The sequence below is a fragment of the Candidatus Symbiopectobacterium sp. NZEC127 genome (assembly GCF_025962675.1).
GTDB lineage: Bacteria > Pseudomonadota > Gammaproteobacteria > Enterobacterales > Enterobacteriaceae > Symbiopectobacterium.
Genome location: NZ_JAGFPG010000007.1, coordinates 57672 through 115342, shown reverse-complemented (window position 1 = coordinate 115342; position 57671 = coordinate 57672). Strand labels below are relative to the sequence as shown.

General features: G+C 55.6%; 51 protein-coding genes (2 of these 51 cut by a window edge). 18 read left to right on the top strand and 33 right to left on the bottom strand.

The features are described 5' to 3' along the window. From glgP to glgB, 5 genes are all read right to left on the bottom strand, one after another. Positions 1-772 carry the beginning of a glycogen phosphorylase gene (glgP, locus tag J5069_RS20540; protein WP_264645602.1) on the bottom strand. It extends 1676 nt beyond the left edge of the window, so the window shows 772 of its 2448 coding nt (coding positions 1-772); its start codon is at positions 770-772; the stop codon falls past the left edge of the window. A 217-nt stretch (positions 773-989) separates the two neighbouring features. After that, positions 990-2420 carry a glycogen synthase GlgA gene (glgA, locus tag J5069_RS20535; RefSeq protein ID WP_264645601.1) on the bottom strand — a complete coding sequence of 477 codons (1431 nt, stop codon included), beginning with the start codon at positions 2418-2420 and terminating at the stop codon, positions 990-992. A gap of 80 nt (positions 2421-2500) precedes the next feature. After that, on the bottom strand, positions 2501-3778 hold the full coding sequence (gene glgC / locus J5069_RS20530) for a glucose-1-phosphate adenylyltransferase (RefSeq protein WP_264645600.1): 1278 nt from the start codon (positions 3776-3778) through the stop codon (positions 2501-2503). 3 nt (positions 3779-3781) lie between these two features. Beyond that, positions 3782-5779: a glycogen debranching protein GlgX gene (gene glgX, locus J5069_RS20525; RefSeq protein ID WP_264645599.1), complete on the bottom strand. Its 1998-nt coding sequence runs from the start codon at positions 5777-5779 to the stop codon at positions 3782-3784. Beyond that, positions 5776-7956: a 1,4-alpha-glucan branching enzyme gene (glgB, locus tag J5069_RS20520; protein WP_264645598.1), complete on the bottom strand. Its 2181-nt coding sequence runs from the start codon at positions 7954-7956 to the stop codon at positions 5776-5778. Before glgB ends, glgX begins: the two co-directional genes overlap by 4 nt. A gap of 450 nt (positions 7957-8406) precedes the next feature. Here glgB and J5069_RS20515 point away from each other — a divergent pair, with 450 nt between their 5' ends. Together J5069_RS20515 and J5069_RS20510 are read left to right on the top strand one after the other, a co-directional pair. Further along, on the top strand, positions 8407-10125 hold the full coding sequence (locus J5069_RS20515) for a sensor histidine kinase (RefSeq protein WP_264645597.1): 1719 nt from the start codon (positions 8407-8409) through the stop codon (positions 10123-10125). A gap of 83 nt (positions 10126-10208) precedes the next feature. Further along, a complete protein-coding gene (locus J5069_RS20510) occupies positions 10209-10451 on the top strand; it encodes a type II toxin-antitoxin system ParD family antitoxin (RefSeq protein ID WP_264628940.1) in 243 nt (80 codons plus the stop codon). A gap of 42 nt (positions 10452-10493) precedes the next feature. Here the strand turns inward: J5069_RS20510 and opp1C are convergent, their stop codons facing one another. From opp1C to nikR, 5 genes are all read right to left on the bottom strand, one after another. After that, the gene (gene opp1C, locus J5069_RS20505) at positions 10494-11354 is read right to left on the bottom strand and encodes a nickel/cobalt ABC transporter permease (protein ID WP_264645596.1); all 861 of its coding nucleotides are present in this window, start codon (positions 11352-11354) and stop codon (positions 10494-10496) included. Further along, positions 11351-12289, bottom strand: a complete 939-nt coding sequence (opp1B, locus tag J5069_RS20500; protein WP_264645595.1) for a nickel/cobalt ABC transporter permease — start codon at positions 12287-12289, stop codon at positions 11351-11353. The genes opp1C and opp1B overlap by 4 nt, the downstream gene beginning before the upstream one ends. A 15-nt stretch (positions 12290-12304) precedes the next feature. Then, positions 12305-13837: a nickel ABC transporter substrate-binding protein gene (nikA, locus tag J5069_RS20495; protein ID WP_264645728.1), complete on the bottom strand. Its 1533-nt coding sequence runs from the start codon at positions 13835-13837 to the stop codon at positions 12305-12307. A 45-nt stretch (positions 13838-13882) separates the two neighbouring features. Next, a complete protein-coding gene (locus J5069_RS20490) occupies positions 13883-14680 on the bottom strand; it encodes a class I SAM-dependent methyltransferase (protein WP_264645594.1) in 798 nt (265 codons plus the stop codon). A gap of 215 nt (positions 14681-14895) precedes the next feature. Beyond that, positions 14896-15294, bottom strand: a complete 399-nt coding sequence (gene nikR / locus J5069_RS20485) for a nickel-responsive transcriptional regulator NikR (protein ID WP_264645593.1) — start codon at positions 15292-15294, stop codon at positions 14896-14898. A gap of 492 nt (positions 15295-15786) precedes the next feature. On the opposite strand from nikR, the gene J5069_RS20480 reads away from it, so the two are divergent. Together J5069_RS20480 and J5069_RS20475 are read left to right on the top strand one after the other, a co-directional pair. After that, complete coding sequence (locus J5069_RS20480; protein ID WP_264645592.1) at positions 15787-17412, top strand: thiamine pyrophosphate-binding protein; 1626 nt, start codon at positions 15787-15789, stop codon at positions 17410-17412. Positions 17413-17698: 286 nt separating this feature from the next. Then, complete coding sequence (locus J5069_RS20475) at positions 17699-19189, top strand: nucleotidyltransferase domain-containing protein (RefSeq protein ID WP_264645591.1); 1491 nt, start codon at positions 17699-17701, stop codon at positions 19187-19189. Between the two features lie 104 nt (positions 19190-19293). On the opposite strand, the gene asd is transcribed toward J5069_RS20475, so the two are convergent. After that, positions 19294-20397: an aspartate-semialdehyde dehydrogenase gene (gene asd / locus J5069_RS20470; RefSeq protein ID WP_264645590.1), complete on the bottom strand. Its 1104-nt coding sequence runs from the start codon at positions 20395-20397 to the stop codon at positions 19294-19296. Between the two features lie 356 nt (positions 20398-20753). Here asd and J5069_RS20465 point away from each other — a divergent pair, with 356 nt between their 5' ends. Then, positions 20754-21347: a YhgN family NAAT transporter gene (locus tag J5069_RS20465; RefSeq protein WP_195314464.1), complete on the top strand. Its 594-nt coding sequence runs from the start codon at positions 20754-20756 to the stop codon at positions 21345-21347. Between the two features lie 55 nt (positions 21348-21402). Beyond that, positions 21403-21990 carry a carbapenem self-resistance protein CarG family protein gene (locus tag J5069_RS20460; protein WP_264645589.1) on the top strand — a complete coding sequence of 196 codons (588 nt, stop codon included), beginning with the start codon at positions 21403-21405 and terminating at the stop codon, positions 21988-21990. 43 nt (positions 21991-22033) lie between these two features. Here the strand turns inward: J5069_RS20460 and J5069_RS20455 are convergent, their stop codons facing one another. Continuing rightward, on the bottom strand, positions 22034-22729 hold the full coding sequence (locus J5069_RS20455) for a pirin family protein (RefSeq protein WP_264645588.1): 696 nt from the start codon (positions 22727-22729) through the stop codon (positions 22034-22036). A 236-nt stretch (positions 22730-22965) separates the two neighbouring features. Between J5069_RS20455 and J5069_RS20450 the strand changes: the two genes are divergently transcribed. After that, positions 22966-23166, top strand: coding sequence for a stability determinant (locus J5069_RS20450; RefSeq protein ID WP_264645587.1), 201 nt, complete (start codon positions 22966-22968; stop codon positions 23164-23166). Next, positions 23153-23428: a type II toxin-antitoxin system RelE/ParE family toxin gene (locus J5069_RS20445; protein ID WP_264645586.1), complete on the top strand. Its 276-nt coding sequence runs from the start codon at positions 23153-23155 to the stop codon at positions 23426-23428. Before J5069_RS20450 ends, J5069_RS20445 begins: the two co-directional genes overlap by 14 nt. A 195-nt stretch (positions 23429-23623) precedes the next feature. Here J5069_RS20445 and glpC read toward each other — a convergent pair whose 3' ends face one another. From glpC to glpA, 3 genes are read right to left on the bottom strand one after another with little or no spacing between them, the layout of a single operon-like run. Beyond that, positions 23624-24832: an anaerobic glycerol-3-phosphate dehydrogenase subunit GlpC gene (gene glpC, locus J5069_RS20440; protein ID WP_264645585.1), complete on the bottom strand. Its 1209-nt coding sequence runs from the start codon at positions 24830-24832 to the stop codon at positions 23624-23626. Next, positions 24829-26091 (bottom strand): glycerol-3-phosphate dehydrogenase subunit GlpB, encoded by a 1263-nt coding sequence (gene glpB / locus J5069_RS20435; RefSeq protein ID WP_264645584.1) that lies wholly within the window; start codon positions 26089-26091, stop codon positions 24829-24831. The genes glpC and glpB overlap by 4 nt, the downstream gene beginning before the upstream one ends. Continuing rightward, on the bottom strand, positions 26081-27736 hold the full coding sequence (glpA, locus tag J5069_RS20430; RefSeq protein WP_264645583.1) for an anaerobic glycerol-3-phosphate dehydrogenase subunit A: 1656 nt from the start codon (positions 27734-27736) through the stop codon (positions 26081-26083). The genes glpB and glpA overlap by 11 nt, the downstream gene beginning before the upstream one ends. Before the next feature lie 311 nt (positions 27737-28047). On the opposite strand from glpA, the gene glpT reads away from it, so the two are divergent. After that, positions 28048-29397, top strand: coding sequence for a glycerol-3-phosphate transporter (glpT, locus tag J5069_RS20425; protein WP_264645582.1), 1350 nt, complete (start codon positions 28048-28050; stop codon positions 29395-29397). Between the two features lie 48 nt (positions 29398-29445). Here glpT and yigL read toward each other — a convergent pair whose 3' ends face one another. Together yigL and pldB are read right to left on the bottom strand one after the other, a co-directional pair. Further along, the gene (gene yigL / locus J5069_RS20420) at positions 29446-30252 is read right to left on the bottom strand and encodes a sugar/pyridoxal phosphate phosphatase YigL (RefSeq protein WP_264645581.1); all 807 of its coding nucleotides are present in this window, start codon (positions 30250-30252) and stop codon (positions 29446-29448) included. 51 nt (positions 30253-30303) lie between these two features. Then, positions 30304-31314, bottom strand: coding sequence for a lysophospholipase L2 (gene pldB, locus J5069_RS20415; protein WP_264645580.1), 1011 nt, complete (start codon positions 31312-31314; stop codon positions 30304-30306). Positions 31315-31529: 215 nt separating this feature from the next. On the opposite strand from pldB, the gene rhtB reads away from it, so the two are divergent. Further along, positions 31530-32150 (top strand): homoserine/homoserine lactone efflux protein, encoded by a 621-nt coding sequence (gene rhtB / locus J5069_RS20410; RefSeq protein WP_222158854.1) that lies wholly within the window; start codon positions 31530-31532, stop codon positions 32148-32150. Positions 32151-32209: 59 nt separating this feature from the next. On the opposite strand, the gene rhtC is transcribed toward rhtB, so the two are convergent. The 3 genes from rhtC to pldA all read right to left on the bottom strand — a co-directional run bounded on the left by rhtC (position 32210) and on the right by pldA (position 35696). Beyond that, complete coding sequence (gene rhtC / locus J5069_RS20405; protein ID WP_264645727.1) at positions 32210-32827, bottom strand: threonine export protein RhtC; 618 nt, start codon at positions 32825-32827, stop codon at positions 32210-32212. A gap of 41 nt (positions 32828-32868) precedes the next feature. Beyond that, positions 32869-34701 carry an ATP-dependent DNA helicase RecQ gene (recQ, locus tag J5069_RS20400; RefSeq protein ID WP_264645579.1) on the bottom strand — a complete coding sequence of 611 codons (1833 nt, stop codon included), beginning with the start codon at positions 34699-34701 and terminating at the stop codon, positions 32869-32871. A 128-nt stretch (positions 34702-34829) separates the two neighbouring features. After that, complete coding sequence (gene pldA, locus J5069_RS20395) at positions 34830-35696, bottom strand: phospholipase A (protein ID WP_264645578.1); 867 nt, start codon at positions 35694-35696, stop codon at positions 34830-34832. Positions 35697-35902: 206 nt separating this feature from the next. Between pldA and J5069_RS20390 the strand changes: the two genes are divergently transcribed. Beyond that, positions 35903-36409 (top strand): thioesterase family protein, encoded by a 507-nt coding sequence (locus J5069_RS20390; protein ID WP_319801691.1) that lies wholly within the window; start codon positions 35903-35905, stop codon positions 36407-36409. A gap of 146 nt (positions 36410-36555) precedes the next feature. Continuing rightward, the gene (gene rarD, locus J5069_RS20385; RefSeq protein WP_264645577.1) at positions 36556-37464 is read left to right on the top strand and encodes an EamA family transporter RarD; all 909 of its coding nucleotides are present in this window, start codon (positions 36556-36558) and stop codon (positions 37462-37464) included. Here rarD and J5069_RS20380 read toward each other — a convergent pair. The 9 genes from J5069_RS20380 to lptM form a co-directional block, all read right to left on the bottom strand. Then, the gene (locus J5069_RS20380) at positions 37435-38493 is read right to left on the bottom strand and encodes an AbrB family transcriptional regulator (protein WP_264645576.1); all 1059 of its coding nucleotides are present in this window, start codon (positions 38491-38493) and stop codon (positions 37435-37437) included. The genes rarD and J5069_RS20380 overlap by 30 nt on opposite strands. Before the next feature lie 204 nt (positions 38494-38697). Then, positions 38698-39648: a magnesium/cobalt transporter CorA gene (gene corA, locus J5069_RS20375; RefSeq protein ID WP_195314450.1), complete on the bottom strand. Its 951-nt coding sequence runs from the start codon at positions 39646-39648 to the stop codon at positions 38698-38700. Positions 39649-40041: 393 nt separating this feature from the next. Beyond that, the gene (locus J5069_RS20370; RefSeq protein ID WP_264645575.1) at positions 40042-40239 is read right to left on the bottom strand and encodes a hypothetical protein; all 198 of its coding nucleotides are present in this window, start codon (positions 40237-40239) and stop codon (positions 40042-40044) included. Between the two features lie 14 nt (positions 40240-40253). After that, on the bottom strand, positions 40254-42416 hold the full coding sequence (uvrD, locus tag J5069_RS20365) for a DNA helicase II (RefSeq protein WP_264645574.1): 2163 nt from the start codon (positions 42414-42416) through the stop codon (positions 40254-40256). An 83-nt stretch (positions 42417-42499) separates the two neighbouring features. Further along, positions 42500-43216, bottom strand: coding sequence for a 5-amino-6-(5-phospho-D-ribitylamino)uracil phosphatase YigB (gene yigB, locus J5069_RS20360; protein ID WP_264645725.1), 717 nt, complete (start codon positions 43214-43216; stop codon positions 42500-42502). Then, positions 43216-44133: a tyrosine recombinase XerC gene (gene xerC, locus J5069_RS20355; RefSeq protein ID WP_264645573.1), complete on the bottom strand. Its 918-nt coding sequence runs from the start codon at positions 44131-44133 to the stop codon at positions 43216-43218. Before xerC ends, yigB begins: the two co-directional genes overlap by 1 nt. Further along, complete coding sequence (locus J5069_RS20350; RefSeq protein ID WP_264645572.1) at positions 44130-44834, bottom strand: DUF484 domain-containing protein; 705 nt, start codon at positions 44832-44834, stop codon at positions 44130-44132. Before J5069_RS20350 ends, xerC begins: the two co-directional genes overlap by 4 nt. Beyond that, complete coding sequence (gene dapF / locus J5069_RS20345; protein ID WP_264645571.1) at positions 44831-45655, bottom strand: diaminopimelate epimerase; 825 nt, start codon at positions 45653-45655, stop codon at positions 44831-44833. The genes J5069_RS20350 and dapF overlap by 4 nt, the downstream gene beginning before the upstream one ends. Before the next feature lie 83 nt (positions 45656-45738). Next, positions 45739-45894 carry an LPS translocon maturation chaperone LptM gene (gene lptM / locus J5069_RS20340; RefSeq protein ID WP_319801690.1) on the bottom strand — a complete coding sequence of 52 codons (156 nt, stop codon included), beginning with the start codon at positions 45892-45894 and terminating at the stop codon, positions 45739-45741. 77 nt (positions 45895-45971) lie between these two features. Between lptM and cyaY the strand changes: the two genes are divergently transcribed. Then, positions 45972-46307, top strand: coding sequence for an iron donor protein CyaY (gene cyaY, locus J5069_RS20335; RefSeq protein WP_264645569.1), 336 nt, complete (start codon positions 45972-45974; stop codon positions 46305-46307). A gap of 42 nt (positions 46308-46349) precedes the next feature. Here the strand turns inward: cyaY and J5069_RS20330 are convergent, their stop codons facing one another. After that, positions 46350-48905: a class I adenylate cyclase gene (locus tag J5069_RS20330; RefSeq protein WP_264645568.1), complete on the bottom strand. Its 2556-nt coding sequence runs from the start codon at positions 48903-48905 to the stop codon at positions 46350-46352. 335 nt (positions 48906-49240) lie between these two features. Here J5069_RS20330 and hemC point away from each other — a divergent pair, with 335 nt between their 5' ends. The 5 genes from hemC to J5069_RS20305 all read left to right on the top strand — a co-directional run bounded on the left by hemC (position 49241) and on the right by J5069_RS20305 (position 54876). Then, the gene (hemC, locus tag J5069_RS20325) at positions 49241-50182 is read left to right on the top strand and encodes a hydroxymethylbilane synthase (RefSeq protein WP_264645567.1); all 942 of its coding nucleotides are present in this window, start codon (positions 49241-49243) and stop codon (positions 50180-50182) included. Then, positions 50179-50919: a uroporphyrinogen-III synthase gene (gene hemD, locus J5069_RS20320; RefSeq protein ID WP_264645566.1), complete on the top strand. Its 741-nt coding sequence runs from the start codon at positions 50179-50181 to the stop codon at positions 50917-50919. Before hemC ends, hemD begins: the two co-directional genes overlap by 4 nt. A 46-nt stretch (positions 50920-50965) precedes the next feature. Beyond that, entirely contained in the window at positions 50966-52111 is a 1146-nt protein-coding gene (gene hemX / locus J5069_RS20315) for a uroporphyrinogen-III C-methyltransferase (protein WP_264645565.1), read from the top strand. 2 nt (positions 52112-52113) lie between these two features. Further along, complete coding sequence (hemY, locus tag J5069_RS20310; RefSeq protein ID WP_264645564.1) at positions 52114-53304, top strand: protoheme IX biogenesis protein HemY; 1191 nt, start codon at positions 52114-52116, stop codon at positions 53302-53304. A 132-nt stretch (positions 53305-53436) separates the two neighbouring features. Next, a complete protein-coding gene (locus J5069_RS20305) occupies positions 53437-54876 on the top strand; it encodes a glycoside hydrolase family 1 protein (protein ID WP_264645563.1) in 1440 nt (479 codons plus the stop codon). A gap of 524 nt (positions 54877-55400) precedes the next feature. On the opposite strand, the gene J5069_RS20300 is transcribed toward J5069_RS20305, so the two are convergent. The 3 genes from J5069_RS20300 to J5069_RS20290 form a co-directional block, all read right to left on the bottom strand. Then, positions 55401-56945, bottom strand: coding sequence for a S10 family peptidase (locus J5069_RS20300; RefSeq protein WP_264645562.1), 1545 nt, complete (start codon positions 56943-56945; stop codon positions 55401-55403). A gap of 24 nt (positions 56946-56969) precedes the next feature. Continuing rightward, complete coding sequence (locus J5069_RS20295; RefSeq protein WP_264645561.1) at positions 56970-57323, bottom strand: hypothetical protein; 354 nt, start codon at positions 57321-57323, stop codon at positions 56970-56972. Positions 57324-57596: 273 nt separating this feature from the next. Then, a protein-coding gene (locus J5069_RS20290; RefSeq protein ID WP_264645560.1) for a M20 peptidase aminoacylase family protein crosses the window boundary here: on the bottom strand, positions 57597-57671 show its 3' portion. 1083 nt of this gene lie beyond the right edge of the window; only the last 75 of its 1158 coding nucleotides appear in the window; its start codon lies beyond the right edge, outside the window; the stop codon is at positions 57597-57599.

Genomic DNA, 57671 nt, shown 5'->3' with positions numbered 1-57671 from the left:
CCTCCACCGCGGCAAAGTAGTCACCCTGATTGAACTTGCCCAGATTGATTTCACTGCTGGCCTGCGCACCCCACAGCCGCAGCGTGTTGGTCGCATCGGTGTCATAGCCGGGGATTATCTGATCGTAGGCGCTGGCAATGATCTCTTCGGTTTCCACCCAGCGTGCCTTGCTCCCTTCCTGCTGCACGCGCCCGCCAAAACGCACCGTATAGCGCGTGCTGTGACGCGGGAATTCCCAGGCGTTACCGTATTCCAGCCAATAGTCCGGCGATTCCGCCTGCTGACCGTTAACAATCTTTTGCGCAAACATGCCGTATTCATAGCGAATGCCATAACCACGGCCGGGCAGCGCCATCGTCGCCAGCGAATCCAGGAAGCAGGCCGCCAAACGCCCGAGGCCACCGTTACCCAGCCCGGGATCGTTCTCTTCCTCGATCAGCTCATCCAAATCCAGCCCCATGTCGTCCAGCGCCTGCTTCAGATCCTCGTACAATCCCATCGCCAGCAGCGCATTCGACAGCGTTCGGCCCAGCAGGAACTCCATCGACAGATAGTAGACCTGTCGCACATCCTGCGAGAGTTGCGCCCGATTGGAGCGCAGCCAGCGCTCCACCATGCGATCGCGCACCGCGAGCAGCGTGGCGTTCAACCACTCGTGCTTGTTGGCGATAGAGGGATCTTTACCTATGCTGAACATCAACTTATAGGCAATGGAATGCTTTAGCGCGTCCACGCTGAGCGTGGGTGAGTTGTAGATAAACGGAGAGTTCATTACGTTTATTCCCAATCATGAGTATTACGACAAGCGTTGTTTGACCGAGATCGCGAACGCCCCTGCATGTTGTTCTCACCATGCAACGCACGGCCATACCCGTCATTCTTCAAGTTGCAGGTGCGTTGGCTGCGTTCTCTCACCCGAATCACTTACCGGTGTAAGTTCATCGGGATTCCTTCACTTGCCGCCTTCCCGCAACTCGAATTATTTAGGGTCATAAGCGCTGGTAAAGTGCACGATATGCCTGCGCAGCTACCTGCCAGCTAAAGTCCATCGTCATCGCCTGACGTTGCACATAACGCCACAGCGTGGGACGAGACCACAACACAAACACGCGGCGAATCGCTCGGGAAAGCGCGCCGACATTGCAATCGCTGAAGGAAAAACCGGTGGCAAGGCCATCAGCCAGATTCTCCAGCGAGCAATCCGCAACGGTATCCGCCAAACCGCCGGTATGACGCACCAGCGGCAGCGTACCGTACTTCAACCCATACAACTGCGTCAGCCCACAGGGCTCAAAACGACTGGGCACCATGATGACATCGGCACCGCCAATAATGCGATGCGAAAACGCTTCGTGATAGCCAATTTGTACCCCAACCTGACCGGGATATTCCGCCGCCGCCGCCAGGAACCCTTCCTGCAAATCGGCATCACCCGCGCCCAACACCACCAATTGCGCTCCGTGATCCAACAGCTCTGGCACCGCCTCCAGCACCAAATCCAGTCCCTTTTGATGCGTCAGACGACTGACGATGGCAAACACCGGGATTTTCTCATCCACGGTCAATCCCATGGAGATTTGCAGTTGGCGCTTGTTATGCGCTTTATTGACCAGCGTGTCACGGGCGTAGGGGTGCGACAGCAGCGCATCGTGCGCCGGGTTCCAGATGGCATCATCAACACCATTAAGAATGCCCGACAACCGCCCTTCCTCTTCCCGCGTGCGCAGCAGCCCTTCCATCCCGTAGCCAAATTCAGGCAGCGTGATTTCGTGGGCATAGGTCGGGCTGACGGTGGTGACACGATCGGCGTAAAACAGCCCGGCTTTCAGGTAGGAGATCTGCCCATAAAACTCCAGGCCGTACACCTGGAAGAAATCACCCGGCAGTTGAATATCCGCCATATGACGGGCGTGGAACAACCCCTGAAACGCCAGATTGTGCACGGTAAACACCGATTTGGCGGGGCGATGGCGCGCCGCCAGATAGGCGCAGGTTAACCCCGCGTGCCAGTCATGGGCGTGTACCACCTCGGGCCGCCAGTAGGGATCGAGCCCGCATGCCATTTCACAGCCCACCCAACCCAGCAGCGCGAAGCGCAGGTAATTGTCCGCATAGGCGTACAGCGCCGGATCGTGGTACGGGCTGCCCGCACGTTCATACAGCTCCGGTACATCGACCAGGTAAATGCCTACGCCGTTGAAGTGACCATAAAGCAGCGCCATGCGCCCGGCAAAGGTCTCCAGCTCACATACCGTTTGCAGGTTGGCTACACCTTTTTTCAGATCGGGAAAGGCGGGCAGAATGACACGCACATCCAGCCCGGCTTCGATTTGCGCTGCTGGCAACGCCCCCGCAACGTCCGCTAATCCGCCAGTTTTCAGCAGCGGAAACAGCTCTGAACATACATGTAATACCCGCATTCTTGCTCCCACATTCCCCTCACCTGCGATGTCGTGACATGCATCGTCATCACTCACATCGCACATCGCATCATCGTGAACTACAGCTTCGCCAACATGGCACGTGTCACCAGCACAATCCCCTCTTCCGAGCGGTAGAAGCGGCGGCTGTCCTCGGCGGCATTTTCACCAATTACCGTGCCTTCCGGCAGGATACACGCACGGTCGATGACGCAGCGCCGCAGGCGGCACGAACGCCCGACGTTGACATCCGGCAGCAACACGGACGAATCGATGCTGCAAAACGAGTTCACCCGCACCCGGGGAAACAGCACCGAATGCGTCACCACCGATCCCGATACGATACAACCCCCGGACACCAGTGAATTCATGGTCATACCGTGGCTGCCCGAGCGGTCCTGCACGAACTTGGCCGGTGGCAGTTGATCCATGGCAGAACGTATTGGCCAGTTTCTGTCGTACATATCCAGATCGGGCGTAACGGAGGCCAAATCGAGGTTAGCCCGCCAATAGGCCTCGAGCGTTCCCACATCGCGCCAGTAATGGCAGTCATCCTGACCCGACGTGACGCAGGAGAGCGAGAACGGATGCGCCCAGGCATCGCGTTGTGCAACAATTTTCGGGATCAGATCTTTGCCGAAGTCGTGTGAAGAGCCCGGCTGATTGACGTCCTCTTGCAATAAACGATAAAGATAGTCCGCATTAAAAACATAGATCCCCATGCTGGCGAGCGCCATTTCGGGATCGTCCGGCATCGGTGTGGGTTGCTCCGGCTTCTCATCAAAGCTCAAAATGCGCCGCTGTTTATCCACGCTCATGATGCCAAACGCATTCGCTTCTTTGAGCGGCACCGGCAAGCACGCCACGGTGCACTGCGCCTGTTTGTCGACGTGATCGATAAGCAAACGCGAATAGTCCATTTTGTAGATGTGATCGCCCGCCAGAATCACCACATACTCCGCACGATAGCGCCGAATGATGTCGAGGTTTTGACAGACGGCATCCGCCGTGCCGCGATACCAGTGATCGGTCTCCTGCCGCTGTTGTGCAGGCAGCAGATCGACAAATTCATTCATCTCAGCATTGAGGAAAGACCAGCCACGCTGAATGTGCTGCACCAACGTGTGGGATTGATATTGGGTGATCACGCCGATGCGGCGAATCCCCGAATTCAGACAGTTCGACAGGGCGAAATCAATGATGCGGAATTTGCCGCCAAAATGGACGGCGGGCTTGGCGCGCAGCGCGGTCAGGTCTTTCAGGCGCGAGCCGCGCCCGCCTGCCAGAATCAGCGCCACTGATTTCAGTGGAAGCTGCCGTGCGAGCATCAAGGGATCATGCTTCTCATTATTTACCATGGCCTACTCCTTACTGCGGCGTGTACAGACACACACCGATTGGGCATTCCCTTGCCAACACCCGCCGCGCAGCGCTTTCGAGGCCTCGAACGGCGGCGACACCAGCCAATCTCCTGCGGGCAGCGACATCTCGCACGGCGACGCACTCGCATTAATCAGCAGTAACCAATCAGATGACAGGACGATTTGTAAACGGCGCTCTCCTTGCTCCCAGACCGACGACGTGAGCGGCTGCGCCCGTTCATTCAGCCACTGCACACGGCCATCCCCATCTTGCCACCAGGCATCCTGCCGTAGCGCCGGAATGGCGCGTCGCAGCCGAATCAGCCCGGCGGTAAAAGCACTTAAGGCGGTATCCGCCGTTTCCCAGTTCAGCCAGGTCAGGCCGTTATCCTGGCAGTAGGCGTTGTTATTCCCCTGCTGGCTGTGACCCTGCTCATCCCCCGCCAGCAGCATGGGCGTGCCCTGCGACAGCAGCAATGTTGCCAGCAACGCACGCTGGCTGGCGGCACGGCGCGCCAGCGTGGCGTCATCCGCCTCCAGCCCTTCGGTGCCGTGATTGTTGCTGAAATTGCTGTCTGTGCCATCGCGGTTATCTTCCCCGTTGGCGTGATTGTGCTTATGGTTGAAGCTGACCAGATCGCGCAGCGTGAAGCCATCGTGTGCGGTGAGCTTGTTCACCGACGCATGGGGCAAACGGGGATGATGCTGAAAGATATCGCTCGAGGCGGCAAAGCGGCGGGCAAAACCGCCCAGAGAAATATCGCCGCACAGCCAGAAACGCCGCATATCGTCGCGGTAGCGATCGCTCCATTCGGCGAAGGGCGCAGGGAAACGCCCGAGCTGATAGCCGCCGTCACCAATATCCCAAGGCTCGGCAATCAGTTTCACGCCGTGCAACCGCGGTGCCTCACGCAGCGCGGTGAGCAACGGCGCCGCGGGGTCAAACGCCGGTGTTCTGCCCAATACCGTGGCCAGATCGAAACGGAAGCCATCCACGTGGCACGCTTCACGCCAGAAAATCAGGGACTGCATCACCCAGTCGATCACCGCAGGATGGTTGAGGCGCAGCGCATTACCGCAGCCGGTCCAGTTGTGGTATTCGCCCTGTTCGGTCAGCCAGTAATAGCTCTGGTTATCGATACCGCGCAGTGACAGCGTCGGCCCTTCGACATCCAGCTCCGCCGAGTGGTTAAACACCACATCAAGGATCACTTCGATACCCGCGCGGTGCAGTGCCTTAACCATATCGCGAAATTCATTAAGTGCGTCATCACGCGCCGCCAGGCTGGTTTCAACGGCAAACGGCAACAGCACGTTGTAGCCCCAGTAGTTACGCAGCCCGAGTTTCTGCAAGCGCGGCTCATCGGCGTGCTGCTGCACCGGCAGCAGTTCGATGGCGGTGATACCCAGATTTTTCAGGTAGTTGATCATGACCGGGTGTGCCACACCGCTGTACGTCCCACGCAATTCAACGGGAATCTCGGGGTGTAGCTGGGTCAAGCCACGCACGTGCGCCTCATAGATCACGCTCTCACCCCACGGGATGGCTGGCGGGGCGTCATCCTCCCAGTCATACGCGTCATCTACTACCATGCCTTTCGGCATCACCTGAGCGCTGTCGCGCTCGTCTGGCACATCAATGCCACCCTGTAGACTATCGTCATCAACCACCCAGCCATCTAACTGGCGAGCACAGGGATCGAGCAGCAATTTATTCGGATTAAAGCGATGGCCCTGTTGCGGCGCGAAGGGGCCATAGACGCGGTAGCCATAGCGCAGTCCGGGGCGCGCAATGGGCTCCTGCTCGGTAAGCGGCAAATAGCCGTGCCAGATATCTCCCGTGCGGGATGGCAAGGTAAAGCGGTGCTCCTGCTGGTGCGCATCAAACAGACACAGTTCTACCCGTTCTGCATGGGCAGAAAACAGCGCAAAATTAATGCCCTGTTGATCGACGCTGGCACCCAATGGCGCGGGCTTGCCCGGCAGCAGTGCGGTCATGGCACCTCCTTCGTCAGATAGATGGTCGCCAGCGGCGGCAGCGTTAACACCAGCGAATGGGAGCGCCCGTGGCTGCTGATGGCCTCACTCTCCAGTGCGCCGCCGTTACCCAGATTGCCGCCGTGATAATGCCAGGAGTCAGTATTGAGAATTTCGCGCCAGCGTCCCGGCTGATTGATGCCGATGCGGTAACCTTCACGCGGCACCGGGGTGAAATTGCTGACCACCAGCACCTCGTTGCCTTGCCTGTCGCGGCGCACAAAGGCGAATACCGAGTTTTCCCGGTCATCCACCACCCGCCATTCAAAGCCTTCCGGTTGAAAATCCAGCTGATACAGCGGCGGCTGGGCGCGGTAGCAGTGGTTCAAATCCTTCACCAACTGCTGTACGCCACGGTGCCATCCTTCCGGTTCATCCAGCAGATGCCAGTCCAGGCTGGCATCGTGATTCCACTCCCGTCCCTGAGCGAACTCGCCGCCCATAAACAGCAGTTTTTTACCGGGAAAGGCCCACATAAAGCCGTAATAAGCGCGCAGATTGGCAAATTTTTGCCACACATCGCCCGGCATACGATCGAGCAGTGAACGCTTGCCGTGCACCACCTCATCGTGTGACAGCGGCAGAATAAAATTCTCGCTGTAAGCATAGAGCATGCCAAACGTCATCTTGTCGTGGTGATACTTGCGATGCACCGGATCCTGCTGCATATAGCTCAGCGTGTCGTGCATCCAGCCCATGTTCCACTTGTAATGGAAGCCCAATCCGTTGCAACCCGGCGGCAGCGTCACCCCCGGATAGTCAGTGGACTCTTCGGCCACGGTGATGGCATCGGGACGCGCATGTCCCAACATATTGTTGGTGTAACGCAGGAAGGCGATGGCTTCCAGATTCTCTTTACCACCGTAGTAATTGGGCACCCATTCGCCCTGTGCCCGGCTGTAGTCGCGGTAAACCATCGAAGCGACGGCATCCACCCGCAGGCCGTCGATGCCGTAATGCTCCATCCAGAACAACGCATTACCCGCCAGATAGTTGCGCACTTCATGGCGGCCATAGTTATAAATCAGGGTGTTCCAATCCTGATGAAAACCCTCTTTCGGATCGGCATATTCATACAGCGCCGTACCGTCAAACTGCGCCAAACCATAAGCATCGGTCGGGAAATGACCCGGCACCCAATCCAGCAGCACGTTAATGCCCGCCTGGTGTAGGGTATCGACAAAGCCGCGGAAATCCTGCGGCGTACCAAAACGTCGCGTCGGCGCGTACAGACCGAGCGGCTGATAGCCCCAGCTACCGTCAAACGGATGTTCGTTGATGGGAAGCAGCTCAATATGGGTGAACCCCATCTCGTTGGCATACTCCGCCAGCTGCGTTGCCAAATCCTGATAGCTCAGCCAAAAGTTATTGTCGGTATGGCGTCGCCAGGAGGCGAGGTGAACCTCATAAATCGAGATGGGTGCATCGAAGTTGTTCGCCTGTCGCCGCTGCGCATTCGGTTCAACTTTGGGCGGCAACCGGACCACGCAGGAGGCGGTTTCCGGGCGCATCTGCGCTTCAAACGCGTAAGGGTCGGCCTTGAGCTGCACATTGCCGTGCACATCAACCACTTCATATTTGTAGAGCTGCCCAGCATGCACCGCAGGCAGGAAAATTTCCCAGATGCCGTTTTCACGCAGCAAACGCATCGGATGGCGGCGACCGTCCCAGAAATTGAACTCGCCCACCACGGAGACCCGGCGTGCGTTCGGTGCCCACACGGCAAATCGAGTGCCCTCAACCCCATCCAACGTCACCAGATGCGCACCAAGGCGTTCGAAGGGACGCAGGTGAGTTCCCTCTGCCAGCAGCCAGATATCCATGGCGTCCAACAGCGTGCCAAACCGGTAGGGATCGTCGATAACCAAAGCGGTGTGCGCCCAGGTGACGGCCAGTTGGTAACTAAAAGGGCGTTTACGACGGGGAAGCACCGCACAGAAAAAACCGCGATCGTCGATGCGCGGTAGCTGCCCGACTTTGCGCCCGGTAGCACCATCCAGCACCCAGACGTCCAGCGCATCAGGCAGCAGCGCACGCACTTCAAGCCCATTTTCGGTTTCATGCATGCCCAACAGGGAGAAAGGATCGGCGTAATGACCAGCAATCAGCGAGTTGATCGCACCGGATAATTCCGACATGGTATCCATCCTCTAATTAACCGATTGAATTTATTATGCAAATACGTCATCAGTCCGATGTCGTATTTTTACCACCTCAAATAAATCAATAAAAAACAATACGTTAATAGAAATCTAACGAAGTACCCTAATGAGGTGTAATCACGCACAGGAAAAGGCAACAACTCATACGCCGTTATTTGTAAGTCTAGTCAATAAAACAGAAAGCACGGGGCGAAACTTAAAATTTTCCTTTAATTTTTATATGAATAAGTTATGACACAGTTGTTAATGATTCTATTCATCCCTCCTTACGTTTCCCTCAGCACTTTTGCACTACGGCGCGAAAATCTGGCAAAAACAGCCAGAGAAAAGTGCAAAAATTCTTCACAGTCCGTACTTATCCGCATTCGATCGCGTTACAATTGCCGATGCATGTCTCCCCTGCATGCGTAGTGAGGTATTTTTTTCATGGTCAGCCAAATCGATTTGATTCTCTCGTTGCTCCAGCAGATGTGCGTCTATCTGGTGATTGCGTATTTGCTGAGTAAAACGCCGCTGTTTATCCCGCTGATGCAAGTCACCATTCGTTTGCCGCACAAGCTGGTGTGCTATCTGGTGTTTTCCATGTTTTGCATCATGGGCACCTATTTCGGCCTGCACATTGACGATTCCATCGCCAATACGCGCGCCACCGGTGCGGTGCTGGGCGGGATGCTGGGCGGGCCATCGGTCGGTTTTCTGGTCGGCTTGACCGGCGGGTTGCACCGTTACTCCATGGGGGGGATGACGGCGCTGGCTTGCATGGTATCGACGATTACGGAAGGATTGATCGGCGGCCTGCTGCACCGTTATCTGCTGCGACGTAACCGTATCGATATGCTGTTCCAGCCATTGGTGGTGGGGTTGACCGCTTTGGTGGCGGAACTGCTGCAAATGGTCATTATTCTGCTGCTGGCGCGCCCGTTCGACAGCGCAGTTGAGCTGGTCAAAGACATTGCGCTGCCGATGATGATCACCAACACCGTAGGCTCCGCCATGTTTATGCGCATTCTGCTCGACAGACGCGCCATTTTCGAAAAATACACCTCGGCGTTCTCTGCCAAGGCGCTGCAAATTGCCGCGCGCGCGGAAGGGGCGTTACGCCAAGGGTTCGATCAGCAAAACAGCACGCGCGTAGCGCGCATTCTCTATGAAGAGCTGGGCGTCGGTGCCGTTGCCATTACCGATCGCGATAAGCTGCTGGCGTTTATCGGACTGGGTGACGATCACCACAAGGTGGGCTCACCGATTACCTCGCTGCATACTCACCGCGCCATCGACAATAATCAGGTGGTGTACGCCGACGGCAATGAAGTGCCCTATACCTGCTCCGTCTCGGCCCACTGCAAGCTCGGCTCGACGCTGGTGATCCCGCTGCGCGGCGAAGAACAGCGCGTGATCGGCACCATCAAGTTGTATGAGCCCAAGAACAAGCTGTTTTCCAGCATCAACCGCACGCTGGGAGAAGGTATTGCGCACTTGCTTTCCGCCCAGATTCTGGCCGGACGTTTCGAGCAGCAAAAACAGCTGCTGGCGCAGTCGGAAATCAAGCTGTTGCACGCGCAGGTCAACCCGCATTTTCTGTTTAACGCGCTCAACACGCTTTCCGCCGTCATCCGGCGCAACCCGGACCACGCGCGGCAACTGGTGCTTTCGCTTTCCACTTTCTTTCGCAAAAACCTGAAGCGCAGCAACGATGAAGTGTCGCTGCGCGATGAGATGGAACACGTCAACGCCTATCTGGAAATTGAGAAGGCGCGTTTCGCCGACCACATGACGGTCGAGATTACGCTGCCGGAAGAACTGATGGATGCGCGTTTGCCTGCATTCTCGTTGCAACCTATCGTGGAAAACGCCATTAAACACGGTATTTCGCAGATGATAGAGAGCGGCCACATCCACATTAGCGGCCGCTACCGCGCCAATACGCTGGAACTGATGGTCGAGGATAATGCAGGCACCTATCAGCCACCGACAGGGGGTGACGGTCTAGGCATGAATCTGGTCGACCGCCGCATCAAGGCGCGCTACGGCAACCGCTACGGCATTACCGTCGAGAGCGAAGCCGATACTTTTACCCGGGTGGAAGTGCGTGTTCCGCTGATTCAACCGAAAAAAGCGCTGGCAGATATCGAGCGTGCGGCGTAGAAGCGGTAATGGATTTCTGGGGTTGATTGACACCATCAGGCCCGCTTTATATCATTGTGTTAATAATTAACACAGGAGGCGCTATGGCCAGAACAACCAGTATCACTATTGGTGAACAACTTGACACCTTTGTCAGCCGGTTGATTGACAGCGGCCGTTACGGTTCGACCAGTGAAGTGGTGCGTTCCGCACTGCGCCTGCTTGAACAGCAAGAGTGTCACCTGGAAACACTGCGCAATGCTATTGATGCAGGAGAAAACAGCGGTGAAAGCGACCTGACGCTGCGTGAAATCGCCGCGCGAAAAAAACGGGAGCTAAATGTATAAGCTCTCTAATTTTGCAGTAGACGATTTTGCCAGAATCTATGGCTAGGAAAACGGAGACGCCGCGCGGCCTTCATCCCCGCCGGTAACATCCAGCGCATCACGTAAGCTATCCCCAAGGTAGTGACAGGCAGCAACCACCAGCACGATAGCGATCCCGGCGGGCAGCATCTGTTCCGGATGCACCATCATCACGTTTTTCGCCTCCCCCAGCATCGCCCCCCACTCCGGGGTGGGGGGCTGCACGCCCAGCCCGAGAAAAGAGAGCGCCGAGAGCAGCAGGATAACCGCGCCGCTGTCCGTTGTTGCCAGCACGATCAGTTCCGCCGCCGTCACGGGCAGCAGGTGCCTCCGTATCAAATAACCGGGAGAGGCACCCAGCAGGCGAGCATAGTGGATATAGTGTTTATCGCTGTACTGAAGCACAATGCCGCGCACCATACGGGCATACCATGCCCACTTCACCAGCACCACCGCCAGCAGGATATTTTGCAGCCCCGGCCCCAAAATGCCGACCAGCGCAAAGATCATCACCTCACCGGGAAAAGAGAGCATCAGATCGCACAAACGCATCAGCGCAGCGTCAATCCGCCCGCGCAGGTAACCTGCCAGCATGCCGAGCACGGTGCCCGTCAGCATGGTAGCCGCCATCGCCAACAGAGCGACAAATAACGTATTGCGGATGCCAAACAGCAAGCGCGACAAGACACAGCGACCGAGATGATCGGCCCCCAGCGGATAATTCAGGCTGATGCCGTGGTATTTATCGCGCCAGGAAACCAGCAACGGATCGTGGGGTGCCAGCCAGGGAGCCAGCAGACCCGCCACCATCACAGCCAGCAGAAACACCAGACTGAGCAACGCCAGCGGATCGCGCGTAATGCTACACCACAGGCGGCGAATCATTGCGCTACCCCACGACGCAAACGGGGATCGAGCCACATCAGCAGGATATCGATGAGAAAATTGCCCACCACAAACAGCAACGCCATTAACAGTACATAGGCTTGAATTATCGGGTAATCACGCTGAAATATCGCCGAAACGCACAAACGCCCCAACCCCGGCCAGGAAAAGATGTTCTCGATGATCAGCGTACCGGCAAACAGCTTCGGGATACTCATGCCAAGCGCCACCAACGGCGAATACAGTGCATTGACCAGGACATGACGCCACAGAATACGACTCGAACTCAGCCCGCGCGCGCGCGCATAATCGACATAGGGTTGATGCAGGTGTGCCAGCATATTGGCACGCAGCAGGCGCACATAGGTGCCCAGATAGCCCAACGCCAGCGTCAGTGCGGGCAGGATAACCGCCCCCGGCGCATCAATCCCGCCCACCGGCAGCCATTGCCATTTCACCGCCAGCAGCCAGAGCAGCAGCAGCCCCACCCAGTAATTAGGCATCGCCGTCAGAAAAAACAGGCCAGCGCGCAGCAGTTTGTCTGGCCAACGCCCGGCGCTCACCACGCACAGTGAGGCTATCGCCAGCGATAACATCACAATCATCGCCAGCGCCGTTGCCGCCAGCCACAGCGTTGCTGGCAGCGCCTGCGCCAATTCATGGCTGACCGCGGTGCGCGTCACAAACGACGTGCCCCAATCCAGTTGCACGCAGCGCGCCAACCAGCGCAGATACTGCTGCCACAAGGGCGCATCCAACCCCAGTTCCAGACGCAGTGCGGCAATGGCCTCCGGCGTCGGAACGATCATATTGACGCGTAACGCCACCTCCGCCGGATCGGAAGGTGATAATTGGATAAGCAAAAACGTGACAACGGTAATCAGGAGCATCAGCGGCACCATTAACAGCAGCCGATGCAACACATAACGCCCCATTACACTCGCCCAGACCTATCGAAAATACATTTTTTCAAAGGGGATTTCATACTGTGAAGGATTGAAAGATACCCCCTGTAACGCCGGACTAAACACCGCTTTGGTGCGCGAGTAAGTCAGCGGGATGTACACCCCTTCCTGCGCCAGCGTCAAGAATATCTGGCGATAGAGTGCCTGGCGTTTCACGTCATCAGGCTCGATCAACACGGCACCAATGGCAGCATCGATCTCCGCTTTATTCGGCAACCCCTTTTGCCCCTGATAATCGGCGTGCGCCGGAATACGGAACGACGACACATAGGATTGCGGATCGTAAGGCGTGCCCCAGGAAAGCGAGTACTGAATATCAAAATCGCCAGACTTCTGCCTGTCCAGATACGCCTGTTTTTCTTCGCCCAGCAGATCGACAGTGACGCCAATCTGCCGGAAATCGCTCTGCACCACCTCAGCAATCTGCCGTTCGCCCGCATTATTGCTGTTGTAGGAGAACATCAGACGTAACGCCACTCCCTGCTTTTCTCGTTGCGCTGATCCTTTTGGCAGCACCCAGCCAGCGGCGTCCAGCAACGCCGCAGCGCGTGCGCGGTCAAAGGGATAAATTGGCAAATCGGCAATATTGGCGTAGGGCACCGTGCGTGCCAGCAGCGTGTCGGCCACGCTTTCACTGCCAGACATCACCCCTTGCGCAATCGCCTGTTTGTCCACCGCATATTGCAACGCAACCCGCACCTGCCTGTCAGATAACGCAGGGCGACTGCTGTTCAATACCAAAGCACGCGAAGCGATAGGCGCACTGATCAGCGTGTTAAAGCGTCCTGCCGCTTGCAGCGCAGCAAAGTTATCACCGTCCAGCATGTCGCCATCAGCACCGAAAATCAGTTGAATATCGCCCTTTTCGAACGCCATCAACATGCTTTGCCTGTCGGGAATCACCCGCCAGACCACGCGCTGTAAGGCTGGCACGCTCCCCCAGTAATGTGGGTTTGCAGTAAAAACCGCATATTGATTCTTTACCTGTTCACTGAGCAGCCACGGCCCGGTGCCTGCGTAGCCGCTGACGCCCTCTTTGGTTTGGCCGTTGATAAAGTTTTTCGGTGAGATAAAACGAAACGGCCGCGTCAACCCCAATTCCACCAAGGTCGGGTAGTAGGGATGGCGTAAATGCAGCACCACGGTGGCATCGTCAATGACCTCAACGCGTTCAATCTGCCGCACCAGCTCCAGCCAGGCATGACGTTGATAATTGGCCAACACCGCATCGATATTCAGTTTTACCGCCGGCGCGTTGAACGGCTCGCCGTCGCTGAAGCTCACGCCCTGTCGCAGATGGAAGGTATAGGTTTTACCGTCTGGCGAAATCACCCAGCGCTCCGCCAGCCAGGGTTGCACGCCATTGTCGGTATTCACCACCAGCGACTCAAACACCATATTCTGCGCCGCCATCTCACCACTGTAGAGATGCGGGTTGATATCACGAATGTCCTTGGTGCTGGCATAATTGAGCGTCGTAGGCGTTTGCGCCGTTGCACTTGCCATGCCCAGCAACATCAGCGCCGCCAGAAAAAATCCGGTTATCGCTCGCATACCACCTCCCTATTTTTCCGCACACACCATAAACATCGGCGTCGAGGCGTAGTTAACCTTTTCGGTCTCATCCCACAGGGTGTCGCCCACGCGCGTATCCAGCATGATTTTATGGTAGCCACACTGGAGCAGCGCCTGGGTATCCCACTCCGGGCGGTGCTCGCGGCTGAGCGGCAGTTGGCGCGCTATCGCCTCCATGGCGCTGGTGTCGGTATTCACGTAGTGGTCGTCCAGCCCGAGATAGCGCGCATTAGCGCGATCGTCCAGATAGCCGAGGCGTGAGGATTCATCAAACAGTTGCAGATACCAGTTGGCATCAAAATTCAGCAGGCGACCGCCGGGGGCCAGCAGACGGTGCCACTCTCGGTAAGCGCGCAGCGGTTCGGCCAGATTCCAGGTCACGTTGCGCGTAACGATCAGATCGAACTGATTATCCACCAGCGGCATCGCATGCACATCGGCGGAGACAAAATCAACGTGAACGCCGTAATGCGCAGCATTGGCGCGAGCCTCAGAGAGCATCGCTTCCGTCATATCCACAGCGGTAACCCGATGCCCGGCCAGCGCCAGCGTTACGGCAAAAAAACCGGGACCGGTGCCAATATCCAACACGCGCAGCAAAGGAGCGTCAGGGGCATATTCCATGATTTTTTTCAGCCAGCGGGCACGCTTGGCATTCGCCAGTTCGGTGGCATTGATGTGGCTATATTCGGCGGCGCGGTGCGTCCAATAGCGCTGGACGTCCTGATTTAATACGGTGTTTTCATCAACGACAAGGTCATTATCTTCAGCAAGTATCGAGCTCACTCGGTCATTCCTGTTCAATGCCGTTCAGGCCGAATGCGGCAACACGATGTTGACTAGCGTGCTTGGTGCACCGAGCCCAAAGGGGAATAGGGTATTATTGTGAGGCGATTTATAGCAGATTGGCGCAGGCAGTTTAACCGCGGAGTATGAAGTTTTTTAAAAAAATCATACTTCTTTGATCTTGCTTAATTCCTGCCCACTTTAGCGGGCGAATATCAGCACGGTATCAGGTTGAGTCGGCCGTGTCGCACGCCGGTTTGCGCCATCACCGATTCGGCAAACACTTCTACCTGAGCCGTGGTGCCGCGCAGAATCAAGGTTTCCACGCACTCATCGTGGCTGAGGTGGGCATGCATGGTTGACACGGTCAACCCATGGTGGTCGTGCTGCATCTCCGCCAGACGACTGGAAAGCTGACGTTCATGATGGTCGTAAATATAGCTCAATATCGCCACACACGGGCCTTCCTTATCCTGTTCCAGGGTCATTTCGCCGAGTTCACGCCGCAACATATCGCGAAACGCCTCAGAGCGGTTGGCATACCCTTTGCGGCGCATCAGTTCGTCAAAGTCCTGTGCCAGTTCGTCATCCATAGAGATGGTCAGTCGTTGCATGTTGCTCTCGTTTCGAAAACCCATTTTGGGACTAAGAATGAAGGTATTATAATAGGATGTTGACTTAAGTGATATCTTTCTTCTTCAGATGCAAAGAGAAAAGTGCGGGTTTCATATTCGTTGAACATAAACACCCATTGAATACCATTATCATGTCGAATATATTTAATGTAGAAAATCAACCAATTCGGCAAAATAGCATAATAACACCAGTAACAATAATAAGACTGAAACCCTATCCTGCCGTCATCAACGATTCTTTTATTTTCACCTGACGTTTATTTTTTATTGATGTACAGCCTTTATACTCCGTACCATCAAGTTTTACTTTTTTACTCACTGTCATTCACAGAGATAACAACCTGTGGCTTTCATAAATAAAAAGATAAAAATACAGCATCTGATAAACGAAATCATTCCGCAGGGTTATTTAATATATTTACCACATCCGGGGCCATAATTATTGACCGAACCTCACGACAGGAGATGAACATGCAATTTGATGAACTTTTTCTTAAGGCGATGTCCAACATGGGCATAACAACGTGTTTCGGCATTATTGGCGGTGAGGCGGAGGCAATACGTTTTGATAAATCGTTTGGTATTACCTTTTATTTAACCAGACATGAATGTGCGGCGGGAATTATGGCAGACGTCGCGGGGCGACTCACCGGAATGCCCCATATGTGTTGGGCCACGTTTGGCCCTGGGTTAACCAATATGGCTACGGGTGTGTGTTCCGCCATGTTGGACCACTCGCCCATGGTCGCCTGCTCCGCGCAGATTCCGCGCCCGCAGATCAGGTTTAACCTGACGCATCAATGTATTGATAACGTCGGGTTGATGGCAGGCATCACCAAATCCTGCCTGCAACTCGAAAAGGCACAAGAACTGGTTTCACACGTCCAAACCGCATTGCAGCGCACGCTGGAGGGCTTGCCCGGCCCCGCCTACCTCAGTATCCCGCTGGATCTGCTGAAAACCGAGGTGCCGGATCGGGCGGCATTGGACATGTTGCAAGCCGTGCAGCCACTCACCCGGTCGAAGAAAGCCAAGCCTGCGCGCGCCGACATTATTCGCGCCGCCCAGAGCATCACCGATGCCACGCATCCGATGATTGTCATTGGTAATCAGGTTATCCGCGACACTGCACAGGCAAGCGTGTGCCGCTTCGCACAACAGATCAATGCGCCAATTATCTGCTCCCTCGCAGCCAAGGGCGCCGTGCCCGACGATCACCCTCAGTTTCTGACTGCCGCCAATCAATATCTGGATAGCGTATACCGCACATCCGTGCTGCACCCGCTGTTTGAGGGCGTCGATTTGATGATTTTGATTGGCTACGATTTCGGTGAGGACCTGAAACCGGCATTGTGGGGTAACGATAAACCCACGCTGATGATAAACAGCGTAGATGTCCCCATGGGCGATATTTTCCAACCCGATATTCTCTGTCTGGGCAATATCACACGCAGCCTTGACCAACTTGCCCACTACGCGTTGCCTCAGCAGGAATGGCTGGCGTCTCATCAGCGATTGAAGCGTTTTTTTGACATGCGCCAGCCCGCAGCACAGCCTGACACCCTCACCGATATTCCACGCATTGTGGCTGCCTTGAGCACCGCGCTGGGGCATGATGGCATATTCTGTAGCGACGTCGGGTTGCACCAGCAGTATGCCGGGCTGCTGGCTACCACCTACCGTTCAAACCACTTTTTGTGTTCCAACGTCTGCGGCAGTTTCGGCTTTGGCCTCCCCGCTGCCATGGCGGCGCAGATATGCCATCCCGAAACGCGCGTTATTGCCTTCTGCGGCGACGGCGGATTTCACACCACCAGCCAGGAACTTGAAACCCTTGCCCGTTACTCGCTACCGGTGGTTATCGTGGTTCTGTCGGATTCGGCGTTTGGCCTTATCAAGTATTACCAGCATCTCGAGGGTTCTGAACCGCAACGTCATCTGACCGAATTCGGCCCGGTCGATTTCACCCTGCTGGCTAATGCCAATGGGGTATCAGCGACAAAAATTTTGGATATCGCCGATCTTTCTGATGCGCTCGAAAAAGCATTCCAGACACACCGGCCCCATTTAATAGAGATACCCGTTAACTATGATTAACACCTTTTACAGCCTATCGCCTGACCCGCAATTGACTGTCATCACTCAAGCACACACCACTTATTTTATAAAAAACGACACTTAACGAATCAGGCTAATTACATGAAAACATTTTCTGCTGAAATACGCAGAAAACCATCAGAACGCTGAACACCAATTATTATCGAAACGCAAAATAGAAAACAGGGTTAAGCATGTATTTACCCAGATTGAAAAACATCGCCGCGTAAATACCGGGTTCACCTCGTTTAGTCAATGACATAAAACACATGGATCTATAGCCATCATGAATCAAAAAACAGATGCCCGTACGCAGCATTTTTGCACCACAGCCAAATATCTGTTTGGCGATAACCTGTCCGGTATTGCAGAGACAGATGCCTTTTTACGACAGCCTGATTATTCATCACGCGCTGTCGGCCATTATTATTTGATCGTGCACGAGGACGGTGGGGAAAAAATGGCATTTGCAGCACAGTATCTGCACGCGGAGTTTCCCGAGCTGTCATTGAATTATCTCACAGAAAGAGAATTAGCCGACTATCCTGCTCACGGTCGCTGGCAGTTCCACATCTGTCCCTGGCCCTACCGTAACGCCTCGACAGAACGCGCGCTCGCCGCGTGCGAGCCCGACTATCCGGATGCTCTGCGACAGGCGGTTTTCGCCACAACCCATATTGCTCGCCTCTACTATCTGCGTGATTTGCCCGCAAAGGTGCATGCCTGGGGCGTGCGTCAACTGGGCTGGGCAATGCGCTATGCCGAAAAGGGACTCAGCAAATTGCTGGGACAGTTGGAAACGCGTCATCACAGTCCGCTGTCAGTCGCGGGAATGCATAAAGAAGACCTACGCTGGTTAACCTATACCAACAGCCACTGGCAGCCCTTTGAACGCTCACTGTTGGAAAACGCGAATACCTTTCGCGCCGCCGCTGCACGACTGAGCGCCATCGTAGAGTGTTACGCCCAACACATTGCCGCAGGCTACCCGGATACACAGGACGTGATCGCCCAACGCGCTGAAACAGCGCCTGCGGCGATTCACGCCATGACGACACCTATCGTCGATGCGCTCAACGCCGCCTTCGGTGACCGTCTGCTATCGCTTTATCTGCATGGCAGCGCGGCTCACGGCGATATGGGGCCGGATTCGGATATCGACCTTATGGCGGTGTTCGACAGTGTCGACCATCCCACACTTGAGCAGGTGCGGCGCATCCAGCACCGCTTCGAGAAGCTCTCGCTCTGCGTCTATAGCCTCAACAATGTCCGACAATACCCCACATTTCGCCGCCATGGCTTGCTCAACGGCACGCGTCATCTCGCCGGGCCATTCTGTTTGGCACAGACCGGCGGCCCGCCAGATAACGTGAACGCCATTTTGAATAATCTCTCTATCATCCGCCAGGTCGCACGCGGATATTTGATGAGCGGATGCTATGGTCAGCGCGCACATTACCAGTTGAGCCTGATGGTGAAGCTGGCCGATCACGGCTGCCTTCGCCCCTTGCAGCAATGGCAAAGCCACCACCACCCCGCTAACCGCAACGAGGCGATCGCTTATTTTTCAGACTGTGACTTCGCCTCCGCCCTGCTTGAACATGCCTCCCGACTAACGACAGAGGAAGAGGCGCTGCGCATGCAGCTCATGGTGGGAAATCGTCAGGCACTCACGCGGCACTGGCTGAGATTGAATACCTTTGCCCACCAAATCGAAAACGTGGTCAGGCAAAACGTCACTGAAAAGGTCAACGGGATTGATGCCGCATGCCGCTAACAGCGGTGGAGAGCATGACAGGTGATATCAGCACAAAGAAAGTAACGGCAGGCAGTGAAAAATAACATGCCCCGCGCAGCGCGGGGCATGCAATCCAGCGAGGACTACAGCAGGATGCGCAGCATACGGCGCAGCGGTTCCGCCGCGCCCCACAGCAGTTGGTCACCCACCGTAAAGGCAGAGAGATACTGCGGCCCCATGTTCAGTTTACGCAGACGACCCACCGGCGTGGAGAGCGTGCCGGTTACCGCGGCAGGCGTCAACTCACGCATGGAGATCTCGCGATCGTTTGGCACCACTTTCACCCAATCGTTATGGGTTGCCAGCAGTTGTTCGATTTCAGACACCGAAACATCTTTCTTCAGTTTCAGTGTGAACGCCTGGCTATGGCAGCGCAGCGCCCCGACGCGGACGCACAATCCATCAACCGGGATCACCGACTGGGTGCCGAGGATCTTGTTGGTTTCCGCCTGACCTTTCCACTCTTCGCGGCTCTGGCCGTTGTCCAGTTGCTTATCGATCCATGGGATCAGGCTGCCCGCCAACGGCACGCCGAAATTGTCGGTCGGCAGCGTGCCACTGCGCGTCAGCGCAGTAACTTTGCGTTCGATATCCAGAATGGCAGAGGCTGGATCCTGCAACTCTTTCGCCACATCATTGTGCAGCAGACCCATTTGCACCAGCAATTCGCGCATATGGCGCGCACCGCCGCCGGAGGCCGCCTGATAGGTCGCCACAGAGGCCCATTCCACCAGATCGTGCGCAAACAGGCCACCCAGTGACATCAGCATCAGGCTGACGGTACAGTTGCCGCCAACGAAGGTGTTAATGCCTTTGTCCAAGCCCTGTTTGATCACATCATGATTGACCGGATCGAGGATGATGATGGCGTCATCGCGCATACGCAGCGAGGAGGCGGCATCAATCCAGTAACCCTGCCAGCCGCTTTCACGCAGCTTAGGGTAAACCTCGTTGGTGTAATCACCGCCCTGGCAGGTAATGATGATATCCAGCGCGCGCAGTGCATCCAGATTGTAGGCGTCTTGCAACGTACCCTGCTGTCCACCCAGCACCGGAGCAGCCTGGCCGTGTTGTGACGTGGAAAAGAACACCGGACGAATCAGGTCAAAATCACGCTCTTCCTGCATACGCTGCATCAGAACGGAACCCACCATACCGCGCCAGCCGATAAAACCAACATTTTTCATGGTAACAATCCTGCCTTGGGATGACACAAAGAATTTGGACTGCCACACAGGCAGTACTGACGGCCGACACACACTCTGTTACCCTGTTCTCGTCAGGTGAATGTCTTGCAGAACAATAGGTTTACCGCACGCAAACGCGCGCAAACCGTGGCGGCAGGACTATCATGACGGCAGAGCGAGGGGTAATAAAAATCGGTTTATCACCAAACTCAGCAAATATTACATAAAGTGATGACTATCAACCTTACAAAATGTATCAGAAGTCGCAAGTGAATTTATTCGATGACACCGGCTTTTTCAGCAATGAGGCTAATGCGGTGGCATCATTAAAGGGATAACAGGAGTCCACCACCACCATGAGCGAAATGATCTCAGCAACCATTTTGTTGCTGTTAATTATGGATCCGTTGGGCAATTTGCCCATTTTTATGTCGGTGCTGAAACATCTGGATCCGAAGCGCCGACGGGTGGTACTGATTCGTGAGATGGTAATCGCCCTTGGGTTGATGCTGATTTTTCTGTTTGCGGGCGAACGTATTCTGGCGTTTCTCAATCTGCGTACCGAAACCGTCTCGATTTCGGGCGGCATCGTGCTGTTTTTAATCGCTATCCGCATGATATTCCCGTCGCAGGAAAGCAACAGCAGCGGGTTGCCCGCCGGGGAAGAACCCTTTCTGGTGCCGATGGCGATCCCGCTGGTCGCCGGACCGTCGATTCTGGCGGCATTGATGCTGCTATCGCATCAATATCCGGATCAGTTGCCGCATTTAACGCTGGCACTCTGCATCGCCTGGGGGATTTCGTTTATCATCCTGCTGATGTCCGATCTGTTTTTGCGCTTGCTGGGTGAGAAAGGCGTCGCCGCGCTGGAGCGATTGATGGGGCTGATTCTGGTGATGCTTTCGACCCAGATGTTCCTGGATGGCATCCGCACTTACCTGATGAAATGAGACGGTTACTGACCGGTTTTCGCCTTCCGTGGGCATGAAAGGGATAATCACCGCTATGTTTTTGCTTACCAACGCTCGGCGCATCCTCGCCGCGCTGCTGTTTTACAGCGGTATGACGATAGCCGCCAGTCCGAGTGCGGCGGGCTCGAGCCCCATCGGTCTGAGTCTGGTGCCGCTGCAACAGGGAGTGAATAATCTGGCGCTGGCACACCCGACCTCAGCGGATTTCGCGGTGCTCGCCACCTTCGAAAACAACACCTCGCACCCCAACCGCGGCTTGAGTTTTTACATCAAAACCCCGGACGGTTACTCGCTGGTGCCCCTTCCCAACAGCGACGCGTTTATCTGGTTTGATTATCGTATTGCGGCATCGCGGCAGAAAATTTTCGATTTTCAACTGGTGCGCTACCCGCAAGGGTTGCGTTTAATCACCGCCGAGAAAGTGGGAGAGGATTTAACCGACGCACAACCGGTCAAACTGCAACGTTACGTGTTGCAGGAAAGCCACGACGACCCTGGCGTGCCGCTCTATACCTGGCATGAAGAGAAAAGCGTGGTCACCCCACAATCCTATGAAGATGTCGATACGGTATTGACCGACAGCGCGGCGCTCTGCACGCTGCTTCCCGCAGAGGCACCCTGAGAAGGACAAAAAACGGTGCGTCACCGGTACGCACCGTTATCCGTTACACCGGCGGCAGATCGAACAGCAAGATTTCACTCTGTTGCGTGGCGTGAATCGAGAGGGTTGCTTCGTCCCATATCGCCAGCGCATCGCTCTCGCCTGCCGCCTGACCGTTGATTTCCACCTCGCCCCGTACCACCTGAACCCACACGCGACGGCCTGCTGGCACCTGATACTCCGACTGCTCTTGCGCTTTCAGCGCCCAACGCGACAGCGTCATGTCCTGATACACCTTCAGCGAACCGTCACGCGCATCCGGTGACAGCACCAGCTGACGTCCCTGCGGTGCGTCGAATCGTCGTTGTTCGTAACGCGGCGTGATGCCCGCTTTTTCCGGAATGATCCAGATCTGATACAAATGCAGCAGTTCATCCTGACTGGCGTTGTATTCCGAATGGCGGATCCCGGTGCCTGCGCTCATGATCTGAAACTCACCCGCCGGAATCTGCTCCTTGTTTCCCATGCTGTCCTGATGTTCCACCGTGCCGGACAGCACATAGGTCAGAATTTCCATGTCTTTGTGCGGGTGGGTGCCAAACCCTTGTCCGCCTTCAATGCGGTCTTCGTTGATCACGCGTAACGCAGAGAACCCCATAAAGTTGGGATCGTAATAGTCTGCGAAGGAGAAACTGTGCCAGCTATCCAGCCAACCGTGGTTCGCATGCCCACGCGCCTCAGCCTGTCGTAAATAAATCATATCGCCTCCACAAATGTTGTCGTTATGTTAAGTCTACCGGGAGGCGGCGAATAAGAAAGCGCAAAAAACTCATCGCTCAGTTCAAAAAATTTAAAAGAGGTGGGGGGAGCACACCAACCGATTAAGAATAGGCGAGGCGACGCGCAGACTTGCTATTCGGCCCTATCTCGGCTTGGTCTGGATTATGGAACAGGCTATACTGGTTAAAACATCAGCAGGGTAAGGAGCCTATCGCTATGGTAACCAAATTATCCCCTATTGTGTCCGAGTTTGAAACACAGGAACAGGCAGACAGCTACGACAGTTGGTTTCGTACAAAAGTGCAGGCAGCACTAGACGACCCGCGTCCCGGGATTCCACATGATGAAGCCATGGCAACGTTAGATAAGTTGCTGGAAGAAAAACGCGCATTGAGGGAAAAGCGTGCAATGGGTTAAATGGAAAACGTCAGCACTCTACGATCTAGCAGAAATTATTGATTACATTGAACAATACAACACCGTTGCCAGCAGCAAGTTACATCAGCAAATTGTGCATGTCACTGAAAACCTCTCTCAACATCCCTACCTCTATCGCTCCGGCAGAGTTCCTGGTACACGGGAAATCGTCGTTCATCCCAATTACCTTGTTGTTTACACTATTGACGAGTTGCAGATAGAAATTCTGCGAGTGCTTCATGCCAGACAAGAATATCCTTAAAAATAGTTTTTTGGGCAATCATGATTCTGACATGGCAAAAAAAAAGCCAGCACCCGAGCTGGCTAAATAAACACTGGAAGCAATGTGAGCAATGTCGTGCCTTCACAGCGAGACGGTCAGCGCATGAAAAGCGATGCGCGAGTCTCTCTGGAACGCATGCCAATAATAATCATTATCATTCGCGTCTGTAAAGGATTATTTTTCCGCCGCCAACGCGCGTGCTAATAACGTGATCGGGTGCTCACAAGGTTTACTGGTCGACATCTCAACCTGCCATTTGCAGGTTTCGCAGTCAGTGACCACCATATCCACCCCACTCTCCTCTATCTGGCGGAACAGCGGCGCGCCAATTCCCTGCGAAGTGGTGTAGTTTTCCTTTTTAAATCCGTAGGTTCCGGCGATACCGCAGCACTGGGACTCCAGCACCACCAGCTCCAATCCAGGAATACGGCGCAGTAAATCCAGCGTGTAGGAGGTCCAGCCCATTTTCTCCATATGGCACGGCGTGTGATACGCCACGCGCAGCGGCAGCGGATTAAGCGGCAGCGTTTTGCCTTGTTCTAACAGGCGATACAGCTCACGCGTCACCAGCGTGATGCTATCGCGCACTGCATGGTTATCAACCCCCAGTAAATGCGGGTATTCGTCACGCAGCGTCGCCGTACAGCTTGATGACGTCGCCACCACGGTGAGATTTTTACCCTGCACCGCGCCTTCCAGATAGCCCACGTTTTGCTGCGCCTGCTTTCTGGCCTTTGCATGAAAACCGTTAGCAATCAGCGGCACGCCGCAGCACTTCTCTTTTTCCAGCAGTTGCACGCCAATCCCCATCGCATTGAATACGCGGATCAGGTCTTTGCCCAACTGCGGATGGTTGTAGTTAACGTAGCAGCCGTGGAAATACGCGATTTGCTCGCTAAACTGTTTTTGCGCGTCGGCTTGTTGACGATACCAACGGCGGAAAGTGCCGAACGAGTATTTAGGCAGCTGACGTCGATGGTCAATTTTCAGCGCTTTATCCAGCAACTGGCGCACCGGTTTCAGCCCGGTCGCCGCGTTCACCAATGGCGCAAACGGCGTAGATACGGTGCCCATCAGGTCGGTATGACTGAGGATGGTGTCACGCAGCGAAGGACGATGCGGGTTATAGCGTGCTTTGGCGCGCTGAATGATATCGCCAATTTTTACATCCGACGGGCAGGCCACTTCGCAGCGTTTGCAGTTGGTGCAATATTTCAGCGCCTCGTCATACAGCGCCGGATCTTTCAGACGCAGACGTTCGCCGTCCGGCCCAGCCTGCTTCGGCCCCGGATAAAGGGGATTCACCCGGGAAACCGGGCAGTACGTGGTGCACACCGTACACTTGATACAGTTATCAAAGCTGGTGTCATTGAGCAGGCTCATGCGACCTCCCCTTGCAGCAGCGTATCGGCAACCGACAACGCGCTTAATAAAGATACCCCCGCGCCACAGCCCTGCGCCAGAGGGTCAAACCCGGCCAATACCGCGCCAATCGCATAGACGCCGGGCACCGTCACGCCGTTGATACGCGGGCGCAGCGTCTCGTCGGTTTTCACACCGAACAGGCGATACGGCTGAGGTGCCAGCACCTGCTCCCGACTCCAGTCGCTACGATCTGCGGCATAGTGCACATCAAGACCAAATACCGGCTCCACAACCCGATCAAACTCTGCCACCAGCCCGTTGTTAAAGAAGCTGCCGCTGGCAAGCACCACCTGCTGAGCCCGCAGCGGAATATCGACGTGATTACGGGTATAGAGCGCCTTTTCTGTTGCTCCCAGAACGGCACGCTCGACTTTATCGCCCGGCATCACCATACCGCCCAATTGGCGGAAACGGCGTACCATCGCCTGATGCAAGCGCACGCCCGGTAACGACGGCGGGAGCGTTGGCAGCAGACCTACGGGTTTGCCCAAGGCATTTTGCAGCATCGCCACGGCATCCGGCGTATCCAATCCCAGGCAAGCAGGCAAAATGACGGCATCGTGTTGTGTGCTCAGCCGCGTCAACTCCGCCAGCAATGCGCTGGCGTTTTCCGGCAAATCCAGCACGCGAGCGATATTTACCGCACGGAATTCGCTGGGGTTACCGCGCAGACGATCCAACGCGGGCAGGCGTAAATCGGCACTCTTTGCCGCAATGCCCTGCGCTTGCAGCGCATCTGCCACAATAGAGGCCTGGAAATCCAGAAAGCCGTCTATGCCCACAATCAGCGGGGCGCGCCACGCCAGCGGTTTGCCCTGCTCACGCGTGACAATTTCCGGTGGACTCAGCCAGCACGGGCGATATTTGCCGAGCGGCGTCAAGCGCAGATGGTTCTGCTGATGGCTGCCCGTCATGGTCGCGCCACAGCGCGCCAGCAAGGCTTCTGCTTCTGGCACCCAACGGCGTACGGCGGTTTCACCCATCAGGGAATAGGGATGCTCGGGAGCCTGACTTGCCAGCGCTGACAGCGCCTCAAGCGGATGATGAACCGGCTCGCCATCCGGCAGAAAGGACAACAGATCCAGCGATCCCGAAGAAAAATGCAGGGCGCTTTGCCCTGAACTGACAATGGCGCAATGTTTTCCTTGCTCCGCCAAACGAATACCGCAGGTGAGCCCGGCTAACCCGCCACCGATAATGACGACGTCATACCGCATGTTGTTCCTCCTGCTGATCCTCAATACTCAGCCCACACAAGCCCTGATATACCCAACTGGTGAATTCGCTTTCACGCAGTGCGTTACCCCATGCAATGGGGCGAACGCCTTTCCAGCGCTCGTTTAAAAACTGACTCAACTGCGCCAACGCCTGCGGCGGTGTCGATTGCCCCAGCTTGCACAGCAATCCGGCGGCACGGCACGCGCAGAGCTCGCCCTGACAGGTCCCCATCCCGATGCGGGTACGCCGCCGCAGATCGATCAGGTTGTTGACCTTGAGCGCTTCCACCGCATAGCGAACTTCACCCGCGGTCACCGCTTCGCATTCACACACCAGACTGCTGTCGGCATACTCGCCGGACAACACGCGCGCGGCACGGTCGCCATGGCGGTAAATCGCGGAGCCGCGCAGCGGCGCAGAAAACGCGCGCGTACCTGAGGTTGCGGCAGCCGGTTGCTCAGTAGACGCGTTGGCGGAGCCGGGCAGTGGCCGTTCCGCCGTGGTGCAGCGTGCGCTGTGCCCCAGCTTTTCACACACCTTGTCGGTGACCCACTCCGCCATCAGGCGGTACGTCATCAACTTGCCGCCGGTAATGGTGACAAATCCTTCCAGCCCGTCGCGGCTGGCATGGTCAAGCAGCACGATACCGCGACTCACGCTGCGCCCGCTCGGATCGTCATCGCTGGCGACAAGCGGGCGCACGCCCGCATAGGCGCGCAAAATACGCGTCTGCGCCATCGCCGGAGCCAGTTTCGCCCCTTCACGCATCAGGATCTCTACTTCTTGCGGCGTGACGGACATGTTGTCTATCTGGTCATAGTCCACGCGGGTTGAGGTGGTGCCGATCAGTGAAATGGTGTCACCCGGCACCAAAATGTCGGCATCGGCAGGCTTACGGCAGCGGTTAATCACCATATTGTTGATACGGTGGCCCAAAATCAGCAGTGCGCCTTTGGCAGGGAACATGCGCACGCGCAGATCCGCATATTCGGCAATGCGCTGTCCCCAGATGCCAGCGGCGTTGATCACCACTTGCGCATAGAGATCGAGAGTGCGTTGTTGTTTATGGTCGAAAACGCGCACACCGGTAACACGATCGCCCTGACGTATCAGTCCCAGCACTTCGTGATAGGTCAATACTTCCGCCCCGTGTTCGCAGGCATCGACCATATTGGCGGTGGTAAGGCGAAATGGATCAACGGTGCCGTCCGGCACGCGTACCGCGCCAATAAGCTGCGGGTTGGCAGCAGGTTCAAGGCGCAGCGCTTCTTGCGGATCAATCGCCTGCGCATTGATACCCGCCTGCTGACAGGCCGCGATAAACTGGGATTGATAGGCCAGATCGTCTTCGGGCAGCGTCAGGAACAGGCCGTCGGTTGGCTCCACGCAGTGGCGGGCGATACGGCGTAAAATCTGGTTTTCTTCAATGCATTCGCGCGCGGATTCACTGTCGGTTACCGCATAGCGCGAACCGCTGTGCAACAACCCGTGGTTACGACCGGTTGCGCCTGTCGCAATGTCAAAGCGCTCCAGCAACAGGCAACGCAGTCCCCTGAGTGCCAGGTCGCGCAAGGTTCCCGCGCCCGTCGCGCCGCCGCCAATCACGATAACGTCGGTTTCGCGGTAGGCCGTGCTGTTTTCCATGATGGTGTCACCTTTCCGGATCTTCATTAAGGGTATTCAGACACAGAAAAGGAAAAAAATGATTGATAAAGAGCAAATTCGAGCAAAAAACGAAAATAACGAACCGGATATGTAATCGTTTCGCGATAAAAGTCACACCAATATGAGGTCTATAGGGGAGCATTTTGTTAAGCAAAGCACAATAATTGCACGACCGTCATAAAAATGTAACATTTTAGCGGTGGCTCACATTGAAACCCTGCGCCATTTCGCTACCATACGCGCGATTTAGCACAAAATAATTATCGCTTTTAAGCGTATTGGAGAACGTTATGCTGAGTATTTTTAAGCCCGCCCAGCACCAGCCCAGAGTGAGCGACGATCGGGTCGATCCGTTATACCGTCGTCTGCGCTGGCAGATTTTTTTTGGGATCTTTTTCGGTTATGCCGCTTACTATCTGGTCAGAAAAAACTTCGCATTAGCCATGCCGTACCTGATTGAACAGGGGTTCTCTCGCGGCGACCTTGGCTTTGCGTTATCAGGGATTTCTATCGCCTATGGTTTTTCCAAATTTATCATGGGCTCCATCTCCGACCGTTCCAACCCGCGCGTATTCTTGCCCGCAGGGTTGATTCTGGCGGCGGCAGTGATGCTGTTTATGGGCTTTGTGCCTTGGGCAACGTCGAGCATCGCCGTCATGTTTGTACTGCTGTTCCTGTGCGGCTGGTTCCAGGGCATGGGGTGGCCGCCGTGCGGACGTACCATGGTGCACTGGTGGTCGCAGAAAGAGCGCGGCGGTATTGTTTCGGTCTGGAACTGTGCCCACAACGTGGGTGGCGGGATCCCGCCGCTGCTGTTCCTGCTGGGGATGGCCTGGTTCCATGACTGGAGAGCGGCACTCTACATGCCGGCGTTTGGTGCGATCCTGATTGCGGTGTTTGCCTTCGTGATGATGCGCGACACCCCGCAATCCTGCGGCCTGCCCCCGATTGAAGAGTATAAAAATGACTACCCGGTGGATTACACCGAAACCTCAGAGAAGGAACTGACGGCAAAAGAGATCTTCATGCAGTATGTGTTCCCGAACAAGCTGCTGTGGTATATCGCGATTGCCAACGTGTTCGTCTACCTGCTGCGTTACGGTATTCTCGACTGGTCGCCGACCTACCTGAGAGAAGTGAAGCACTTCGCGCTGGACAAGTCCTCCTGGGCGTACTTCTTGTACGAATATGCGGGGATCCCCGGCACGCTGCTGTGCGGTTGGATGTCTGACAAGGTGTTCAAAGGCAACCGTGGTGCCACCGGGGTATTCTTTATGACGCTGGTCACTATCGCGACCGTGGTTTACTGGCTGAACCCGGCGGGCAATCCAGGCGTCGATATGGCCTGCATGATTGTTATCGGCTTCCTGATCTACGGCCCTGTTATGCTGATCGGCCTGCACGCGCTGGAACTGGCACCGAAAAAAGCGGCGGGTACGGCAGCGGGCTTTACCGGCCTGTTCGGTTACCTCGGCGGCTCCGTTGCGGCCAGCGCCATCGTCGGTTATACCGTTGACTTCTTCGGTTGGGACGGCGGCTTTATGGTGATGATCGGCGGCAGCGTCATGGCGGTGGTACTGCTGTTTATCACCATGATCAATGAGAAGAAACATAAGGCAGAAATGGAGAAACGCGCCTAATCGCGAGCGCCTTCTGTCTGCTGGCGGCCTTGGCCGCCAGCAACACCGTTACACCGCAGAGAGAAACAAACGGCGCAACTCGTGCGCCACCGCATCGTCTGCGTTGCTGCCAATGACCTCCAACTGCGGCAGTAAATCTTTCAGACGCTGATGCGCGTTGCGCATAATGCACCCTTTACCGGCCATCGACAGCATTTCAAAATCATTCATCCCATCGCCAAACGCAATGCACGATGTCAGGGTATGCCCCATCAGTTTCGCTACGTGTTCCAACGCATGACCTTTGGATACGCCGCCGGCCATCACTTCCAGACAGCTCAGCGTGGAAAAGCTCACGTTAACCCGATCGCCCCAGCGCGCATTGATCGCCTCTTCCAACGGCAGCAGCTTCTCATGGCTGTCACAGGTAAAGAACACTTTGCTTACGCCGTCAGTGCCGAGCAGACCCGGTTCAAACAGCTTGTATTTGAACACCGACTCCTGAAAAAAGCGTTCCTCTTCCGGACGGGAGCGACTCATAAACCATTCATCATCGCGGTAGACGTGCGTCAGCATCTCCGGGTTGCGGTACACCATGCCGTAGAGATCGTGCGCAATATCCTGATCCAGATTGTGGCTGAAGATCAGCTCGCCCTGCGTGTTGTGCACGCGCGCGCCGTTAGAGGTAATCATAAAGGCACTGATGCCCAGCCCGTCACGAATCTGCGCCACATCCAGATGATGCCGCCCGGTAGCAAACACAAAGTGGATGCCCTGTGCAGTCAGCAGTTTCAGGGTTTCTTTGGCGAACGGAGACAGCGTGTGGTCTGGCGACAGCAGCGTGCCATCTAAATCGGAAGCAACGACGTGATACATAACAGTGAACTCTCACCTCTAAGGGACATGGCGCGGCGTCGGCCGCAACATTTACGGATATTGTGCAAAATGATTGAGAATATGGGTAAACACCTGTGCCCGAATCCCATCTTCTTCAAATAACAGTTCATGGCGGGCACCCGCAATCACCACCGGAACACCGCCAGCGCAGGGGTGTCCGGCCTCAGCCAACGCCTGACAAAAGGCATCCTGACTGTGATTATCCACCACGATATCTTCCTGCGCCTGAAGCAACAGCAAGGGCGTGGTAATGTGCGCCGCCAATGCAATCAGCTCGCGCCCGGCAGCCATCGATTCCCGCATCCAATGATAGGTCGGACCGCCAACGCGCAGGCCGGGTTCGTCGGCATAGGCACGCACGCTGCGACGGTAACGCTCACGGCTGTGCGTTAACACGTTGATCAAATAGGGCAGCGGACGCCATTGCCCGGTGCCGATAGCGTAATAATCGCGAATGCGCGGATGCAGTTCTGCCCAGGCAACAATGCGTGAGGCCAGCCAGCCCGGCATCGGCAATTTAATGCCACACATGGGTGCACACAGCGCCACGGCATCGAATGCGTCCGGCCGACGGGCCAAAAAATGCCCCAGGATCGCGCCGCCCATTGAGTGGGCGAGTGCAAAGCAGCGCTGATAGCGCAAGGGATCGGCGGTTTTCACCGCATCCACCTGGTGCAACCAGAATTGCTCGACGTCGTCTACATAGTCGCCAAAGCGTACCACATGGCCACGATTGCCGTCTTCCAGCATCCGCCCGGAGCGCCCCTGACCGCGATGATCCATGATCAGCACATCATAGCCTGCCTGGAACAAATCGTAGGCGACTTCACCATACTTTACATAGCTTTCAATGCGACCGGGGAACACCACCACCAAACGCGAGTGCTGTGCAGAGGTAAAGCGCACAAAACGGATCGGCACATTGTCAACGCCGGGAAATTCACCCTCCTCACGCTGACGCCAGAAATCCAACAGCGTGCCGGTGACAAAGGCAGAAAACTGGTTTTCTCTGAATAAAAGGCCGGAAATTTCGGGTGACATCGCGTTTCTCCTTGATGCACGGCACCGCGCTAAACACCTGCAACGCAGGGTCCACAAGAGAGTTTTGTGATCGCTGGCACAACAATCAGCAATGGCGTATTGTGGCACATTCGACCGCAATGTTTAACCACGTAACGCATCGGCAAACAATACCGCATCCGTTGCATGCGATCGCAAACAATGCCAACGCAACAACCTGCAATCAGGAAGCAGCTATGACCCTCGACTGGTGGTTAACCTATCTACTCACAACGCTTATTCTCAGCCTTTCTCCGGGGTCGGGGGCTATCAACACCATGAGCACCGCCATCAGCCACGGCTATCGCGGGGCGGCGGCGTCTATCGCCGGGCTGCAAGTCGGGCTGGCTATCCATATCGTATTAGTGGGTATCGGTCTCGGCGCGCTGCTGTCGCAATCGCTGCTGGCTTTTGACATTCTGAAGTGGCTTGGTGCTGCTTATCTGATCTGGCTCGGCATCCAGCAGTGGCGCGCGGCAGGTTCACTCGATCTGCATGCGCTGGCGGGCACCCTGCCACGCCGCCAGCTGTTTCGTCGCGCCGTTCTGGTCAACCTCACCAACCCGAAAAGCATCGTTTTTCTGGCAGCGCTGTTCCCGCAGTTTATCGTGCCACACCAGCCGCAAGTCGCTCAGTATCTGATTTTGGGGGTGACCACCGTGGCGGTCGATATTGTGGTGATGATAGGCTACGCCACGCTCGCCACTCGCATTGCGGTATGGCTGAAAGGACCGCGCCAAATTCGCCTGCTTAACCGGCTGTTTGGCTCGTTGTTTATGCTGGTTGGCGCGCTACTGGCAACGGCGCGTAAAGTGTAATCAGTGACTCGCCGCCAACGGCGGCGAGGATAAAACAGCGAGAGGGCTACGCCACTCGCTTAGCGCGAAATAATCAGATGTAGCCCAAAGCCGGTAAACAGCACGCCAGCCAGACCATCGATCCATTTTGCCAAACGCTGATAGCCGCGACGCATCGCAGGCAGAGCGAACACCAGAGCTACCAGGCTAAACCACAGCAGCGTTTCCAGTGAGATCAACGCAAACAGCCCCCAGCGCGCACCGGTGCCAACGCTGTCGCCCACAAACAGAGAGAACACGCTGCCGAAATAGATCAGCGCTTTCGGATTGGCGAGATTGGTCAGCAGACCGCGCATAAAGGTTTTCCCCTTTGAAGGCAGTTCTACGGTTTCAACCGTTTGCTGTTCCCCTTTGCGGCGCGCCGCGCGCAACATGTTCCACCCCATCCAGCACAGATACAATCCGCCGCCAATGGTGATGACATCGTGCAACCATGCCATTTTTTGCAGTAACAGGTGCAAACCCATCAACGCAATCGCAGCCCACACCATCACGCCGAGAGAGATCCCCAGCACGCCCATCATGGCTTCTTTGCGCGAGCGGCTTGCCGCCGTCTGGGAAACAAAAAAGAAATCCGGTCCCGGGCTCATCAACGCCACGAAATGCACCATCGCCACGGTCAAAAACAACATCATAATATTTTCCTTTGTTACTACAGCGTCACGAAATTCAAACCCGATCAGCGCACGTCGTCATCATCGTCCAGATGCTCACGGATCAGCGACATAAATGGCGTACCGAATCGCTCCAGTTTACGCTGCCCGACGCCGTTAATCGTCAGCAATTCGCTTGCGGTCACCGGCAAGCGATCGGCCATTTCCAGCAGCGTGGCATCACTGAATACCACGTAAGGCGGGATATCGCCCTCATCAGCAATGGCTTTGCGTAATTTGCGCAGTTTGGCAAACAATTTGCGATCGTAAAGCCCGGTATACGATTTTTGGTTCGCCTTGGGTTTCAAGTTGATCACGCGCGGCACCGCCAACTGCAAAGGAATCTCACCGCGCAACACTGGACGAGCCGATTCGGTAAGCTGCACCGCCGAGTGCAATGCAATATTTTGCGTGAGGAACCCCAGGTGAATCAGTTGGCGCAGCACGCTGACCCAATGCTCATGGGATTGCTCACGACCAATGCCATACACCGGCAGCTTGTCGTGTCCCCATTCGCGAATACGCTGGTTATTAGCCCCGCGCAGCACCTCTACCACATAGCCCAGGCCAAAGCGTTGCCCCACGCGATACACGCAGGAGAGCGCCTTTTGCGCATCCACCAGCCCATCATAACGCTTAGGTGGATCGAGGCAAATGTCACAGTTGCCGCAGGGGGCATGCCGCCCTTCGCCAAAATAGTTGAGCAGCACCAGACGGCGGCAGGTTTGCGCCTCAGCGAACGCACCCATCGCGTTCAACTTGTGTCGCTCAATCTCTTGCTGCGCGCCCGGCGGTTTTTCCTCAAGGCAGCGGCGCAGCCACGCCATATCCGCCGGATCGTAAAACAGCGCGGCCTCCGCAGGCAGGCCATCACGCCCGGCGCGTCCGGTCTCCTGATAATAGGATTCGATAGTGCGCGGAATATCAAAGTGCACCACAAAGCGCACGTTGGGTTTGTTGATACCCATCCCGAAAGCGACGGTAGCCACCACCACTTGCAAATCGTCACGCAGGAAGGCTTCCTGCACCTGAGCGCGCCGTTCGTTGTCCAGCCCGGCATGATAGGCCGCCACGCTGAGACCACGGTTTTGCAAACGGGCGCTGATGTCTTCCACCTTCGCCCGGCTGTTGCAATAAATAATGCCGCTTTTACCGCGTTGACCCTGCACAAACATCCACAGTTGATCGAGCGGTTTGAATTTTTCCACCAGCGTGTAGCGGATATTGGGTCTGTCGAAGCTGCTCAGATGAATATGCGGTTCGCGCAGATCGAGCAGGCGCACGATATCACTGCGCGTAGCGTCGTCGGCGGTGGCCGTCAAGGCAACCACTGGCAGCGTGGGGAAACGCTGCTTGATTTGCCCAAGGGCACGGTATTCCGGGCGGAAATCATGTCCCCACTGGGAGATACAGTGCGCTTCATCGATGGCAATTAGTGCCGGATTCCACTGGACAAGTTGGTCAAAGAAGCTGTCCGTGGTTAAACGCTCCGGCGCAATATACAGCAACTTGATCTCGCCGCTGCGACAGCGGGTCATCACGTCCCACTGCTGTTCACGGGTCTGGGTCGAGTTCAGACAGGCGGCACTCACGCCGTAGGCAAGAAGCTGATCCACCTGGTCTTTCATCAAAGAGATCAGCGGAGACACCACCAGCGTCAGGCCATCCAGCACCAATGCAGGGATCTGGTAGCACAGCGATTTCCCGCCCCCGGTCGGCATAATCACCAGACAATCCTGACCGTTGACGGCAGCCTGAATGACCGCATCCTGACCGGGACGGAATTGCTGATAACCGAACGTATCGCGTAGAACCTGAGCCGCTAACGCTTCCTTATTTAACACTTCCGCCGTAGACACGCGTTCCCCGATCCCCTTTGCGCCACATCGACCCGTGGTCGATAAAACCAAACAGGCGCTATTTTCAGCGCCTGTGATAAAAACTGCAATCTTTTGACCACGAGAATTATTTTTTCTGAAAACGCGCCTCAAAAGATATCGTTCAACATCACCCCCACGCCGTAGCGTGTCTGCCTGTGGTTGTAGTCGATCATCGACTCGCCGTAGCCGCTAAACACCTTAGTATAGAAGCGTACATGCTTGGTTATCGGATAGCTCCACCCCAACTCGGCGTTGCCGTAACCGCTGTTCCAGTTGTAATGCCCTGCGACGCTGAAAATGCTGTCGCCCCAGACGTAGCCGACACGAACCCGATAATACCCCAGATACTTGGTGATATCCGGGTTGTCATCCTTGCGGTCAGGGATCAGGAACCAGGGTTTGAGATCCACCTTCCAGTTGCCGTTTTGCGCCATCAGGCGCATATAGGCGCGATCCCAACTGCGCGAGGTTGGATCCGCTTTGCCGTTCGATTGGTGATTCAGCCCCACTTCCACATCGCGCAATGTCCATCCGCCCAGACTGTAGTCGGTCGCCCAGCCAAGAAATAGCTGTGGTTCATAGTTGGTTTCACGAAACGGAGAGGATTCATCGGCATTCGACATCTGCCACCAGGATTGCTGGGTATAAGAGACCCCCAACAGCGAATTGTCGCCCATGATGCCACGCCAGATGGGAAAGGCCAGACTAAGCTGGAAATTCACTTCATCTTTGCGCGCCTCGTTAGCCCAGTCGTAACTGCTGATCGCCTGCTTGTTGATGTTGGTGGTGTAGGTATAAAGCAGGTAGTTGCTTTCGTAAGGATAAAGGATAAAAGGGTTATCATGGTCTTGCAGCAAATTGGCAATAATGCTGCCACGCACTGCGGGCCTGTCGTGTACAACCTGAACCTTTGCTTCTTCTGCCTGAACTTGTGCCGCCAACAAGAGCGCCACTACGCCCGCAATTTTGCGCATACGGTATCTCCGACCAACATGAAAGTAAGGAAAAATGATATACCTGCTCGTTATTATTCTAGCTTCATAATCTGTACTTGAATCATCCACTTCCTAGTTATTCATGCTTTTCTGAAAAGAAACAAAAACACCTCACAAAATAAACAAAAAATTAACGTTACACTATCCTTATTCTCTGTTCCGATCTTTTTTGAGGGCCGCTCGCTATGTCACTACCGCTTGTACAGCAGGATGACACGCTTCCCCCTGATGCGATGTTACCGCAGGAGAGCGTTCGCCAACGCGTCAGCGACATCTTCATCTACCAGATGCCGTTCAATCGGGAACTGGGGCTCGAGCTGCGTGAGTTTGAGGCCGACCATGCCATTCTGGTGTTCGATCGTCAGGAGCGATTGGTCGGCAATGCGCTGCAAAAAATTCTCCACGGCGGTGTGATCGCCGCCGGTCTGGATGTGGCGGCCGGACTGGTCTGTGTCGGCAGCGCGCTGTTACGCCACCCCAGCATCAGCGCTCAGGAATTTCATCAGCGGCTGGCACGCATGGGCACTATCGATCTGCGCGTGGACTATTTGCGTCCGGGCCGCGGCGAGCACTTTACCCTGACCAGCACGCTGCTGCGTGGCGGCAATAAAATCGCTGTGGCACGCGCCGAGTTGCACAACGAATCACAGGTACATATCGCCACCGCTACCGCCACTTATATCGTCGGATAACGGCGAACTATTCGCACGGTAACGATATAAAAAAACGGATAATCCGAATTTACCCAAACGAAGCACCAAAACGGGACGAGAAGATGAAAGTCACTGTGGTTTCGCGTACAGTACTCCCTCTTCAGTCCGTTGAGTAAGCCTTCCACATGAATGAACAGCAATCACGCCAGGGTGTATTATTCGCTCTTGGCGCCTATTTCATTTGGGGCATCGCACCCGTCTACTTCAAGCTGATTGGCGCGGTGCCTGCCACAGAAATCCTTACGCACCGGATTATCTGGTCGTTTCTCTTCATGCTGGTTTTGGTGAGCGTCAGCCGCAAATGGCGTCAGGTACAGCACGTTATGGGGTCACCCAAAACGCTGATGTTGCTGGCGCTGACCGCCGTGCTGGTGGGCGGCAACTGGCTGCTCTACATTTGGGCGGTAAACCACAATCATATTCTGGAAGCCAGCCTGGGCTATTTTATCAACCCACTGGTTAACGTGATGCTGGGAATGATTTTTCTCGGTGAGCGTTTCCGCCGCCTGCAATGGTGTGCGGTATTGTTGGCGTTCAGCGGCGTTCTGATTCAGCTTTGGCAGTTTGGCTCGGTACCGGTGATTGCTCTGGCGCTGGCCTTTAGCTTCGCTATCTATGGCCTATTGCGCAAGAAACTCGGCGTAGACGGCCAGACCGGCATGCTGATTGAAACCCTGTGGCTGCTGCCTGCGGCAATTATCTATCTGTTTTTTATCGCCGACACACCGAGCAGCCACCTTGGTAATAACAGTACGACGCTCAATCTGCTGTTGGTGAGCGCAGGCATCGTGACCACCGTACCGCTGCTGTTTTTCACCGCCGCTGCAATGAGAATGCGCCTGTCCACGCTCGGGTTCTTTCAGTACCTCGGCCCGACGCTGATGTTTATTATCGCGGTTACGCTCTATGGTGAACCGCTCGGCAGCGACAAAATGGTCGCATTCGGTTTTATCTGGGCGGCGCTGGCGCTGTTTATCATTGATGCCCTCATCGCCCAGCATAAATTACGTCGCGTTCAGCGCCGTGTGGCGTGAGATGTAGCGTGACAGCACCGGGCTAAACAGCAGCGTCGAAAACAGCCGCAGGGTTTGCATCGCAATCACGAAGGCCATATCGACGTTGCTGCCCGCCGCAATGACGGCAATGGAGTCCAACCCGCCGGGGCTGGTCGCCAGATAGGCGGTAAGAATATCCACCGGCAGCAACAGCGTTACCCCGTAAGCCATCCCTCCGCACAGCACCATCAGGCCGACAATCGAGGCCATCATGTGCGGCAAGGTACGGATTGCCAGCAGGAAGATCGGGCGGGTAAAGCTTAAGCCGACACTCCAACCGATAAACGCATAGGCCAAGGCAAGTATCCACTCCGGCGTTTGCAGCATCAGCGTGCCGGTAGAGTGCAGCGCGGCCCCGAGGATCATCGGCCCCAGCAGCGCGCCGGACGGCAGGCGCAGCCAGCGCCCCAACAGCACGCCGCAACATGCCACGCCGAGCGTGGCAAAAAAACGCCAGTCGAGCGCCGGAAACCAGATCAGTGCGGCGGTGTTATGTGCTGCCGTTTCACCCAGGCTCAAGCGCGCCACAAACGCGGCGGCAGCCGTCACCATCAGCACGCGCAGGTATTGCATAAACGCCACCAGACGTACATCGGCACCAAATTCGCTCGACATGGCGACCATGGCCGAGGCTCCGCCGGGTGACGCGCCCCAGGCCCCGGTGGTGCCGGGTAAGGCGCTGAATTTGACCAGTAACCAGCCAGAAAAACCGCTGGCGGCAAGGGTCGCTACCAGAATGCCCAACACTAACGGCCATTCCTGCAACAGCGGACTCAAAATAGAGAGGGAGAGGCTTTGCGCCACCAGACAGCCAAGGATGGCATTGGCGGCCCAAAAATAAGCGGGAGGCATGCGGATCGTCGCCCCTTTCAACCCCATGACGACGCCAACCATCATCGGCCCTAACAGAAACGCAGCCGGAACATGGAACCACTGCAATACCAACCCCAGCAGCAGAGAAGCAACCAGCAGCACTCCCCACTGCGCCAAGGGCGAAACCCTTCCCATAGCGACAACCTGATATGACAAAACCTGTAGAGGTTTCATTCTAAACAGAAGGGGGACTCATGAATATGGAAATGATCGTATACCCGTCATACTTCAAGCTGCCTGTGCGTTGGCTGCACTCGTTCATGCAACTCGAATTATTTAGGGTATAGAAGCCGAAAATGAGCGCGTTCCCGGCTTGCGCCGGGAAGCATAGGGATATTGTTACAGCCAGTTTTTGCGCTTGAAGTAGAGGTACGGTGCCAATCCAGCCAGGATCATCAGCACGATGGCCCCCGGATAACCAAACGACCAGTGCAGTTCCGGCATAAACTCAAAGTTCATGCCGTAGCTGGACGCCACCAGCGTCGGTGGCAGGAACACCACGGATACCACCGAGAAGATCTTGATAATGCGGCTCTGCTCGATATTGATAAAGCCCATCGCCGCCTGCATCAGGAAGTTGACCTTCTGAAACAGGGATTCATTGTGCGGCAACAGGGATTCGATATCGCGCAGGATCTCACGCGCCTGCTCCAATTGCCCGCTCGGCAAGCGCGCACGGCGCACCAGGAAATTCAACGCACGCTGGGTATCCATCAAACACAGGCGCACCTTCCAACCCACGTCTTCTAATTCCGCCAGCGTCGACAGCGCCTCGTCGTACTCTTCACCCTGACGCCCTTCCATGATCACGCGGCTCAACGATTCCAGATCGCTGTAGATGTTTTCAATTTCATCAGCCAGCTGTTCAATCTTGGTTTCAAACAGATCGAGCAACAGTTCGTAGGCGTTACCGTCCACCAGCGTCTGGTTGCGCGCGCGCATCCGGTACAGACGAAAGGCCGGTAACTCGCGCTCACGCAGCGTATACAAACGTCCGTCGCGAATGGTGAATGCCACGGTGGAGTTTCCAGCGTGATCGTCCGCGTCTTCGAAGAAGAAAAAGGAGTGGATATGCAGGCCGTCTTCGTCTTCGAAGAAACGAGCCGATGCTTCGATATCTTCCAGTTCAGGGCGCGTTGCCAGGCTCTGCCCCAACCGGTTTTGCACCAGCTCACGCTCTTCATCTTCAGGCTCGACCAAATCCACCCACACGGAGGCGGCGATATCATCGGTGTCGTCCAGTTCCAGACGGGATAAACGGCAGTTATCCAGTTTAAATGCGCTCAGCATAGGCCATGTGCTCCTAGTGCGGTAACAGAGAAAGACGGACGCGATGAAGCACAGAAACGGTGATGACAGGGCACCAACAGGTTTCGAACCGACGGTGCTGACTCAATTTGATGACGGAGGGATACAACATCACCGATAACCACCAGGGCTACCGATATCACAGCGGGAAGCCTTAGGAATGGTTAGTAATCAATTGATTAATGAGCCAGTATCGACTGGGTGTGTCCAAGGCGGGGTCCTCCGGGAATAATGATGGGCGCATGTTACGCCGAGATGAAAAAGGCTGTCAACTTTTAAACTGTGACAGTTAAAAGATGCACGAATTGTTCAATTCTGCGTCGAACGATAAGCACGAGCGGCGGAGGTGATTTTCCCGCGCCGCCTTAATGCCGTTTAGCGCTCATCGTCAGGCAGATAGGCAATCGCCCGTACCGGAAAGCCCGGCGCACCGGCAAAATTGGGAAAGCTGACCTGAAGATATGCACCCACCGCAGGCACCTGATCCAGATTGTTCATCACCTCGACCTGCCAGGCATCGCGATCGAGCACATAGAATTCGCCAATCAGGCCATCTTCCGTGAAATGCGACAATTTTAGTGCCTGTGTTATACCGTCTCCAACCGCGCATAGGCGGCGACCAGCCACTTGATACCTTGCCCCTGAAATGCCACCTGCAAACGAGCATGCTCACCGCTGCCTTCCAGATTAATGATGGTGCCTTCACCAAATTTGTCGTGGCGCACCCGCTGGCCTAACGCATAGCCGCTGTCACTTTGGCTAATCGGCGTACCCAAGCGCTGGTGATTGACCGGACGAGACACGCTGGCACGCAGGCGCACTTCCTCCACGCACTCGACAGGCAGTTCACCGACAAAACGCGATGGGCGATGATAGGTTTCTTTGCCGTATAAGCGCCGGCTTTCGGCGTAGGTCAGGGTGAGCTTCTGCATGGCACGCGTCACGCCGACATAGGCCAAACGGCGCTCTTCTTCGAGACGCCCGCCCTCATCCAGCGACATCTGGCTCGGGAACATGCCTTCTTCCATGCCAACGATAAACACCTGCGGAAACTCCAGCCCTTTAGCGGAGTGCAGCGTCATCAGTTGCACCGCATCCTGATAAGCATCAGCCTGCCCTTCACCCGCTTCCAATGCGGCGTGAGAGAGAAAGGCCTGCAACGGCATCAGGTCCATATCCTCTTCCTGATAGCTGAACTGGCGCGTTGCCGTCACCAGTTCCTCCAGGTTTTCTACCCGCGCTTGCCCTTTCTCACCGTTTTCCTGCTCGTACATCTGCCACAGGCCGGAATCTTTGATAGCACGATCGGTTTGCACGTGCAGCGGCAAATCGGCCGTTTCATAGGCCAGTGCCTCCACCAGTTCCAGGAAGCGCTGCAATGCAGAGGCGGCACGCCCTGCCAGCGCTTTCTCTTGCAACAGTGCCCGGCAGGATTGCCACAGCGTCACCTGCCGATCGCGCGCAGTCTGGCGCACCACGTCCAAGGTGCGATCGCCGATGCCACGCGTTGGGGTATTCACCACGCGCTCAAACGCCGCATCATCATTGCGGTTGGCAATCAGGCGCAAATAGGCGAGCGCGTCTTTGATTTCCTGACGTTCGAAGAAGCGCATACCACCATAAATCCGGTACGGCATGCTCTGTTGCAACAAGGCCTCTTCCAGCACGCGCGATTGGGCGTTACTGCGATACAGGATGGCGTTTTCTTTGAGTGCACCGCCATTTTCCTGCCACACCTTGATGCGATTAACCACAAAACGCGCTTCATCCAGCTCGTTAAACGCGCAGTACAGGGAGATGGGATCCCCCTGCGCATCGTCCGTCCACAGGTTTTTACCCAAGCGCCCGCCGTTGTGCGCAATCAACGCATTGGCCGCGGTAAGAATATTGCCGGTAGAGCGATAGTTCTGTTCCAGACGAATGGTTTCGGCTTTGGGGAAGTCATTTAAAAACAGCTGGATGTTTTCCACCTGCGCCCCGCGCCAGCCATAAATTGACTGATCGTCATCACCGACGATCATCACGCTGGCGCTGTCGCCTGCCAGCATGCGGATCCAGGCGTACTGAATACGGTTGGTATCCTGAAATTCGTCCACCAGAATATTGGTGAAGCGTTCGCGGTAGTGGCTGAGGATATGGGGTTTGTTCAGCCACAGTTCGTGGGCGCGCAGCAGCAGTTCGGCAAAATCGACCAGCCCGGCACGATCGCACGCTTCCTGATAGGCCTGATACACTTTTAGCCAGGTCTGTTCGACGGGATTGCCATAGCTTTCGATATGCTGCGGGCGTAGTCCTTCGTCTTTCTTGCCGTTGATGTACCACATCGCCTGGCGTGCAGGCCACTGTTTCTCATCCAGATTCAGCGCCCGAATCAGGCGCTTGAGCAGACGCAGCTGATCTTCGCTGTCCAGAATCTGAAAATCCTGCGGCAGACCGGCATCAAGATGGTGCGCGCGCAGCAGACGGTGCGCCAGACCGTGGAAGGTGCCGATCCACATGCCGCCCTGACTGGTGCCGATCAAATGCTCGATGCGGTGACGCATCTCCGCCGCTGCCTTATTGGTGAACGTCACCGCCATAATGGAATAGGGCGAACACTGCTCAACGGACGTCAACCAGGCGATACGGTGCACCAGCACCCGCGTTTTTCCGCTTCCGGCACCCGCCAGTACCAGAAGATTCCCACGCGGCGCGGCAACCACATCGCGCTGTTTATTGTTCAGGCCATCAAGAAGTTCAGAAACGTCCATCGGTACAGTCATCCGTTAACAGACAAGCAGTAACCCCAGGGGCACTTACTTCACTGGTGATTTATACAGCTAAATTAGCAGAATTATAGCAGCGTTGTGAGCAATGCCAACCGGGAAATTTCCACATGCGGCAACAACCGTGCATCTTCAATCTGCATCAGGTTGCCTTCATGCAGGTTAATCCAGCACGCTTGCAAGCCATTACGCACTGCGCCTGCCACGTCGGTGGTCAAATCGTCACCCACGTGCAAAATCTGCACCGGTTCCACGCCCAGCGCCTGCGCCGCTCGATGATACATATCGCCAAAGGGCTTGGCGCGACCATCCGGTCCCGCGCGCAGGATAAACTGAAAGTAGCGATCCAGCCCGAAGCGGCTGGGATCGGCATTGCCATTAGTGATAGCCACCAGCGGCCAGCGCTGGGACAAGGCGTGCAACGTATCATGGGTTTCTTGCGAAGGCGTAATCTGGCTGCGCCAGTGGGCAAAGTTCGCCATCACCTGCGCTGCACCGCTACTGGCCGTCGCTGCATCCAGCCCCGCCTCACGCAGCAATTGCTCTACTGCCCGGCGACGCCACTCTGTGACATCATGGTATATCTCTGGCTCCTGCTCGCGCAGCGCTTCGCGGATGCGCTGCAAATCGCTGGACTGCACCGCACTCAGAGCAGGGTGAAACGCTTGCAGGAAACGCACCGACTCCTGTTGCGTGCGCCGAATCACGTCACGGTTATCGTACAGCGTATCGTCTAAATCAAACGTCATGGCGGCTATCGGTGCCAGTGGACGGTAAAAGTGCATCATGTCTTCCCTCGTTTGGCACGCGGGTGTGCGGCATCGTACACCGTCGCCAAATGCTGAAAATCCAAATGGGTATAGATTTGCGTGGTCGAAAGATTGGCATGCCCCAGCAGTTCCTGCACCGCACGCAGGTCACCGCTCGATTCCAGCATATGGGTGGCAAAAGAGTGACGTAGCTTATGTGGATGAACGTGGCTGTTCAGCCCCTGCTTGATACCCCATTCGGCAAAGCGCTTTTGCACGTTGCGCATCGAAATGCGCTTCCCCTGCCGCGTAATGAAGATGGCGTCATCTTCCGGGCCAAACAGCTCACGCCGTTCCAGCCACTCGCGCAGCCAGTGCACAGCGGTACGACCCAGCGGCAGCTTACGCTCTTTGCTGCCCTTACCGACTACCCACACTTCGCCGCCGTCCAAATCAACGTGACGACATTCCATGCCGACCAGTTCGGCTAAACGCAAGCCAGCGCCGTACATCACTTCCAGCATGGCGCGATCGCGCACCGCCAGCGGATCGTTGAGATCGATCTCCAACAGGCGATTCACTTCATCCACATCCATGTTTTTCGGCAGATGCCGACCCGCTTTGGGCGCAGAAATACCGCGCGCCGGGTTGGCGGTTAACGCCCCTTGCGCCACCTGCCAATCAAGAAAACTGCGCAGTGCCGAAAGACGCAGCGCCAGACTTGCCGCTTGCAACCCGCCGCGTTTGCTGCGCGCGGCCACTGAGCGTACCCCCGCCGCATCCAGCGTGCGCCAGTCGGTAATGCCCATTTCATCGAGCATGGCGGCAATGGCACCCAGTTGGCGGCAGTAATTTTCCTGCGTCAGTGGGCTAAGCTGGCGTTCCGCTTTCAAATAACGTAAAAACGCGGCGACCGAGGTCAGCAGTGGCGAGGGCAGCGCGGGGTCGCTCATACCCGTTCAACCCAGCGCGCCAGCATGTCCGGCAGCAGGTTGGCCAGATGTTGCAGCAGCACGGTGCCCATGCCGTCTTGATAGTGATGGCTGTCGCGACTGCTGAAAATCACCACGCCCAGTGAGTCGTGTTTTCCCAGCAGCGACAGCGCCACGGAACCCACCTGCCGCGCCTGCGGTAGCAGTAACAGCAACTCCGGCCCGTTCAGGCTGCCAAGATAGTGGTTATTGTCACGCAGACGCTGTATGCGCAGCGGTTCGAACAATGAACGCGACAGCGCCAGATGGGTAAAACGCGAAGGCGCGCTGATGCGCCATTTGTCACTGAACAGGCGGATATCCGCGCCAACCAACCCTTGTTGGCGCGCCCAGCGCTGTAGGCGTTCAAGCAAGTCATGCAGGCCAGTAGCCGCTGACAAATCGGTCTGTAACTCCAGCAGATGACGGAACAACACTTCGTTGCCGCGCGCCTGCTCCATCAACAAGGTGATCTCTTCTTCCAACTGCGCGATGTGGTTCCGCTGACGCGCCAACTGCCATTCCACCAGGGAGACGGTCCCCCGCACCGGGTGCGGGATGTGCATTTGCTCGACCTGCCGCGCATTGCGGATAAAGAAATCAGGGTTCTGTTGCAGGAACTGCAAAATCAGTTCGTCACTCAGTGCGTTCTGGCGTTCTGCCTGTTCCTCGACCTGCTTCATAAATGAATAAATCCATCATAAACATGGGTGGCAGGACCGGTCATATAAAGCGGATGCCCGACCCCTTTCCAATGGATATCCAGATCGCCCCCCGGCAACGAGACGCGAACTTCATCCGCCAATAACCCTTGCTGAATGCCCACCACCACGGCGGCACAGGCGCCGCTGCCGCAGGCCTGCGTTTCACCGGCACCGCGCTCATACACCCGCAGGCGAATGTGGCTGCGATCGACAATCTGCATAAACCCGACGTTGACGCGCTCAGGGAAACGCTCGTGGCTTTCCAGCACCGGACCTAAGGTTTCCACATTGGCCGTATCAACATCGTCAACCTGAATCACGCAGTGCGGGTTGCCCATGGAGACCACGCCGCACAGCACCGTATGATCGTTGGCGCGCAGAATGTAGGTTTTCTCCGCCTTGGCGGCCCGAAACGGCACGCGCTGCGGTTCAAAATCCGGCTCGCCCATGTTCACCCGCACCAGCTCATCATCCGTGACGCTGAGCACCATGCGCCCGGTATGGGTACTCACCGCAATATCGCGCTTGTTGGTCAGCCCTTTGATACGCACGAAACGGGCGAAACAGCGCGCGCCGTTACCGCACTGGGCCACTTCACTGCCATCCGCATTGAAAATACGGTAGTGAAAATCCAGCTCAGGGTCGTAGGGCGGTTCGACCACCAGCAGTTGATCAAACCCCACCCCGCGATGGCGATCCGACAGACGCCGAATCAGCTCAGGCGAAAAATAGACATTTTGCGTAACGGCATCGACAACCATAAAATCATTGCCCAAACCATGCATTTTAGCGAACTGCATTATTCTGACTCCGCTGATGTAACCGGGCGCGGTAATTGCTATCGTGACCTGTTATTCGTGGTAATAAAACATAACCGTGCCGGTTACGGACGCATCGACGGCTTTTGATGCGTATTCTTCTGTGAGTCTGAGGTGTTGGTCGGCTCACCGTTTGGCATATACAGCGGCCCTTTCAGCCCGCAACCCACCAATCCCAGCAGCGTCAGCGCCAGAGAAAATGAACGAAATACCTGCTTCATGTCATTAAGACCTGTCAATCATCTATGCATGCTCTCTATAATCGCAGGTGGATCATGAAAAGCAATAGGAATCGAAAATGAACGACAGTGAGTTTCATCAATTAGCGGATGCGTTAATGTTGACGATCGAAGAAGCGTTGGACGACTTCGACGGTGATGCCGATATCGATTACGAAACCAACGGCGGCGTGATGACACTGAGTTTCGAAAACGGCAGCAAGATTGTCATCAACCGCCAGGAGCCGCTGCATCAGGTATGGTTGGCGACCAAAGCCGGTGGCTACCACTTTACGTATCAGCCAGAAAATGGTCAGAACGAGCAGTGGATCTGCGATCGCAGCGGCGAATCCTTTTTTGCGCTGCTGGCGCAGGCATGCAGTGCTCAGGCCGGTGAGGCCGTCTCATTCGGTTAACGCGGGAATAACGCTCTGTTGCCAGCAAGGACAACCAGAGCGTTACAGCATGTGCAGTCGCTGTTTGATCGCGGGAGAGGCACCTTCTTTGCCCGACGAGAGGTTCAAATGAGACAGCGTGGTGCTGCGAAAAGGAATCACCTGCGCCCGACCCTCTAACTGCACAATCTGGTAGAACTGCGGCAGGTTGAAATTGATAAAGCTGGAGCCGTAGGTAAAGCGGTCGTGGGACGAAGAATAAAAACGGCTCACGTCACGTACCAGCTCTTCCTTACTGCCTTCACAGTGGTGATAAACCTCAACGCGGTTCGATTCATCCAGAATAAAGATATTGAATCCTTGCTCTTCCGGCAGATCTTCAAAGAAGAACTGGATGATCCCTTCACTCGCCACGCCGTCTATTACCGCTGGCAGGTGGATATGGTTGGTCTCCACCTGCGTGGGCAACCCTTGCAGTTTGTTGTTGGAAATCGCGCCGTAAAACTCCACCGCATTTTCCAGCTTCTGCACCGATACGCTCAGGCGTTCGAAGAACAGACCCCAGGTCTGCCCTGCCACTTTAACCGCTTTGAAGCGGCCCGGCTCTTGTCGGGTGCTGGTCAGGCGCAGTTCAATACACTCGGACACCAGTTGCTGCACGCGCGTGCGAATCAAACCGCGCAGGTGCTGGCTGTAGCAGAACACTTCCAACGACTCCGGCAGCGCCGCATCCTGATGCATTTTACCCAAAATGGTTTTCAGCGCTTCCAGCACGGATTGCTCGCCGTTGAAATGCAGGGTTCGCACTTCATTCCACGAATTACGGTACAGCAGGTCAATGCTGCCTACCAGGCACTGCTGCTGCTCGCCGAAACTGAATACGTCCAGATGGCGGAAATCAAAGTGCACCACTTGATTGCGGAATGCCGCCGTTGGGTCGTGCTCCAGATTAACGATGATCGCCAGATGCCGAATTTCACACGGGCTGTACAGCGCCTTAGGCGTTGGAGCCGGTAAACGCAGCGGGAAGTGACAGGAAACGTCATCCACCAATTCACGCAGGCGGGCAATATCGATCTGTTCGCTGCCTTTGATGTGCAGGCGCGTATTCGGGGTCAGCAGTCCGTTAAAATAGGCCCACGCCACCAGCTTGTTCAGGTAGCGGTTATATTCCAGCGGCTGATGGCTGATGATGGCATCCATAGACGGTGCCTGATTGTACAGATACCAGCCGGAGCGGTTGGCGCGGCCCGCCGGAACATAGATAAAGGTCAGATCCGCTTCGGACAGGTCCGGCGAAATTTGCGGATTGAGCAGCGTCACTTTACCCGGCAGCGCTTCAAAGGCGGCATACAGCTTACGCGTCAGCACGCCGATATCCTGCGGACTGGCGCTCACGCTCAGGTTGTTGCGCCGCGCGAAGCGGATCAGGTTGCGATAGGTTTGCATCATCGCATCGAGCAATTCATTGTGCGCTTCACGCACGCGCTCGATTTTCCAGTTGGCGCGGTTATCCAGCATGGCAAGGTGTTCGCTGCTCCAGCCCCACTCTTGCACCAACTGGCTTAGGATCTGCCGCCGCCAGCCTACGCAGGCTTTTTCACGCGACAGTTTTTCGCACACTTTGAGATAAAAACAACGCCGCGCCAGATCGAGGCGCGTCGGGTCTTCAATTTGCGTGAGGTATTCGGTCACCCGATCCAACATCATACAATAGGGATCGAGCCCAAATGCCACGATCTCCCCTTTGTGCAGCCGGGCTTTGATATCCATCGACAGCAAGCGCGCGTCAGGGTATTGCCAGGAATAGGCCTCGAGCAGCAGGGTCTTCAATACCGCTTTATACGGGGAATCGATGCTTTTATACAGTTGCCACAGGCTGGCACCGAAATACTCTTCCGCCGAGAGCGAACTCAATCCGCCCAGATCCAGCCACTCGTTGGGCGCAAGCGCACCCTGTGCATAGAGCGACAGGACGTATTCGTCGTAATGCTCTTCTTCTTCAACCGGCACCATATGCCACAGCAGGCGTTTACCGGCCATGCGCACGGCGGTGCGGTAAAACTCGTCCAGCAACAGGATATGCTGCGTCGAGCCGCAATCTTCGCCGCCCAGGCTGCCGCTTTCATTGTGACGGAAACGGTTCTCGTCAATCAGGAAGAAGCTGACATCCACCCCTTGCGCCGCCGCCCATTGCTCCAGCAGGGTACATTTCTGCTGTAAACGCTGGTGCTCTTCGTGGTCTAGCCAGGATTGGTGGCACACCCAGATATCCAGATCGGAGGAGCAACTCTGGCCGATGGACGAGGTGCTGCCCATGGAGTAAACGCCGGTAATCGGCAATTCACCCTGCGAATTGATGGCGGGGATCTCTCCCCAGCGCAGCTCAATGCTGTCGACATAGCGCTGTTGGTTTTCATCAGGCGTGAAAGTGCACACACCGTGCGGAACCTTACCTTCAAGGTAACCCGGCATGAGCGGATGATGGTGGTGCAATAATACGGGCAGAAGGCGATAAACCTGCTGAAAAGCGGGTTTCATTGCTTCCAGAGCGCGGTCAACTCGCAGTTGGTTGATCGCGTCCAGTCTCTGCTTCAAAGTCTCGATGTAGAAGTACAAGACGGTCCGCCTGATTATCCCAGTGCCTAGAAAAAACCCCGTGTTCCAAACTTATCAGCAATAGAATTAGAGGAGTGACTGATAAGATAGTGCTGGAAACGTGATCAATCTAACACCTTGCTCATTGAGCGTAAAGAAACTAAAGAAAGTTAGCCACTATTAGCTTACTTTCTCTTATTGCCCCTCGCTCTCTGGCATGATTACGCCGCGATCCTCCCACCTCATGGTGAAAACACGCACCTTCCCGTCGCTATCCAGCACCTTCAGCGCCGGAACGCTGACACCTGGGCGTCTCAGTGATACGATGGCGCTAAATGATAAAAACGGTATTAAGCATGGTAGACAACACCCTTAGAATTGCCACCCGACAAAGCCCGCTTGCGCTGTGGCAAGCACACTATGTGCAACAACGGTTGCAGCACTATTACCCTACGTTGCAGGTTGAACTGGTTCCCATGGTGACGCGCGGCGACATCATCCTGGATACGCCGCTGGCTAAAGTGGGCGGCAAGGGGCTGTTTGTTAAAGAGCTGGAACGCGCCTTGCTGGAAGACCGCGCGGATATCGCCGTGCACTCGATGAAAGATGTGCCGGTATCGTTCCCCGACGGCCTTGGTTTGTATACCATTTGTGAGCGTGACGATCCGCGCGATGCCTTTGTCTCGAACCACTATGCCAGCCTGGCCGATCTCCCGCTCGGAAGCTGCGTCGGCACCTCCAGCCTGCGCCGCCAGTGCCAGTTGCGCGCTCGCCGCCCTGACCTGATCATCCGCGATTTGCGCGGTAACGTTGGAACTCGCCTGGGCAAGCTGGACAACGGCGACTATGACGCCATTATTTTGGCCGTCGCCGGGCTGTCACGCCTGAATCTGTCTGAACGCATTCGCACGCCGCTCACCCCGGAAGAGTCGCTGCCCGCCGTCGGTCAGGGTGCGATTGGTATCGAATGCCGGGAAAACGACGCCCGCGTGCGCGAACTGCTGGCACCGCTCAACCATGAACCGACCGCCTGCCGCGTGCTTGCTGAACGCGCCATGAATCTTCGCCTCGACGGTGGCTGCCAGGTTCCCATCGGCAGCTATGCTGAACTCAATGCGGGGCAACTCTGGCTAAGAGCCTTGGTTGGCGCACCCGATGGCAGCAAGATGATTCGCGGCGAGCGCATCGGGCCCGCCAGCGAGGCGGAACGCATGGGTATCGATCTGGCGGAAGAGCTGTTAGCTAACGGCGCACACGCCATTCTGCACGCCGTTTATCAGGGCGCTGGCTCATCATGACCATTCTGGTGACGCGCCCGTCACCGGCGGGGGAGGCTCTGGTGGAACGGCTGCGCAAGCTCGGCCGCGCCGCCTGCCACAGCCCGCTTATCGATTTCTCCCCCGGCAGTGAATTACCTTCCCTGTCAGCACGGCTGGCGGCGCTGCGTGAGGGCGATATGCTGTTCGCGCTGTCGCAGCACGCCGTGCGCTATGCCGCCGCCGCACTCACGCAAGCGGGTTTATCGTGGCCCGCCATCCCGGTCTATTACGCCATCGGACGCACCACCGCGCTGGCGTTGCACCAGGCCGCCTCTCGCGCCGTGGCCTATCCTCCCGAGCGGGAAACCAGCGAAATGCTGCTGCAACTGCCAGAATTACAAAATATTAGTGGCAAAAACGCGCTATTATTACGAGGGAATGGCGGCAGAGAGCTGCTGGCAACCACGCTCGCAGAACGCGGCGCACAGGTCAGCTATTGTGAATGTTATCAGCGCAGCCCGGTCTATTATGATGGGCCGGAACAGAGCCGACATTGGCAGCAACTCGGTATCGATCGTCTGGTGATCACCAGCGGCGATATGCTGCATCAGCTGTATGCGCTGGTGCCGAATTATTATCGCGAATCCTGGCTGCTCCACTGCCAGGTTATCGTTGTTAGCGAACGGTTGGCGCTAGAGGCGCGCCAGCTTGGCTGGCGTGACGTGCTTATCGCGGACAATGCCGATAACGACGCGCTTGTGCGTCTGCTATCGTGACTGCACGGCCAACCGTACAACAAACCAGACCATGGGATGACCCATTATGACGGAACACCATACCCCTTCAACCCCACCGGAAACGGTGACAGAGCGCCCTGATGCCACGTTTTCGTCCTCCGACGCCGCGTCGCAGGATGAACCGCGCCGGGACCGTGCAGGACATGGCCGCGTGCTGGGTGGCGTAGCCATTGCTATCGCTCTGCTGTTAAGCGGGGGCGTGTACTACCTCGGACAGCAGCAGGAGAAACAAAACGCCGCGTCCCTGGCGCAAACGAAGGGCGAGTTGGCGGCGCTACAGCAACAGTATCAGCAGGATAAAACGGCGTGGCAGGCCGCGCTGGCACAACAAAAACAGTGGCAGGACAGCGCCGCGCACCAGTTGGACGTGGTTACGCGTCAATCCAGCGAACTCAGTCAGAAACTGGCCGCCCTTTCCAATCACGATACCAGTACCTGGCTGCTGGCACAGGCGGATTTTCTGGTCAAACTGGCCGGACGCAAGCTGTGGAGTGATAAAGATGTGCTGACCGCGGGCGCGCTGCTGAAAAGTGCCGATGGCAGTCTGGCTGACATGAACGATCCGAGTCTGCTTGAACTGCGCCGCGCGATTGCCAATGATATCAGCGCGCTGGCCTCAGTCGGTCAGGTGGATTTCGACGGCATTATTTTGCGGGTGAATCAGTTAACCGATCAGGTCGACAATCTGCGTCTGGCCGATAACACCCAGGACGATGACGCGCCAATGGATGAAACCGACGGCGAGCTTTCAGCCACCCTCAGCGAATGGCGGCAGAATCTGAGTAAAAGCTGGCACAACTTCATGGCCGATTTTATTACCATTCGCCGCCGTGACAGCAATGCCGAGCCGCTGCTGGCCCCGAATCAGGATTTCTACCTGCGTGAAAACATCCGTGCACGCCTGCTGACCGCCGCACAAGCCGTGCCGCGTCATCAGAACGAGACGTATAAACAGTCACTAGAAGCGGTATCCACCTGGGTTCGGGCTTATTTTGATACCAGCGATCCCGGCACCAAAGCCTTTCTGGAACAGGTTGACAGCTTAAGCCAGCAGCCGGTCTCTCTGGATGTTCCTACTACGCTGCAAAGCCAGCCGCTGCTGGAAAAACTGATGCAAACGCGAGTGCGTAATTTGCTGGCGCAATCGCCTGCGCAGCAACAGGAGGGCTGATCATGCTGAAAGTGCTGTTCTTGTTCCTGATCCTTATTGCTGGCGTAGTGATTGGCCCGATGCTCGCCGGGCGTCAGGGCTATGTGCTGGTGCAAACCGATACCTACAATATCGAAACCAGCGTCACAGCGCTGGCGATCATGCTGGTGCTGCTGTTGGTGGTGCTGTTTGCACTGGAGTGGCTGTTGCGTCGCGTGTTTCGTACCGGCGAGCGCACCCGCGGCTGGTTCCTGGGCCGTAAACGCACGCGCGCCAGAAAACAGACCAAAGCAGCCCTGCTTAAACTGGCCGAAGGCGATTATCTTCAGGTAGAAAAACTGCTGACGCGTAACGCGGATCATGCAGAGCAACCGGTGGTGAACTATTTGCTGGCCGCCGAAGCCGCACAACAGCGTGGTGACGAATTTCGCACCCGACAGTATCTGGAGCGAGCGGCTGAAATGGCCGACACCGATCAGCTGCCGGTAGACATCACCCGCGTGCGCATCCAACTGGCTCGCAACGAGGATCACGCCGCACGCCATGGCGTCGATCGTTTACTGGCATACGCGCCGCGCCATCCTGAAGTATTACGCCTGGCTGAGCTGGCATTCCAACGTACCCACGCTTACGGTGCGCTGTTGGATATTCTGCCTGCCATGCGCAAAACCCAGATCCGTACCGAGGAGGAGGTGGAGACGTTGCGCCAATCCGCTCTGCTCGGCCTGATGGAACAAGCGATGGCGGAAGGCGGCAGTGAAGGCCTGAAGCAGTGGTGGAAAGAACAAAGCCGCAAGGTACGACAAGATTTGCCATTGCAAGTGGCTATGGCCGAGCACCTTATCGCCTGTGACGATCACCACACCGCCCAGCAGATCGTGATCGACGGTTTGAAGCGCCACTACGATGAGCGTCTGGTACTGCTGATGCCTCGTCTGGCCGCAGGCGAACCGGCCGCGTTGGAAAAACTCCTGCGTCAGTTGCTAAAACAGCATGATAACAGCGCGTTGCTGCACAGTACGCTGGGACAGTTAATGCTGAAACAGGGGGAATGGCAGCAGGCCAGCGATGCGTTTGCCGCCGCGTTGGCGCTGCGCCCGGATGCCTTTGATTACGCCTGGCGTGCCGATGCCTTTGACCATCTGCGCCTGCCGGAAGAAGCAGCTCAAATGCGTCGTGAAGGGCTGTTACTCACACTACAAGCCCCGTCTTAATCGCACTCCCCGCTGCCCCACCTTCTGGGGCAGCGCTACCCCACCCGTAAAATCAGCAAAACAGACACGTTTTTGTACTGTTGCGCAGTAAAATGAAACCGGTTTCATTTTAGATAATAAAAGGAGCAGCCCATGAGTACACGATTTCCTCCCGAATTCCTGTGGGGCGGTGCCACCGCCGCCAATCAGGTGGAAGGCGCATACGATGAAGCGGGCAAGGGACTGTCGATTGTGGACACCCTCCCTGGCGGCAAAGCACGCTTAGCCATCGTCGCGTCTGAATCCTTCGATTTTTCGCTGGATACCGAGCGCTATACTTACCCTAACCACAAGGGCATCGATCATTACCACCGTTTCAAAGAAGATATCGCGCTGTTCGCTGAAATGGGCTTCAAGTGTTACCGTTTTTCCATTGCCTGGACCCGTATCTACCCTAACGGCGTGGAACAAACACCTAATGAAGCGGGTCTGGCGCACTACGATGCGGTGATTGATACCTGTCTCGCCCACGGCATCGAACCGGTTATCACGATTTCTCACTACGAACTGCCGCTGCATCTGGCTACCGTCTACGGCGGCTGGAAAAACCGCGCGCTGGTCGGTTTTTTCGAGCGTTTTTCTCGCACGGTGCTTGAGCGTTACGGGCACAAGGTCAAGTATTGGATGACCTTCAATGAGATCAACAGCGCGGCGCATTTTCCGATCATGAGCCAAGGGCTGGTGGTGAAAACCGGGGCTCGGGACGCACAGGCAAAATTTCAGGCATGGCATCACCAGTTTGTCGCCAGCAGTCTGGCAACCAAAATTGCCCGCGAGGTCAATCCCACTATCCAGATGGGCTGCATGATTATTTATGCCACAACCTACGCCTACGACAGCAACCCGGTGAATCAGTTGGCGGCCATGCAACGCACGCAATCCTTCAACTTCTATTGCGCCGATGTGCAAGCCAACGGCAAATATCCCTACTATGCACCACGGTTGTGGGATTCACTCGGCGTCACTCTGGCGATCGAGCCCGGCGATCTTGAACTGCTGGCGAATAATACCGTTGATTACATCGGTTTCAGCTACTACATGTCGACCACCGTGGATGAAACCCACGCGGAGGGAGACGATGCTGAAGGCAATTTACTGGGCGGAACGCGCAATCCGTTCCTTGAGGCCAGCGAATGGGGATGGGAGATCGACCCGATCGGCCTGCGCATCGCGCTGAACCAGCTTTATGACCGGTACGGTAAACCCCTGTTTGTCGTGGAAAACGGATTGGGTGCGATCGATAAACCCGACAGCAACCTCTACGTGGCGGACGATTACCGCATCAATTATCTGCGCCAGCATATTGAGGCGATGGCTGATGCCATTGCTGACGGTGTGACCCTGATGGGCTACACCCCCTGGGGCTGTATCGATTTGGTCAGCATGTCGACCGGCGAAATGTCCAAGCGCTACGGCTTTATCTATGTTGATCTCGATGACACCCTCTCAGGCAGCGGCGATCGTCACAAGAAAAAATCCTTCTCCTGGTATCAAAAGGTCATTGCCAGCCACGGTGAAGATCTCACGCACTAAAAACGGCGCAAAAAAAACGCTTGCCAATAAACGGCAAGCGTTGAATAAGATCAGGTCATAAAAGACTGCAGTTAAGTGCCTCACTCAACGTAATGTCCGAAAAGTCCGATGGTGTTGTGAAACGCAGCAAAACTGCTAACCACAACGTCATCTGGCGGTGGACGATAGGCACCTGTAAACGGCTCTGCATCATTCCCAGGATTATGAAGCCGAAGCAAACATAGAAGGTGGAATGAGCATCTACAGTATTATACTAGCATGAAACGTGCCAGATCGTTGCCATAGTGAAAACAAAAAAAGAATAAAAATTAACTAATTGAAAAATATATAATTTAAAAGTCATCTGGTTGGCACAACGTCCTCATCAGTGACAGCGTCCGCCACGCACGAATGCGCCAACTGTCTCCATATAGAGACACAATGCTAATGCTTATTTCTTTTTGTTTAATTTCAAATATTTATATGTCTCCTAATGGAGACATATAAATATGGCTTCTGTCGCCATTTTCCAACAGTCAGCTGGACTACCCCGCAATAAAGCCATGCAAATCCTGGTGTAACTGTTGCAACGATTTGTCGTCAAGATAAGGCAAGTGCCCCGACTCATACCGATGAAATTGCAGATTAGCGCGCAGTTTTTCCGGCAAAGAGAGGTGATTAAGGTGATATTGCGCGACAAAGTAAGGTGTCGCCAGATCGTAAATCCCCCCGAGCACCATCACTTTCATACGCGGATTCATTTTCATGGTTTCGGACAATGCAGGCAGCAGATTGAAAGAACGGTTTTCTGGCGTCATATTCCAATGGTAAATGGCATTCGAGTCAGAAACATAGTCTTGCAGCGTGTTCACGTTCAATCCCTTTGCCAGATAGTCGCGATACGCCGAAATAAACCCCGAGCCGATAGTCATAACGGGATCGTAATCGCTTCGTGCAGCCATTCTGTCCAGCGAAGCGCCACGGTAGCGACCATCCGTGCGGCTGACGGTGTCGCCCTGCTCTGCCAGCAGTTTTTTGACAAACAGCGGGCCTGAAATGCGCAAATCGGCCTTAACCCACTCGCGCGCGGGTATACCGGTGTAGCGGGCAAGCTGCTCAGCGAGTTCTGCTTTCTGTGATTCTGGCAACAGATTGCCCTGAGCTAACGCCTGAGCATAAGGGCCGAGGGAGAACTGCTCAACTTCAGTCAGCAAATGATCCAGGTTTTCAGCGACGTGTGGTGGCTGCTGATAATAATGGGCGATAGCCGCATAGGTCGGCAGCGCCAGATAATAGGGCTGATCGATGCCGGGGTTGGATTCGGGACGATCGATATCAATATCCTGGCTCAGATACTGCGACAGCAAAATAATACCGTTAACATCCACGTTGTGCTGCACCTTTAGCCGGTTAGCCAGCGCCACCGTGCGTGTGGTGCCGTAGCTCTCACCGAGCAGGTAACGCGGCGCATTCCAGCGCTGATAGCGGCTCAGAAACTGCGTGATAAATTGCGCAAACGCCTGTGCGTCTCCATCAATACTGTAGGCGTCATTCGCCTTTTGGTGCTTCTGTGCCTGCCGCTCCTGAGCATTGGCAGCATGGCTGATAAACTGACCAAACCCGGTGCCCGGCGCATCGATAAAGACCAGATCGCTGACATCCAACAGAGAATAGGCATTGTCGATAACGGGATAAGGCGGCAATACCGGTTTGTCCGGCGTGCTGGTGACCACCCGTTTTGGCCCTAAACCGCCCATATGCAGCCAGACGGAAGAAGAACCCGGACCGCCGTTATAAATAAACGTGACCGGCCGATTCTCCGGCTTCGCCATCTTATCTACCGTCTTGAAGTAAGCCACATAGGACAAGGTCGCGATCGGTTCCTCGGGATCGTCGGTGTTGAGTGCTAATGCGCCCGCTTCGGCATGATAGTCAAGGCGACCCTGGCTAAGTTTCACTTTCCCTTCGCTCACCACCACATCATTCAACGCCTGAGCCTGTTCAGGTAGCGGCGGCGGCGACGCCATGGCAAACGCGGAACTAAAACATAAAGACAAAAATATAAAAACATAACGTTGCAGGTTATTCATGGTATTCCTTTTAGATTACTGTCCTTATGGGAACCATTTGGTTTCCGATGTCCATCCCCTCAATTTCATGCACTGATTGAAAAGGGCCTGACGGCTACCACTATTAACATCCATCACATAACTTTGTGTTTCTGGCCGTTGCCCACTGATATATTTTTCATTTTTACAGTCGTCCTTTTTTCCACACGGCAAATAGTAGGACGTATATTGCGTTCGCTGCGCCACCTCATTTTTCACGGGGAATTTTTCCTCGCTCAGCGCTTCACAGGCACCTTTCGAGATGGTGAAATCATCAGCATTTGCGCTGCTTTTTACCCATTGTGTCGTACAACCAGAAAGCAGAAGCGTGGCAAAAAATAATGTAAATTTAAACGTCATTTCGATTCCTTTTAATACAGATTTCCTACCTTCGGCATAAAATCGTATTATTGGTTCATTCTCTGCATAGCAATTGATACGATCAATGACACATCGTTTAACTTGCGTTTACTATTAAAAAGGGAAGTATCGAGCAACAAATGAAAGGTATTTAGCTGTTTTGTCTAAATAAAAACAGGGATATTCTCTTAATAACGCAAGCGAACGCAACGAGAAGTATGACGGGTATATAAATAGATGCTCCGCGCCGTGAGAACGGCGCGGAGCGAAGCATCAACGAGAAGCCAGTTGTTCCAGGCTCTGTTTCGCCAACTGATGGAGGTAGTGCGCAGTAGGGAACAGCGCACT

Coding starts and splice junctions, on each gene's coding strand:
- J5069_RS20295 (WP_264645561.1), bottom strand. CDS start 57,323: ATGACGTTTAAATTTACATTATTTTTTGCCACGCTTCTGCTTTCTGGT.
- nikA (WP_264645728.1), bottom strand. CDS start 13,837: ATGTTGCTGGGCATGGCAAGTGCAACGGCGCAAACGCCTACGACGCTC.
- hemX (WP_264645565.1), top strand. CDS start 50,966: ATGACGGAACACCATACCCCTTCAACCCCACCGGAAACGGTGACAGAG.
- rhtB (WP_222158854.1), top strand. CDS start 31,530: ATGACCCTCGACTGGTGGTTAACCTATCTACTCACAACGCTTATTCTC.
- rarD (WP_264645577.1), top strand. CDS start 36,556: ATGAATGAACAGCAATCACGCCAGGGTGTATTATTCGCTCTTGGCGCC.
- J5069_RS20465 (WP_195314464.1), top strand. CDS start 20,754: ATGAGCGAAATGATCTCAGCAACCATTTTGTTGCTGTTAATTATGGAT.
- yigB (WP_264645725.1), bottom strand. CDS start 43,216: ATGCACTTTTACCGTCCACTGGCACCGATAGCCGCCATGACGTTTGAT.
- J5069_RS20450 (WP_264645587.1), top strand. CDS start 22,966: ATGGTAACCAAATTATCCCCTATTGTGTCCGAGTTTGAAACACAGGAA.
- glpC (WP_264645585.1), bottom strand. CDS start 24,832: ATGAGCCTGCTCAATGACACCAGCTTTGATAACTGTATCAAGTGTACG.
- cyaY (WP_264645569.1), top strand. CDS start 45,972: ATGAACGACAGTGAGTTTCATCAATTAGCGGATGCGTTAATGTTGACG.
- nikR (WP_264645593.1), bottom strand. CDS start 15,294: ATGCAACGACTGACCATCTCTATGGATGACGAACTGGCACAGGACTTT.
- glgX (WP_264645599.1), bottom strand. CDS start 5,779: ATGACCGCACTGCTGCCGGGCAAGCCCGCGCCATTGGGTGCCAGCGTC.
- glpT (WP_264645582.1), top strand. CDS start 28,048: ATGCTGAGTATTTTTAAGCCCGCCCAGCACCAGCCCAGAGTGAGCGAC.
- pldB (WP_264645580.1), bottom strand. CDS start 31,314: ATGTCACCCGAAATTTCCGGCCTTTTATTCAGAGAAAACCAGTTTTCT.
- J5069_RS20390 (WP_319801691.1), top strand. CDS start 35,903: ATGTCACTACCGCTTGTACAGCAGGATGACACGCTTCCCCCTGATGCG.
- J5069_RS20455 (WP_264645588.1), bottom strand. CDS start 22,729: ATGATTTATTTACGACAGGCTGAGGCGCGTGGGCATGCGAACCACGGT.
- J5069_RS20515 (WP_264645597.1), top strand. CDS start 8,407: ATGGTCAGCCAAATCGATTTGATTCTCTCGTTGCTCCAGCAGATGTGC.
- J5069_RS20300 (WP_264645562.1), bottom strand. CDS start 56,945: ATGAATAACCTGCAACGTTATGTTTTTATATTTTTGTCTTTATGTTTT.
- J5069_RS20510 (WP_264628940.1), top strand. CDS start 10,209: ATGGCCAGAACAACCAGTATCACTATTGGTGAACAACTTGACACCTTT.
- asd (WP_264645590.1), bottom strand. CDS start 20,397: ATGAAAAATGTTGGTTTTATCGGCTGGCGCGGTATGGTGGGTTCCGTT.
- hemD (WP_264645566.1), top strand. CDS start 50,179: ATGACCATTCTGGTGACGCGCCCGTCACCGGCGGGGGAGGCTCTGGTG.
- xerC (WP_264645573.1), bottom strand. CDS start 44,133: ATGAGCGACCCCGCGCTGCCCTCGCCACTGCTGACCTCGGTCGCCGCG.
- corA (WP_195314450.1), bottom strand. CDS start 39,648: ATGCTGAGCGCATTTAAACTGGATAACTGCCGTTTATCCCGTCTGGAA.
- J5069_RS20480 (WP_264645592.1), top strand. CDS start 15,787: ATGCAATTTGATGAACTTTTTCTTAAGGCGATGTCCAACATGGGCATA.
- hemC (WP_264645567.1), top strand. CDS start 49,241: ATGGTAGACAACACCCTTAGAATTGCCACCCGACAAAGCCCGCTTGCG.
- glgB (WP_264645598.1), bottom strand. CDS start 7,956: ATGTCGGAATTATCCGGTGCGATCAACTCGCTGATTGCTGGTCATTAC.
- pldA (WP_264645578.1), bottom strand. CDS start 35,696: ATGCGCAAAATTGCGGGCGTAGTGGCGCTCTTGTTGGCGGCACAAGTT.
- dapF (WP_264645571.1), bottom strand. CDS start 45,655: ATGCAGTTCGCTAAAATGCATGGTTTGGGCAATGATTTTATGGTTGTC.
- opp1C (WP_264645596.1), bottom strand. CDS start 11,354: ATGATTCGCCGCCTGTGGTGTAGCATTACGCGCGATCCGCTGGCGTTG.
- glpB (WP_264645584.1), bottom strand. CDS start 26,091: ATGCGGTATGACGTCGTCATTATCGGTGGCGGGTTAGCCGGGCTCACC.
- glgA (WP_264645601.1), bottom strand. CDS start 2,420: ATGCGGGTATTACATGTATGTTCAGAGCTGTTTCCGCTGCTGAAAACT.
- glpA (WP_264645583.1), bottom strand. CDS start 27,736: ATGGAAAACAGCACGGCCTACCGCGAAACCGACGTTATCGTGATTGGC.
- yigL (WP_264645581.1), bottom strand. CDS start 30,252: ATGTATCACGTCGTTGCTTCCGATTTAGATGGCACGCTGCTGTCGCCA.
- J5069_RS20475 (WP_264645591.1), top strand. CDS start 17,699: ATGAATCAAAAAACAGATGCCCGTACGCAGCATTTTTGCACCACAGCC.
- J5069_RS20460 (WP_264645589.1), top strand. CDS start 21,403: ATGTTTTTGCTTACCAACGCTCGGCGCATCCTCGCCGCGCTGCTGTTT.
- glgC (WP_264645600.1), bottom strand. CDS start 3,778: ATGGTAAATAATGAGAAGCATGATCCCTTGATGCTCGCACGGCAGCTT.
- hemY (WP_264645564.1), top strand. CDS start 52,114: ATGCTGAAAGTGCTGTTCTTGTTCCTGATCCTTATTGCTGGCGTAGTG.
- lptM (WP_319801690.1), bottom strand. CDS start 45,894: ATGAAGCAGGTATTTCGTTCATTTTCTCTGGCGCTGACGCTGCTGGGA.
- opp1B (WP_264645595.1), bottom strand. CDS start 12,289: ATGGGGCGTTATGTGTTGCATCGGCTGCTGTTAATGGTGCCGCTGATG.
- J5069_RS20380 (WP_264645576.1), bottom strand. CDS start 38,493: ATGGGAAGGGTTTCGCCCTTGGCGCAGTGGGGAGTGCTGCTGGTTGCT.
- J5069_RS20350 (WP_264645572.1), bottom strand. CDS start 44,834: ATGAAGCAGGTCGAGGAACAGGCAGAACGCCAGAACGCACTGAGTGAC.
- uvrD (WP_264645574.1), bottom strand. CDS start 42,416: ATGGACGTTTCTGAACTTCTTGATGGCCTGAACAATAAACAGCGCGAT.
- J5069_RS20305 (WP_264645563.1), top strand. CDS start 53,437: ATGAGTACACGATTTCCTCCCGAATTCCTGTGGGGCGGTGCCACCGCC.